The organism is Brachybacterium nesterenkovii (assembly GCF_900163655.1).
Classification (GTDB): Bacteria; Actinomycetota; Actinomycetes; order Actinomycetales; family Dermabacteraceae; genus Brachybacterium; species Brachybacterium nesterenkovii.
The window spans coordinates 1-57,671 of the sequence record NZ_FWFG01000081.1 but is presented as its reverse complement, the minus strand read 5'-3'; the positions used below and the strand labels follow the sequence as shown (position 1 = coordinate 57,671).

General features: G+C 72.1%; 50 protein-coding genes and 1 pseudogene (1 of these 51 running past the window's edge). 30 read left to right on the top strand and 21 right to left on the bottom strand.

What is annotated here, in order from left to right:
- Positions 1-80 carry the start of a hypothetical protein gene (locus FM110_RS09310; RefSeq protein ID WP_087104489.1) on the bottom strand. It extends 130 nt beyond the left edge of the window, so only the first 80 of its 210 coding nucleotides appear in the window; its start codon is at positions 78-80; the stop codon falls past the left edge of the window.
- Between the two features lie 269 nt (positions 81-349).
- Positions 350-2,146 carry a methionine--tRNA ligase gene (gene metG / locus FM110_RS09305; RefSeq protein WP_087104488.1) on the bottom strand — a complete coding sequence of 599 codons (1,797 nt, stop codon included), beginning with the start codon at positions 2,144-2,146 and terminating at the stop codon, positions 350-352.
- Between the two features lie 153 nt (positions 2,147-2,299).
- Between metG and FM110_RS09300 the strand changes: the two genes are divergently transcribed.
- Positions 2,300-3,679 carry a UTP--glucose-1-phosphate uridylyltransferase gene (locus tag FM110_RS09300; RefSeq protein ID WP_087104487.1) on the top strand — a complete coding sequence of 460 codons (1,380 nt, stop codon included), beginning with the start codon at positions 2,300-2,302 and terminating at the stop codon, positions 3,677-3,679.
- Positions 3,680-3,793: 114 nt separating this feature from the next.
- Here FM110_RS09300 and FM110_RS09295 read toward each other — a convergent pair whose 3' ends face one another.
- A complete protein-coding gene (locus tag FM110_RS09295; protein WP_234992142.1) occupies positions 3,794-7,228 on the bottom strand; it encodes a bifunctional proline dehydrogenase/L-glutamate gamma-semialdehyde dehydrogenase in 3,435 nt (1,144 codons plus the stop codon).
- Positions 7,229-7,561: 333 nt separating this feature from the next.
- Between FM110_RS09295 and FM110_RS09290 the strand changes: the two genes are divergently transcribed.
- Positions 7,562-7,951: a hypothetical protein gene (locus FM110_RS09290; RefSeq protein WP_087104486.1), complete on the top strand. Its 390-nt coding sequence runs from the start codon at positions 7,562-7,564 to the stop codon at positions 7,949-7,951.
- A gap of 207 nt (positions 7,952-8,158) precedes the next feature.
- Here the strand turns inward: FM110_RS09290 and FM110_RS09285 are convergent, their stop codons facing one another.
- On the bottom strand, positions 8,159-8,770 hold the full coding sequence (locus tag FM110_RS09285) for a thymidine kinase (RefSeq protein WP_087104485.1): 612 nt from the start codon (positions 8,768-8,770) through the stop codon (positions 8,159-8,161).
- Between the two features lie 126 nt (positions 8,771-8,896).
- Here FM110_RS09285 and FM110_RS09280 point away from each other — a divergent pair, with 126 nt between their 5' ends.
- The 8 genes from FM110_RS09280 (at position 8,897) to holA (ending at position 20,183) form a co-directional block, all read left to right on the top strand.
- Positions 8,897-9,883: a sugar phosphate isomerase/epimerase family protein gene (locus tag FM110_RS09280; protein WP_407641041.1), complete on the top strand. Its 987-nt coding sequence runs from the start codon at positions 8,897-8,899 to the stop codon at positions 9,881-9,883.
- 122 nt (positions 9,884-10,005) lie between these two features.
- Entirely contained in the window at positions 10,006-11,034 is a 1,029-nt protein-coding gene (locus tag FM110_RS09275; protein ID WP_234992140.1) for a 3-oxoacyl-ACP synthase III, read from the top strand.
- On the top strand, positions 11,031-13,724 hold the full coding sequence (locus tag FM110_RS09270) for an alpha/beta fold hydrolase (RefSeq protein ID WP_234992138.1): 2,694 nt from the start codon (positions 11,031-11,033) through the stop codon (positions 13,722-13,724). Before FM110_RS09275 ends, FM110_RS09270 begins: the two co-directional genes overlap by 4 nt.
- Positions 13,721-14,704 carry an NAD-dependent epimerase/dehydratase family protein gene (locus FM110_RS09265; RefSeq protein ID WP_087104481.1) on the top strand — a complete coding sequence of 328 codons (984 nt, stop codon included), beginning with the start codon at positions 13,721-13,723 and terminating at the stop codon, positions 14,702-14,704. Before FM110_RS09270 ends, FM110_RS09265 begins: the two co-directional genes overlap by 4 nt.
- A gap of 53 nt (positions 14,705-14,757) precedes the next feature.
- Entirely contained in the window at positions 14,758-15,477 is a 720-nt protein-coding gene (locus tag FM110_RS09260) for a vitamin K epoxide reductase family protein (RefSeq protein ID WP_087104480.1), read from the top strand.
- 91 nt (positions 15,478-15,568) lie between these two features.
- Positions 15,569-16,660: a ComEA family DNA-binding protein gene (locus tag FM110_RS09255; RefSeq protein WP_234992136.1), complete on the top strand. Its 1,092-nt coding sequence runs from the start codon at positions 15,569-15,571 to the stop codon at positions 16,658-16,660.
- Positions 16,657-19,131: a ComEC/Rec2 family competence protein gene (locus FM110_RS09250; protein WP_234992133.1), complete on the top strand. Its 2,475-nt coding sequence runs from the start codon at positions 16,657-16,659 to the stop codon at positions 19,129-19,131. Before FM110_RS09255 ends, FM110_RS09250 begins: the two co-directional genes overlap by 4 nt.
- Before the next feature lie 65 nt (positions 19,132-19,196).
- Entirely contained in the window at positions 19,197-20,183 is a 987-nt protein-coding gene (gene holA, locus FM110_RS09245; protein ID WP_087104478.1) for a DNA polymerase III subunit delta, read from the top strand.
- Between the two features lie 115 nt (positions 20,184-20,298).
- On the opposite strand, the gene rpsT is transcribed toward holA, so the two are convergent.
- A complete protein-coding gene (gene rpsT / locus FM110_RS09240) occupies positions 20,299-20,565 on the bottom strand; it encodes a 30S ribosomal protein S20 (RefSeq protein ID WP_087104477.1) in 267 nt (88 codons plus the stop codon).
- Between the two features lie 327 nt (positions 20,566-20,892).
- The gene (locus FM110_RS09235) at positions 20,893-21,546 is read right to left on the bottom strand and encodes a type II toxin-antitoxin system PemK/MazF family toxin (RefSeq protein ID WP_087104476.1); all 654 of its coding nucleotides are present in this window, start codon (positions 21,544-21,546) and stop codon (positions 20,893-20,895) included.
- 175 nt (positions 21,547-21,721) lie between these two features.
- Here FM110_RS09235 and lepA point away from each other — a divergent pair, with 175 nt between their 5' ends.
- Genes lepA through hemW form a run of 3 tightly spaced genes read left to right on the top strand, consistent with a single transcriptional unit; the run spans position 21,722 to position 25,538 of the window.
- Positions 21,722-23,608, top strand: coding sequence for a translation elongation factor 4 (gene lepA, locus FM110_RS09230; protein ID WP_087104475.1), 1,887 nt, complete (start codon positions 21,722-21,724; stop codon positions 23,606-23,608).
- Positions 23,605-24,366, top strand: coding sequence for an MOSC domain-containing protein (locus tag FM110_RS09225; protein ID WP_234992131.1), 762 nt, complete (start codon positions 23,605-23,607; stop codon positions 24,364-24,366). The genes lepA and FM110_RS09225 overlap by 4 nt, the downstream gene beginning before the upstream one ends.
- Positions 24,363-25,538 carry a radical SAM family heme chaperone HemW gene (gene hemW, locus FM110_RS09220; protein WP_087104474.1) on the top strand — a complete coding sequence of 392 codons (1,176 nt, stop codon included), beginning with the start codon at positions 24,363-24,365 and terminating at the stop codon, positions 25,536-25,538. Before FM110_RS09225 ends, hemW begins: the two co-directional genes overlap by 4 nt.
- Positions 25,539-25,571: 33 nt before the next feature.
- Here hemW and FM110_RS09215 read toward each other — a convergent pair whose 3' ends face one another.
- A complete protein-coding gene (locus FM110_RS09215) occupies positions 25,572-26,138 on the bottom strand; it encodes a DUF4870 domain-containing protein (RefSeq protein WP_087104473.1) in 567 nt (188 codons plus the stop codon).
- Positions 26,139-26,234: 96 nt separating this feature from the next.
- A complete protein-coding gene (locus FM110_RS09210; RefSeq protein WP_087104534.1) occupies positions 26,235-27,143 on the bottom strand; it encodes a DUF3097 domain-containing protein in 909 nt (302 codons plus the stop codon).
- Positions 27,144-27,271: 128 nt separating this feature from the next.
- On the opposite strand from FM110_RS09210, the gene hrcA reads away from it, so the two are divergent.
- From hrcA to FM110_RS09195, 3 genes are all read left to right on the top strand, one after another.
- Complete coding sequence (gene hrcA / locus FM110_RS09205; RefSeq protein ID WP_087104472.1) at positions 27,272-28,282, top strand: heat-inducible transcriptional repressor HrcA; 1,011 nt, start codon at positions 27,272-27,274, stop codon at positions 28,280-28,282.
- A 93-nt stretch (positions 28,283-28,375) separates the two neighbouring features.
- Positions 28,376-29,509: a molecular chaperone DnaJ gene (gene dnaJ / locus FM110_RS09200; RefSeq protein WP_087104471.1), complete on the top strand. Its 1,134-nt coding sequence runs from the start codon at positions 28,376-28,378 to the stop codon at positions 29,507-29,509.
- Between the two features lie 19 nt (positions 29,510-29,528).
- Positions 29,529-30,317, top strand: a complete 789-nt coding sequence (locus FM110_RS09195; RefSeq protein ID WP_087104470.1) for a 16S rRNA (uracil(1498)-N(3))-methyltransferase — start codon at positions 29,529-29,531, stop codon at positions 30,315-30,317.
- A 54-nt stretch (positions 30,318-30,371) separates the two neighbouring features.
- Here the strand turns inward: FM110_RS09195 and FM110_RS09190 are convergent, their stop codons facing one another.
- Positions 30,372-30,917, bottom strand: coding sequence for an NADPH-dependent FMN reductase (locus tag FM110_RS09190; protein WP_087104469.1), 546 nt, complete (start codon positions 30,915-30,917; stop codon positions 30,372-30,374).
- 163 nt (positions 30,918-31,080) lie between these two features.
- On the opposite strand from FM110_RS09190, the gene FM110_RS09185 reads away from it, so the two are divergent.
- The 7 genes from FM110_RS09185 (at position 31,081) to leuA (ending at position 39,608) form a co-directional block, all read left to right on the top strand.
- A complete protein-coding gene (locus FM110_RS09185) occupies positions 31,081-31,458 on the top strand; it encodes a histidine triad nucleotide-binding protein (RefSeq protein ID WP_234992129.1) in 378 nt (125 codons plus the stop codon).
- Entirely contained in the window at positions 31,455-32,585 is a 1,131-nt protein-coding gene (locus tag FM110_RS09180; protein WP_087104467.1) for a PhoH family protein, read from the top strand. The genes FM110_RS09185 and FM110_RS09180 overlap by 4 nt, the downstream gene beginning before the upstream one ends.
- The gene (ybeY, locus tag FM110_RS09175) at positions 32,582-33,046 is read left to right on the top strand and encodes an rRNA maturation RNase YbeY (protein ID WP_087104466.1); all 465 of its coding nucleotides are present in this window, start codon (positions 32,582-32,584) and stop codon (positions 33,044-33,046) included. The genes FM110_RS09180 and ybeY overlap by 4 nt, the downstream gene beginning before the upstream one ends.
- Positions 33,047-33,056: 10 nt before the next feature.
- Entirely contained in the window at positions 33,057-34,376 is a 1,320-nt protein-coding gene (locus FM110_RS09170) for a hemolysin family protein (protein ID WP_087104465.1), read from the top strand.
- Positions 34,369-35,367, top strand: a complete 999-nt coding sequence (gene era / locus FM110_RS09165) for a GTPase Era (RefSeq protein WP_087104464.1) — start codon at positions 34,369-34,371, stop codon at positions 35,365-35,367. Before FM110_RS09170 ends, era begins: the two co-directional genes overlap by 8 nt.
- A gap of 374 nt (positions 35,368-35,741) precedes the next feature.
- Complete coding sequence (locus FM110_RS14130; RefSeq protein WP_159458029.1) at positions 35,742-37,529, top strand: HNH endonuclease signature motif containing protein; 1,788 nt, start codon at positions 35,742-35,744, stop codon at positions 37,527-37,529.
- A gap of 369 nt (positions 37,530-37,898) precedes the next feature.
- Positions 37,899-39,608, top strand: a complete 1,710-nt coding sequence (gene leuA / locus FM110_RS09155; RefSeq protein ID WP_159458031.1) for a 2-isopropylmalate synthase — start codon at positions 37,899-37,901, stop codon at positions 39,606-39,608.
- Positions 39,609-39,780: 172 nt separating this feature from the next.
- Here leuA and FM110_RS09150 read toward each other — a convergent pair whose 3' ends face one another.
- Entirely contained in the window at positions 39,781-40,743 is a 963-nt protein-coding gene (locus FM110_RS09150) for a ketopantoate reductase family protein (RefSeq protein WP_087104462.1), read from the bottom strand.
- Between the two features lie 36 nt (positions 40,744-40,779).
- Positions 40,780-41,790 carry an EamA family transporter gene (locus FM110_RS09145; RefSeq protein WP_327230668.1) on the bottom strand — a complete coding sequence of 337 codons (1,011 nt, stop codon included), beginning with the start codon at positions 41,788-41,790 and terminating at the stop codon, positions 40,780-40,782.
- Between the two features lie 146 nt (positions 41,791-41,936).
- On the opposite strand from FM110_RS09145, the gene FM110_RS09140 reads away from it, so the two are divergent.
- Genes FM110_RS09140 through FM110_RS09130 form a run of 3 tightly spaced genes read left to right on the top strand, consistent with a single transcriptional unit; the run spans position 41,937 to position 44,478 of the window.
- Positions 41,937-42,875: a LysR family transcriptional regulator gene (locus FM110_RS09140; RefSeq protein ID WP_087104461.1), complete on the top strand. Its 939-nt coding sequence runs from the start codon at positions 41,937-41,939 to the stop codon at positions 42,873-42,875.
- Positions 42,876-42,887: 12 nt separating this feature from the next.
- A complete protein-coding gene (gene recO, locus FM110_RS09135) occupies positions 42,888-43,619 on the top strand; it encodes a DNA repair protein RecO (RefSeq protein WP_087104460.1) in 732 nt (243 codons plus the stop codon).
- 31 nt (positions 43,620-43,650) lie between these two features.
- Positions 43,651-44,478 carry an isoprenyl transferase gene (locus FM110_RS09130; RefSeq protein WP_087104459.1) on the top strand — a complete coding sequence of 276 codons (828 nt, stop codon included), beginning with the start codon at positions 43,651-43,653 and terminating at the stop codon, positions 44,476-44,478.
- On the opposite strand, the gene FM110_RS09125 is transcribed toward FM110_RS09130, so the two are convergent.
- From FM110_RS09125 to FM110_RS09105, 5 genes are read right to left on the bottom strand one after another with little or no spacing between them, the layout of a single operon-like run.
- Positions 44,381-44,959, bottom strand: coding sequence for a DedA family protein (locus FM110_RS09125; protein ID WP_234992127.1), 579 nt, complete (start codon positions 44,957-44,959; stop codon positions 44,381-44,383). The two genes, FM110_RS09130 and FM110_RS09125, sit on opposite strands and share 98 nt — an antisense overlap.
- Positions 44,929-45,336 (bottom strand): Fur family transcriptional regulator, encoded by a 408-nt coding sequence (locus FM110_RS09120; protein WP_087104458.1) that lies wholly within the window; start codon positions 45,334-45,336, stop codon positions 44,929-44,931. Before FM110_RS09120 ends, FM110_RS09125 begins: the two co-directional genes overlap by 31 nt.
- A 26-nt stretch (positions 45,337-45,362) precedes the next feature.
- The gene (locus tag FM110_RS09115) at positions 45,363-46,238 is read right to left on the bottom strand and encodes a metal ABC transporter permease (protein ID WP_407641040.1); all 876 of its coding nucleotides are present in this window, start codon (positions 46,236-46,238) and stop codon (positions 45,363-45,365) included.
- The gene (locus FM110_RS09110; RefSeq protein WP_087104457.1) at positions 46,235-46,993 is read right to left on the bottom strand and encodes a metal ABC transporter ATP-binding protein; all 759 of its coding nucleotides are present in this window, start codon (positions 46,991-46,993) and stop codon (positions 46,235-46,237) included. The genes FM110_RS09115 and FM110_RS09110 overlap by 4 nt, the downstream gene beginning before the upstream one ends.
- On the bottom strand, positions 46,990-47,979 hold the full coding sequence (locus tag FM110_RS09105; RefSeq protein WP_087104456.1) for a metal ABC transporter substrate-binding protein: 990 nt from the start codon (positions 47,977-47,979) through the stop codon (positions 46,990-46,992). The genes FM110_RS09110 and FM110_RS09105 overlap by 4 nt, the downstream gene beginning before the upstream one ends.
- Before the next feature lie 117 nt (positions 47,980-48,096).
- On the opposite strand from FM110_RS09105, the gene FM110_RS09100 reads away from it, so the two are divergent.
- Positions 48,097-49,488, top strand: coding sequence for a glycine--tRNA ligase (locus tag FM110_RS09100; protein WP_087104455.1), 1,392 nt, complete (start codon positions 48,097-48,099; stop codon positions 49,486-49,488).
- Positions 49,489-49,491: 3 nt separating this feature from the next.
- Here the strand turns inward: FM110_RS09100 and FM110_RS09095 are convergent, their stop codons facing one another.
- Positions 49,492-50,547: an LLM class flavin-dependent oxidoreductase gene (locus FM110_RS09095; protein ID WP_087104454.1), complete on the bottom strand. Its 1,056-nt coding sequence runs from the start codon at positions 50,545-50,547 to the stop codon at positions 49,492-49,494.
- Here FM110_RS09095 and FM110_RS09090 point away from each other — a divergent pair.
- A complete protein-coding gene (locus FM110_RS09090) occupies positions 50,546-51,463 on the top strand; it encodes an alcohol dehydrogenase catalytic domain-containing protein (RefSeq protein WP_327230663.1) in 918 nt (305 codons plus the stop codon). The genes FM110_RS09095 and FM110_RS09090 overlap by 2 nt on opposite strands.
- A gap of 215 nt (positions 51,464-51,678) precedes the next feature.
- On the opposite strand, the gene FM110_RS09085 is transcribed toward FM110_RS09090, so the two are convergent.
- Positions 51,679-53,124 (bottom strand): IS1380 family transposase, encoded by a 1,446-nt coding sequence (locus FM110_RS09085; RefSeq protein WP_087104452.1) that lies wholly within the window; start codon positions 53,122-53,124, stop codon positions 51,679-51,681.
- 299 nt (positions 53,125-53,423) lie between these two features.
- Between FM110_RS09085 and fabG the strand changes: the two genes are divergently transcribed.
- Together fabG and FM110_RS09075 are read left to right on the top strand one after the other, a co-directional pair.
- Positions 53,424-54,185 carry a 3-oxoacyl-ACP reductase FabG gene (gene fabG / locus FM110_RS09080; protein ID WP_087104451.1) on the top strand — a complete coding sequence of 254 codons (762 nt, stop codon included), beginning with the start codon at positions 53,424-53,426 and terminating at the stop codon, positions 54,183-54,185.
- A 227-nt stretch (positions 54,186-54,412) separates the two neighbouring features.
- Positions 54,413-55,507, top strand: coding sequence for a S1C family serine protease (locus FM110_RS09075; protein ID WP_407641039.1), 1,095 nt, complete (start codon positions 54,413-54,415; stop codon positions 55,505-55,507).
- Between the two features lie 308 nt (positions 55,508-55,815).
- Here the strand turns inward: FM110_RS09075 and FM110_RS09070 are convergent, their stop codons facing one another.
- The 3 genes and pseudogenes from FM110_RS09070 to FM110_RS13835 form a co-directional block, all read right to left on the bottom strand.
- A complete protein-coding gene (locus FM110_RS09070; protein WP_143276350.1) occupies positions 55,816-57,072 on the bottom strand; it encodes a relaxase/mobilization nuclease domain-containing protein in 1,257 nt (418 codons plus the stop codon).
- A complete protein-coding gene (locus FM110_RS14575) occupies positions 57,069-57,266 on the bottom strand; it encodes a plasmid mobilization relaxosome protein MobC (RefSeq protein WP_143276349.1) in 198 nt (65 codons plus the stop codon). Before FM110_RS14575 ends, FM110_RS09070 begins: the two co-directional genes overlap by 4 nt.
- 287 nt (positions 57,267-57,553) lie before the next feature.
- Positions 57,554-57,671, bottom strand: a pseudogene (locus FM110_RS13835) (IS110 family transposase); the annotation flags it as partial.

The window sequence follows — 57,671 nt, the reverse complement described above, 5'->3', positions numbered from 1 at the left end:
AGCGTGCGCGTATAGGTCTGGTGGCCGCTGCCCCGGAGCTTCTTGCCGCACTGATCGCATCGCGTCGCCGTGTCCGGCACGCTACCGCACGCCGACCGGGGCGGACGTTACTCACACTTCCGCTAAAAGTGTGAGTAACGATCACTGCCTGCTCACCGTTCGGAGCGCGTGGGGGAGCGCGCCGCCTCGATGTCGCGCTCCCCGCACGAGATCGGCGCCCTCACGTTCCACGGATGGAACGTGAGGGCGCCGAACAGGACCATCTCGAGGAACCGCCGCGTCGAGATCGCGGCGTCAGGGCCGTCGCGTCGAGGTCTCGTCGCCGCGATCGTGGCGACGAGACGCCGCCTCAGGCCTGCTCGATGCCGAGCCGCGCGAGCTCCTCCTCGACGATCTTCGGGTCGAGCTTGACGAAGATCGGCGACGGCTTGGACACCGGAGCACCCGCGGAGATCTCCCGGTGCTCCCACGCGGGGACGTCCGTGTAGTCGCCGGTGATGATCGGGTAGGCGGGCCCGCCGTCGAGGTCCTCGACCTCGCGGATCTCGGGCATCGGCGCGATCACGCGATCACCGCCCAGGGCCTTCTCGACCTCATTGGCGGCATGCGGCAGGAACGGCGCCATCATCGTGTTGAGATCCGTGACGGCCTGCGCCAGCACGTGCAGCACGGTGCCCAGGCGCTCGCGCTGGTCCTCGCCCTTCATGCGGAACGGCTCGGTGCGCGAGACGTACGCGTTGGCCTCGCCCACCAGGCGCATGACCTCCGTGAGGGCCGCGCGCTGGCGGTGGGTCTCGATGAGGTGGCCGACGGTCGCGAAGCCCGCCTCGATCTGGCCGAGCAGCTCGCGGTCGACGTCCTCGAGCTCGCCGAGCGGGGGGATCTCGCCGAAGCTCTTGGCGATCATCGCGGCCGTGCGGTTGACCAGGTTGCCCCAGCCCGCCACGAGCTCGTTGTTGGTGCGCGCCACGAACTCGGCCCACGTGAAGTCGGCGTCCTGGTTCTCGGGGCCCGCGGCGGAGATGAAGTAGCGCAGGGCATCGGGCTGGTAGCGCTCGAGCACGTCGCGCACGTAGATGACGACGCCCTTGGACGAGGAGAACTTCTTGCCCTCCATCGTGAGGAACTCGCTCGAGACCACCTCGGTGGGCAGGTTCAGCTCGCCGTAGACGCCGGGCTCGCCGCCCTTGTCGCCGCGGCCGTTGTGGCCGATCAGCTCCGCCGGCCAGATCTGGGAGTGGAAGACGATGTTGTCCTTGCCCATGAAGTAGTACGACAGCGTCTCCGGGTCGTTCCACCAGCGCCGCCACGCCTCGGGATCGCCGCTGCGGCGTGCCCACTCGATCGACGCGGACAGGTAGCCGATCACGGCGTCGAACCACACGTACAGGCGCTTGGTCGGCTGGTCCTCCCAGCCCGGGACCGGGATCCCCCAGTCGATGTCGCGCGTCATCGCGCGCGGCCGGATCTCGCCCAGGATGTTCTGGGAGAAGCGGATGACGTTGGGGCGCCACAGCCCCGTCGCCTCGCGCTCGTCGAGCCAGCGGCCCAGCTCCGCGGCGAGCGCGGGCAGGTCGAGGAAGTAGTGGGTGGTCTCGACGAACTCCGGGGTCTCGCCGTTGATGCGGGAGACCGGGTCGATGAGGTCGGTCGGGTCCAGCTGGTTGCCGCAGGTGTCGCACTGGTCGCCGCGTGCACCGCCTGCGCCGCAGATCGGGCACGTGCCCTCGATGTAGCGGTCGGGCAGGGTGCGGCCGGTCGACGGGGAGATCGCACCGTGCGTCGTCTGCTCGAGCATGTAGCCGTTGTCGCGGACGGTCCGGAACATCTCCTGGACCACGCTGTAGTGATTGACCGTGGTGGTGCGCGTGAACAGGTCGTAGGACAGGCCCAGCGCGACGAGGTCCTCGACGATCACGCGGTTGTTGCGATCGGCGAGCTCCCGAGCGGAGATGCCCTCAGCGTCGGCGGCCACGAGGATCGGCGTGCCGTGCTCGTCGGTGCCCGAGACCATGAGCACGTCGTGGCCCGCCATGCGCATGTAGCGCGAGAAGACGTCGGAGGGGACGCCGAAGCCGGCGACGTGGCCGATGTGGCGGGGACCGTTGGCGTACGGCCAGGCGACCGCGGACAGGACTGTGCTCATGGGAGCCGATTCTACGGGGCGTGCTCGCGTCTCTGTGCGGTGCGGAGGGGTGGGACGCTCAGGCGACGGAGCATGGGAGGCGCAGGGAGGGAGCACGGGACGCGCAGGCGAGGCGCACGGGGCGTCCGGCCCCGGGCCGATAGCCTGTCGGCCATGAGCACAGAAGGACTCTCCCAGGCCCAGCGCAAGATGCGGGAGGAGGGCGTCCCGCAGACCGCGATCGACGTCTTCACCCGCTACTACGATCAGCTCGAGCAGGGGGTGACCGGCTCCATCCCCGAGGACACCATCGAGCCCTACCTCGACCCGCAGCGCCTCGAGGACGTCCGCATGGACCCCTTCCAGGCCAAGGAGGTCTTCGACAAGCTGGTCGTCATCAACCTCAACGGCGGCCTGGGCACGTCCATGGGAATGGACCGCGCCAAGTCCCTGCTGCCCGTGCGCGACGGCAAGAGCTTCCTCGAGCTCATCGTCGAGCAGGTGCTCGCGGCGCGCCGTGCGACCGGGGCCCGCCTCCCGCTGCTGTTCATGAACTCCTTCCGCACGCAGGCCGACACCCTCGAGGTCCTCGCGAAGTACCCGGACCTGCCCGTGGGTGACCTCCCGCTCGACTTCCTGCAGAACAAGGAGCCCAAGCTCCGCACCGACGACCTCACCCCCGTCGACTGGAAGGCCGATCCCTCGCTCGAGTGGTGCCCGCCCGGCCACGGCGACCTCTACACCGCCCTGCAGACCTCCGGCGTGCTCCAGCAGCTCCTCGACGCGGGCTTCCGGTACGCCTCGGTCTCCAACTCCGACAACCTCGGCACCATCCCCAACCCCGTCATCGCCTCCTGGTTCGCCTCCTCCGGCGCTCCGTACGCCGCCGAGCTGTGCCGCCGCACCCCCGCGGACCGCAAGGGCGGCCACCTCGCCGTCCGCAAGGCCGACGGCCGCCTCATCCTGCGCGACACCGCGCAGACGCCGCCCGAGGAGATGGACTTCTTCACCGACGAGCACCGCCACCCGTTCTTCCACACCAACAACCTGTGGTTCGACCTGGTCAAGCTCGACGAGGTGCTGAAGGCCAACGACGGAGTCATGCCGCTGCCGCTGATCCGCAACGAGAAGACCGTCGACCCCGCCGACAAGACGTCGACCCCCGTGTACCAGATCGAGTCCGCGATGGGCGCCGCGATCGAGGTCTTCGAGGGGGCGACCGCGATCGTCGTCGGCCGCGACCGCTTCCTGCCCGTCAAGGCCACGAGCGACCTGCTGCTGGTGCGCTCGGACGCCTACGACCTCGACGACCGCCGGGCCCTCGTCCAGCGCGTCGAGACGGTGCCGACGGTGTCCCTGGATGCCGAGCACTACAAGCTGATCGGCGACTTCGACGAGCGCTTCCCGGCCGGTGTCCCCTCGATCCGCGAGGCGCGCTCGCTGAGCGTCGAGGGCGACCACGTCTTCGGCGCGGGCGTCATCGCCCGCGGCGAGGCCCGCGTCACCGCGGAGGACCCGCGCGAGATCCCCGACGGGACCGTCATCGAGGGCTGAGCAGCCTGCGCCTGCAGAGCTGAGGAGCCTGCGCCTGCAGAGATGGGCGTGGGAGAGCCGGTCACCCGCATATGTGCAGGTGACCGGCTCTCCCACGCCCACTTCTGTCGGGTATCAGTCCCGCCCGCGCCGGTACCCGCCCGGCCCGACGAGGTCGAGCGCATGGGGGAGGGGGTTGCCGAAGCGGTGGTCGGTCGCGCTGATCGCCTGCTCGTGCAGGAACGCGAGCAGCTCGACGCGCCCGCTCATCACCGGGGCGCCGGTGAACAGGGCCACCTCGACCCGCGACGCCACCGCCTCGAGCAGGGCGTCATCGGCCTCGCCGATCAGACGCACCCGCGTGCGGGACAGCGCGCCGATGCGCCCGGCGAACTGCTCGGCCGTCTCGACGGCCAGCGGGGCGCCGTCGACCAGCGGCTCGGCGACCTCGCGCAGACCAGGATCGGCCACCGACAGCTCCACGTCGGCGCCCGCGGTCGCCGCGGCGTGCAGGACGCGGCGCAGCTGCGCCGGTGTCGTGCCCGCGGCCGCGCGGATCACGGTCGAGACGGGCAGGTGGCGCAGGACGTTGATCTCGCCGTGGAGGTCCTGGGGGTCCCTCGCGGCGAACGTCGTGGCCATGTGCTCGCGGTCGGAGTGGCGGGCGGCGTCGAGCCAGGCCTCCTCGTCCGTCTCGCGGGCGTCGGCCACGTCCACCAGGTGCACGAGGTAGTTCGGGCCGCCCGCCTTCGCGGTCTGCCCGATCGCCGAGCGCTTCCAGCCGCCGAAGGCCTGGCGCTCCACGATCGCGCCCGTGATGCCGCGGTTGATGTAGAGGTTCCCTGCCTCGACGCGGGAGGTCCACAGGGAGATCTCGGCCGGGTCGAGGGAGTGCAGACCCGCCGTGAGCCCGTAGTCGGTGCCGTTCTGCATGCGGATCGCGTCCTCGAGCGTGTCCGCGTGCATGAGACCGAGGATCGGGCCGAAGTACTCGGTGCGGTGGTACTCCGAGCCCTCGGCGACGCCGTCGCGCACCCCGGAGGACCACAGGCGACCGGTCTCGTCGAGCTGCTCGGGACGGGCGAGCCACTCCTCACCGGGACCGAGCGTCGTCAGCCCGGACGCCAGCTTGCCCTCGGCCTTCTCGATCACCGGGCCCACCTGGGCGGTGGGGTCGGTCGGGTACCCGACGCGCAGGCTCAGGACGGCGTCGGCCAGCTGCGAGCGGAAGCGGCGGGAGCGCGTCACCGAGCCCACGGTGATCACGAGCGAGGCCGCCGAGCACTTCTGGCCCGCGTGCCCGAAGGCGCTCAGGGCCACGTCCTTGGCGGCGAGGTCGAGATCCGCCTGGGGCGTCACGATGATCGCGTTCTTGCCGCTCGTCTCCGCCTTGATCCGCAGCTGCGGGCGCCACTGCGCGAAGAGGGTCGCGGTGTCGTAGGCGCCGGTGAGGATGAGCTGGTCGATGCGGGGGTCGGAGACCAGGGCGCGCCCCACCTCGTTCTCCGGCGCGTCCAGCAGGATCAGCGCGTCCTCGGGCACGCCCGCGTCGTGCAGCAGGGCGACCAGGACGGCGCCGCAGCGCCGCGCCTGCGGAGCCGGCTTGACGATCACGGACGAGCCGGTGACGAGGGCCGCCGCCATGCCGCCGGTCGGGATCGCGAGGGGGAAGTTCCACGGGGGCGTCACGAGCGTGAGGCGGCGCGGGGCGATGCGCAGGTCCGCATCGGCGGCGAGGGCCTCCATCCGGTCCGCGTAGTAGAGGAGGAAGTCGATCGCCTCGCTCACCTCGGGGTCGCCCTGCTCGAGCATCTTGCCCGTCTCGGACGCGGCCACCTCCAGCAGCTCCGCGCGGCGGACCGAGAACAGGCGGGCGGCCTCGCGCAGCACCCCGGCGCGCTCGGCGACGGGACGAGCGCTCCACGCGCTCTGGCCCCTCAGGGCCCGCTCGATCGCGGCGTCGACCTCGTCGACGCTCGAGATGCGGGCCGCGTCCGCCTCGGCGATGCCCGCGGTCGAGGAGGGGATCCGGCGCGTGATCGCGGCGGCCCACTCCTGGTTCGCGCGGGTCGACAGATCCGAGTCGGGGGTGTTCGCGAAGCGTCCGGGCTTGGCCGGCAGCACCCGGGACCCGAGCTCGGGGAGGCCCGCGCGGGCCTCGGCGGTGCGGTCCTGGTCGCGGTGGGTCGGGCGCGCCTCCTCACGCAGCGCCCGGGCCAGCGCCAGGCGGAAGCGCTCCTCCTCGCGGGCGAAGAGCTCCGCGCTCGAGTCGAGCTCGAACACGGCGGACATGAAGTTCTCCGAGGAGCCGTTCTCCTCGAGGCGCCGCACGAGGTAGGAGACGGCGACGTCGAACTCGCGCGGGGAGACCACCGGCACGTACAGGCGCATCGAGCCGACGGCGTCGCGCACCACCTGCTGCTGGCCCGGCGCCATGCCCGCGAGCATCTCGAACTCGACCGACGGATCGCCCGGCGCGATGCCCCGCTCGGTCAGCAGCAGGTGCGCGAAGGCGACGTCGAACAGGTTGTGCCCGGCGACGCCGACGTGCAGGGAGCGCAGGGACTCCGGCGTCAGGGCGGCGAGCAGCACCCGCTTGTACTGGGCGTCCGCCTCCTCCTTGGAGTGCAGCGGCGCCTGCTCGAGCCCGTGCAGGGAGGCCTCCACCTGCTCCATGGCGAGGTTCGCGCCCTTGACCACGCGCACCTTGATCGGGGCGCCGCCGCGGGCGACCCGGTCGGCGGCGAAGGCCTGCAAACGCGCCAGGGCGCGCGCGGCGTCGGGAAGGTAGGCCTGCAGCACGATGCCGGTGCGCAGCCCCATGAGCTCGGGCCGGTCCAGGAGGGTCTCGAAGACGTCGAGGGTGAGCTCGAGGTCGCGGTACTCCTCCATGTCCATGTTGATGAACTTCGGGCTCTCGGCGCGCGCGGCGTCGAGGTAGAGCGGCAGCAGGGTGGAGACGACGTGCTCCTTCGTCTCCTCGGCGCCCCACATCGCGAGGTGGTCGACGATCGAGGAGACCTTGATCGAGGCGTAGTCGACGTCGGGGCGTGCGAGCAGGCGCTGGACCCCGGCCAGGCGCCGTCGCGCCTCCTTCGCCCCGAGCACGGCCTCGCCCAGCAGGTTGATGTTCAGCTGCGTGCCGTCGGCCCTGAGGCGTGCGATGGCCCTGCCGAGCTGCGCGTCGCGCGCGTCGAGGATCAGGTGGGAGACCATGCGGCGCATGACCGCCCGGGCGGCGGGGACGACCACCTGGGGAGCCAGCGGCGAGGCGGCGGCGCCGAAGGAGAAGATCCGGCGCAGCGCGGGGGGCAGGAACGCCGGCGAGTCCTGGGCCAGGCGGCGCAACTCGACCGCCGCGGCACGCGGATCCTCGGGGCGGATCACGCGGTCGACGAAGGCGACCGTGAAGTCCAGTCCCTTCGGGTCCTTGAGCAGATCGGCGAGCATCCGCGCCTGGGCGGGCGCGGGCCGCTTCGCGGCGGCCGCCACCCACGAGCGCACCTGCTCGCTGACGGCCTCAGGGGTCACGGACGGGGCCGCCGTGGCGGCGTTCTGGGTGAAGGACAACTGCGTCTCCTGGTCACGACGGGGCACGGCCGCGACCGCGCGGCTGTGCGGAAGAGATGAGGGGGTCGTGGGGCGTCCGCCGGGTGCGACAGCGCCGCATCCGATGCTACGGCGTGGCGACGATCCCCGGGACCGATACGGGATGCCCCGGAAGCATTCGGATAAGAGCCGGGATCGCAGCCGGAACCGCGGCGGGGATCGGGCAGGGATCTCGACGGGGCCTCGATCGGGACGTCGACCGGACGGTCGGGCGGATCCCCCGTGCAGTGACCTGCGGCACTTTGCTGTGGCACCATGGCCCGGTCCGATGCATTCCACCAGGAGGTATCTCCCATGAAGAAGCTCATCTTCCTCGCCGGTCTCGGCATCGGGTTCGTCGTCGGCGCCCGCTCGGGGCGCGAGACCTACGACAAGCTCGAGGCCCAGGCCCGCCAGTTCGTCCAGGACCCGCGCGTGCAGGAGCAGGCCGACAAGGCCCGCGCCGCCGCGCAGGACGCCGCCGCCACGGTCAAGGAGCGCGCCCCCGAGGTCGCCGCCGCGGCCAAGGAGAAGGCGTCCAGCGCCGCCGCCACGGCGAAGGAGAAGGCCTCGAGCGCGACCCATCGCGCTGACGCCGACACCGCTCCCGACGCCGACACCGCTCCCGATGCCGACACCGACAGCCGCGACTCCGCCGCGATCGGCGGCGACGCCGAGGTCGGGGACCGCCCGCTCGAGAGCTGACGGCTCGCACAGCAGGCGTCGTGCATGACCGGCGCCAAGCGGCAGACGGGGCGGCCCGGGGATCACTCCCCGGGCCGCCCCGTCTCGTCGTCCGCGCATGGTGCCGCCGGTGTACCGCACAGCCCGCTCATCGCACCCGCGGTGCGGCCATCGCGCTCGGGTCCCGTCTGGCCCTGCTCCCGTCGGGCCCTGCCCGCTGCGGCGGCGTCAGCCGATGACGCGCGCGCCCGCCGCGTCCTGCTCGCGCATGAAGCACGCCCCGCACAGGGACTCGTAGGTGACCACGGCGCCGTCGTCGATGGCAACCTGATCGCCCTCGAACACGTGGCGCCCGTCGACCACGCGGCAGTTGAACTCCGCCTGCGAGCCGCAGCGGCACATCGTGGGCAGCTTCTCGAAGTTGTCGGCGAGCTCGAACAGGCGCCGCGAGCCCGGGAACTCGTGGGCCAGGAAGTCCGTGCGCAGGCCATAGCAGATGACCGAGACGTCGTCGCGCTTGGCGACGAGGAACAGCTGGTCGATCTGCGCGGGGGAGAGGAACTGGGACTCGTCGACGAGCACGCAGTGCAGCGGCTGATCGCCCTGCGCCGCGGCCGCCGCGCGGATCCGCGCCCGGAGGTCCTCGCCCTCCGCCACGAGCACGTCCACCCGGCGCCGGGCGCCTCCGCGCGCCACGACCCAGTCCTCGCCCTTGGTGTCCAGGGCCGGCTTAACGGTGAGAGTGGCCAGGCCTCGCTCGGCGTAGTTGTACGCCGTCTTGATCAGCGTGTCGGACTTGCCGGAGTTCATCGCCCCGTACTTGAAATGCAGCTTGGCCATCGCAGCAGTCTAGGTCGCCCGGGTGCGGGGGACCGGAGGCCCTCGCCGGGGAAGGCGGCTGCGCCATACTGGATCCCGCGCTCGTCCGAGCCGACAGCTCTCGCATCCGCCGACAAGGAGCACCTGGTGAGTCCCATGCGACCCCGACCGCTGCGCGCGGGAGGGCCTCGGCCTCCGCGCAAGCCGCTCACGCGCAGCAACCGCGCCCACCGGGCCAGCCGCGACAACCTCCGCCGTCGTCTCAGCGCTGGCGACCCGCTGAGCGACTGCGAGCCCGCCCGTCGCATCCCCGTCGGCCTGTCGAGCTCGTCGGTGTTCCCCCTCAAGGTCGAGGACTGCTTCCGCTTCTCCCGGCACATCGGCTACGACGGGGTCGAGGTCATGATCTCCGTCGAGGCCGCGACGCGGGACGTGGCGACCCTGCGGGCGCTGTCGGCCGAGTACCGCCAGCCGATCCTGTCGCTGCACGCCCCCACCCTGTTCCTCCTGCAGCACGTGTGGGGGTGGGACCCGTGGGCGAAGCTCGAGAAGAGCGTCCGGATGGCCCGTGAGCTCGACTGCCCGACCGTGGTCGCCCACCCGCCGTTCCGCTGGCAGGGCTCCTATGCGACGGAGTTCGTCGAGGGCGTGGGCAAGCTCGAGGCCGAGTACGGCGTCGCGATCGCGGTGGAGAACATGTACCCCTGGCGCCTCGGGGTGCGCGAGGCCATGATCTACCTGCCCGACCACGACCCGACCGACGAGGACTATGCGCACGTGACCGTGGACCTCTCGCACGCGGCGACCGCCGGCGATGACGCGCTGGCGATGATCGACCGCCTGGGCGACCGCCTGGCCCACGTGCACATGGCCGACGGCTCCGGCGACACCACCAAGGACGAGCACCTGCCACCCGGGGCGGGCAATCAGCCGTGCGCCGAGGTGCTGCGGCGCCTGGCCAACCGCGGCTGGGAGGGATCCGTTCTGCTCGAGGTCTCCACGAGCGGTCGCCGCGGACCGACCGCTCGGGAGGACGTCCTGCGCCAGTGCCTGCGGTTCACCCGGGCCCACCTGGGCCAGGCGGCCGACGGGACTCCCGCCGACGGGACCAGCGCCGACGGGACCGCTGCCTGACGGCACAGCGGCCTGACCGTGCCGCGTGCGTGCGCCGCGTCCGTGCGCCCGCCCCTCAGGCGACGGGCAGACGGAAGATGGACAATGGGACGACCACGAACGCAGGGACGAAGGCAGAGGACTTGAACGGCAACACGACCATCGTGCATCGGAACACGGCACTGCTCGCGGTCGAGGCGACCGAGGCGCAGGTGCCCGTCAGCTCCGATCAGATCGACGAGTGGCTCGCCCCCGCCCGCCGCCGCCTGCGACTGCCCAAGGGCGTGCTGCAGCGCGTCGCCGGGGTCTATGAGCGCCGCTGGTGGCGCGACACCGAGACCGGCTGGCGCCAGGGGATCGTGCTGGCCGCCGAGCGGGCGATGGCCCGGGCCGGGATCACGCGCGACCAGGTGGGGCTCATGATCAACGCCTCCGTCTCCCGCCAGCACCTCGAGCCGGCGGTCGTCACGAGCGTCCACAACGCCCTCGGCATGCCCACCACCTGCATGGACTTCGACATCACCAACGCCTGCCTGGGCTTCGTCAACGCGATGACGATGGCCGCGAGCATGATCGACTCCGGGCAGATCCAGTACGCGCTCGTGGTGGGCGCCGAGGATGTCGAGGAGGTCCAGCGGGGCACCATCGGCCGCCTGAACTCCAAGGGCGCCACCCGCGCCGACTTCAACAACCAGTTCGCCTCGCTGACCCTCGGCTCCGGTGCGGCCGCCGCCGTGCTGGGCCCGGCAGACCGGCATCCGGAGGGCCACCGCCTGGTGGGGACCCAGGCGCGCGCCGGCACCGAGCACCACGACCTGTGCATCGGCGACATGGACGACATGCGCACCGATTCCGCGGGGCTGCTCGAGAACGGGATCCAGCTGATCCTGGACACGTGGCGCGACGCTAACGAGGCCGGGTTCGATCTGGGCGGCGTCCAGCACGTCATCCCGCACCAGGTCTCGACGGTCTACACGCGCAACTTCGCCAAGGCCACGGGCGTGGGCCTCGACCGGATCCCGGTCACGGTCTCCGACTGGGGCAACGTCGCGGCCGAGGCCGTGCCGATGACCCTCGCCAAGCATCAGCCGAATATCGCCAAGGACGACCGGGTGCTCCTGCTCGGCGTCGGATCCGGCCTCAACACCGCCTTCATGGAGATCACCTGGTGAACACGAGCCCTCTCACGTCCCGTCTCGGCGCCGCCCGTCCGGAGGATCAGGCCGAGGTCCCGCCGCGCCCCGGCGTCGACCCGCGCGCCGACCGCATCGTCACGGTGCGCGACCACGCCGGCATCGAGCGCCGCTGGCACCTGCTGGACTCCGCGCCGCTGCTGGCCGAGCGCGGCGTCGAGCCCGTGGGCACGCTCCTGTGCGTCCACGGCAACCCGACGCACTCCTTCCTGTACCGCTCGCTGATCCGCGAGGACATCCCGTGGCGCGTCATCGCGGTCGACCAGCTCGAGATGGGCTGGTCCGAGCGCACCGGCACCGCCCGGCGCCTGCAGGACCGCATCACCGATCTGTCGCTGCTGACCGACGCCCTCGGCGTGCGCGGGCCCGTCGTCACCGTCGGCCACGACTGGGGCGGCATCGTCTCGGTCGGCTGGGCGCTCGACAACCGCCACGATCTCGTCGGGATGATCCTGTCGAACACCGGCATCCATCAGGACCTCGGGCAGATGCTCCCGGCTTCCCTCGAGCTCGCGAGCGCCCCGGGCTTCCGCCGCGCCTCGACGTCGGTGACCGACGCCTTCCTGCGCACCACGCTGTCGCTGTCGGAGCCGCCGCTGCCCGCCGAGGTCCGCGACGCCTATCTCGCGCCGTACCGGACGCGCGCCCGTCGGGCCGGCATCGAGCAGTTCGTCGCCGACATCCCCGCCGACGCGGACCACCCGAGCCGCCCGACCCTCGAGCGCCTCGCCGCGGGACTGGCCGAGCTGCGCGTGCCCACCTTCATCGCCTGGGGCCCGCGCGACATCTCCTTCACCGAGCGCTTCCTGCGCGGCCTCGTCGAGCGCGTCCCGCACGCGGACGTCCACCGCTTCGAGGGCGCGAGCCACCTGGTGTGGGAGGACGCCGACGTCGCCGGGGTCGTCTCCCGCTGGCTCGAGGCCACCTTCGGGGACGACGCCCGCGCGAACCGCGACCGCGTCGTGCGGGACGGTGCCGACGGCGAGGCCGCCGCGCCGCGCATCGGCGAGCCGATCCGGCGCCTGGCCGCCGACCCGCTGCACGCCCATGAGGCCGCTGTCGTCGAGATGCGCCCCGGTGCCGACGGACCGCGGGAGATCAGCTGGTCGATGCTCGCCGAGCGCACCGACGACCTCGCGGCGGGCATGCTCGCCCACGGGATCCGCCCGGGGGAGCGCGCCGCGATCCTGGTCCCGCCGGGGGCGGACCTCACGGCGGTGCTGTACGCGTGCCTGCGCATCGGCGTCGTCGCCGTCGTCGCGGACGCCGGCCTCGGCGTGCAGGGTCTCACCCGCGCGGTCGTCGGCTCCCACATGGACCACGTCATCGGCATCCCGAAGGCGCTCATGGCGGCCCGGGCGCTCGGCTGGCCGGGGTCGCGGATCTCGGTGGCGGACCTGCCGACGGTCGACCGCCGCGTGCTCGGTGTCGACACGTCGATCACGAGCCTCGCCCGCGAGGGCCGCCGCATGCGCGAGCTGGGCGCTCCGCTCGCGGCATCCTGGCCCGGAGCCGAGGACGACGCCGTCATCCTGTTCACCTCCGGCTCGACCGGTCCCGCCAAGGGCGCCGTCTACACGCACCGGCAGATGGCCGCGATGTTCGAGGCCGTCGGCGCCACGCTCGGGCTCGACCCCGAGCGCGGGCTCGTCGCCGGCTTCGCCCCGTTCGCGCTGCTGGGCCCGGCCCTCGGCGCCCCGTCCGTCGTCCCCGACATGGACGTCACGCGCCCGGGCGAGCTGACCGCCCCCGCCCTCGCGGCCGCGGTGCGCGCCCTCGGCTCCCCGGCCGTGTTCACGGCCCCTGCCGCGCTGCGCAACCTCTTCGACACCGAGGACGCCCTGACCGAGGAGGACCGCACGGCGCTCGCCCGCGTCCCCTCCTACTTCTCAGCCGGCGCCCCGATCCCGGCCCCGCTGCTGCGGCGCCTGACGGAGCTGCTGCCGAACGCCAAGGCCCTCACGCCCTACGGGATGACCGAGTGCCTGGCCGTCACCGCGATCGACCTCGAGGGCATCGAGGCCGCGGGCGAGGGCTCCGGCGTCTGCGTCGGCACCCCGGTGCCGCGGGTCGAGGTCGCGATCGCCGCGATGGACGAGACGGGCCGGGCGACCGCCGACATCTCGACCGCCCCCGGCCGCACCGGCGAGATCCTCGTCAAGGCCCCGCACGTCCGGGACCGGTACCTCATGCTGTGGGACACCACCCGCACCTCCGCCCGCTTCGAGGGCTGGTACGCGACCGGCGACGTCGGCCACCTGGACGATCAGGGCCGCCTGTGGGTCGAGGGCCGCGCCGCCCATGTGCTCGCCACCACACAGGGCCTCGTGACGCCCGTGCTCGTGGAATCCGCCGCGGAGTCCGTGCCGACGGTCCGCCGGGCGGGCGCCGCAGCCGTCGGCCCCGTCGGGACCCAGCAGGTCGTCGTCGTGCTCGAGGTCGAGGGGAAGGCCCGGCCCGGCCGCGCGTCCGCTCCGAAGCCCGCCCAGCCCGCGCTGCAGGAGGCCGTGCGCCGCGCCGTCCGCGAGGCCACCGGCGCCGATCCGGTGGCCGTGTTCACGACCCGCACGCTGCCCACGGACATCCGCCACAACTCCAAGATCGACCGGGCCGCGCTGTCGGCCTGGGCGGAGAAGGCCCTGCAGGGCACGAAGGCGGGCCGGCCGTGAAGATTCTCGTGACAGGTGCCTCCGGCATGCTCGGGGGCACGGTCGCCACCGTGCTCCGCGACCGCGGCGAGGACGTGCGCGCCTTCCAGCGCCGCCCCGCCGCCATCCCGGGCGTCACGGACGTCCAGGGCTCCCTGACCGAGCCGGACGATGTCCGCCGTGCTGTCGAGGGCGTCGACGCCGTGGTGCATCTGGCCGCGAAGGTCGGCATCTCCGGCTCCGAGGACGAGTTCCGGGCCATCAACGTCGGCGGCACCCGCACCCTGCTGGACGCGATGCGCGCGGCGGGCGGCGGACGCCTGGTCAACGTGTCCTCCCCGTCCGTGGCCCACCTCGGCTCCTCGATCGTCGGGCTCGACGCCACGCCCGCGGACCCCGAGCGGGCCCGCGGGCCCTACGCGCGCACCAAGGCCGCCGCCGAGCTCGCCGCGATGGACGCCGATGGGCGCGACGGCATGCTGGTCACCTCGATCCGGCCGCACGTCGTGTGGGGCCCGGGCGACACGCAGCTCGTGGAGCGGATCGTCGACCGCGCCGCGGCGGGACGCATGCCGCTGCTCGACCAGGGGCTCGCCCTCATCGACACCACCTACATGGACAACGCGGCCGAGGCGATCGTCGCGGCGCTCGACCGCATCGAGGTCGTCCACGGCGAGAGCTTCGTCGTCTCCAACGGCGAGCCCCGCACGGTGCGCGACTTCATCGGCGGTCTGTGCGACGCCGCGGGCGTGGCCCGGCCGCGGCTTTGCGTCCCGGGCTCCGTGGTGCGACGGGCCGGACGGCTCATCGAGCGGGTGTGGGAGATCCGTCCCGGCCATGACGAGCCGCCGATGACGGAGTTCCTGGCCGAGCAGCTGTCGACCGCCCACTGGTTCGACCAGCGCCGCACCCGCGAGCGCCTGCAGTGGACGCCCCGCATCAGCCTCGACGAGGGCTTCGCCGAGCTCGCCCGGTACTTCGCCGCCCACCCCATCCGCTGACGCCGCTGCGCATCCGCGCGCTTGCCCTCCCCGATCCCGAGAGAAGCCATGCCATGACCGAGGACCCCGCCCTCACCCCGGATCCGCGTCCGACCGAGCCCGGCGCCGCTGCGTCGCGTCGCGCGGACGACGACGCGGCCCTGCGGGCCGAGGTCGACGCCGAGCTCGCGGCCGAGCGGCGCCAGCGCCGCCTGGCACCGCGCGTCCGCACCGGACTGGTGCTGCTGCTCGGCGCCGCCGTGGCCTGGGCCGCGGCACTCGTGCTGCTCGTGGACAAGATGCAGCTCATCGCCGATCCCGGGTCGAAGCTCGGCTGCGACGTGAACCCCTTCATCTCCTGCGGGTCCGTGATGATGACCTGGCAGGCCTCGGCGTTCGGGATCCCCAACATGGCGATCGGCCTGGGCGGCTTCGCGATCATGGGGACCGTCGGCGCCCTGCTCCTGTCGCGGGTCCAGCCGCCGCGCTGGTTCCGCTGGGCGGTGCTCGGCGGACTCGTCTTCGCCTTCGGCTTCATCCACTTCCTCGCGCTGTCCGCGATCTTCGTGATCCGCGCCCTGTGCCCGTGGTGCATGGTCGTCTGGGTCGCCACCGCGCCGATGTTCTTCGCCTACCTCGCGCACATGGTCGAGGAGCGGGACCTCCCGGTCCCGGGCCCGATCGCCATGGTGCTGCGCCACTGGGCGGTCCTGACGGTGCTGTGGTACGTGCTCGTGGCCGTCACGATCCTGCTCGCATTCCTCCCGCAGTGGATGGCCATGGCCGGGCTCTGAGCCCGCCCGCCTTTCCTCCCCATGTCACCGCCGTCCCCATCGAGGGGGCGGCGGTCTGCGTTCCGGGGGTCTCCCGCCTAGCGTCCGGGGCATGGACGACGCGGATGAGGAGCAGGCGGCGATGGCCCGGGGACGGACGCCGGCCGGGGGCGGCACGGCGCGGGGTGGGCCGGTGGGAGGCGGCACGGTGCGGGGGCGGCACCGCCGCCGGGCGCCGGGCGACGACGCAGATGCCGTCGCGGATGCGGGTCTGCGTGGGGCGCCGCGCGGTCCCGTGGTCCGCCCCCTCCCGATCGTCGAGGAGATCGACCGACGACCCCCGCGTCCGCACCGCACGTGGCGGGACGTGCCGCGGCCTCCGCGCGCCGCGATCCTCGGGACCGCCGCGCTCGCGCTCATCGCCGGAGGCACGTTCCACCTCGCGTCCAGCGGCGGGGCGCTCGATACGGGAGCGCTGCCGGCCGGAACACCGGTCGCCCAGTCGAGCGGCGGTCCGGACGGGGCAGGCGGGAACGGCGCCGACGAGCCCTCCGCGAGCGGTGCCGACGGTGCAGACACTCCCTCCTCGGCAGGAGGCGGAACGGGAGCGGCCGACGGAGGGGCGAGCAGTACGGCCGACTCGGCCGCGACTGGAGAGGCGGGGAACAGAGAGGCGGGGGCCGCGGGCGGCGCCACCGCGAGCGCGGTCGTCCTCGTCCACGTGTCCGGCGCGGTCGTCTCCCCGGGCGTCGTGGAGCTGCGGCCCGGCGATCGCGTCGGCGATGCGATCGAGGCGGCCGGGGGAGCCGAGCCCGAGGCGGACCTCGACGCCGTGAACCTGGCGCGCCCGGTGCAGGACGGCGAGCAGATCCGCATCCCCCTCCCCGGCGAAGAGGTGGAGCAGCCGACGCCGGGGCCCGCATCGGGGCCCGCATCGGGGCCGACGGCGCAGGCCGCCGGCGGGTCCGAGTCCGCGGGCGGCACGGGCGGCGGCGGTGCAGGCGACGCGGACGCCCGCATCGACATCAACACGGCATCGGCCGCCCAGCTCGAGGAGCTCCCGGGCGTGGGCCCTGCGATCGCGCAGCGGATCATCGAGCACCGCGAGGCCGAGGGGCCGTTCGCGAGCGTGGACGACCTCGAGGACGTGCCGGGGATCGGCCCGGCGACGCTCGAGAAGATGCGCGATCGAGCCGTCGTGTGAGCACTCCCGTCCCTGCGCGATCCGCGCTGACCCGCGCCGATCTCCGCCTGGTCCCGACCGCCTGCGCCCTGTGGACGCTCGCCGCCGTCGGCGCCGCTCAGGGGGTGCGCCCCGTGCTCGTGGCCCTCGCACTGCTTGTGGTCGCCGCGCTCGTGCCGATCCTGCTCGCCGGACGCACCGATGCGGTCCGCGCGGTGTGCGCGCACCTGGCGCTGCTGCTGGTCGGAACCCTCCTCCTGCTGCCCGCGGTGCAGCGGGCGCAGGCGGCCCGCGACGTCCTGGAGCAGGCTCAGGCCGATAGCCGCACCGTGACGCTGGAGGCGCGTGTCCTGGAGGAGCCCGAGGCGCGCGAGGGCGGACCCGAGTGGGCCTCTCCGAGCGTCATGGCCCCGGTCGTCCTCCCGGCCGGAACGGTGCGCGTCGGGCGCGAGGAGCATCGGCTGCCCGTCCGCCTGCGCGCGCTCCTGGTCGGCGATGCTGGGACGGCAGCCGCAGGGGAGGGGCCCGCGGAGCTCTCCCTCGCCGGTGCGTCGATGGGGGACGTGGTCCGCATCCGCGGGCGCCCGAGCGTCGAGGGCACCCTCGTGATGATCCGGGTGACCGAGGTGCAGCGGATCGACACCGCCCGCGGCATCCGCGCCCAGCTGCGAGCGGCGGCCCGGGACACGACGGGGACGCTGCCCGCCGATGAGGCCGCCCTCGTGCGCGGCATGACGACGGGGGACACCGCCGGACTGTCCCGCGCGGCCGAGGACGCGATGCAGGGGGCGGGGCTCTCGCACCTCGTCGCCGTCTCGGGCTCGAACCTCGGGCTCGTCCTCGGCGCGGTGCTCGTGCCCCTCCTGCTCCTCGGCGCGCCGCGGCGACCGCGGATCCTGCTCGCCGTGCTCGTCGGCGCCGGGTACGTCGCGCTCGTCGGCGACCACCCGAGCGTGCTGCGGGCCGCCACCATGGCCGCCCCGATGCTCGCCGCCCGCTTCGCCGGGGTGAGGCCCTCGCCCGTCGCGGCCCTCGCGACCGCCCTCGTCCTCTGGTCCGTCGCCGCGCCCCTCGAGGCGGCCTCGATCGGCTTCGTCCTCTCCGCCCTGGCCACCGGCGCCATCCTCGTCCTCGCCCCGCCGACCGCGCGGGCCATTGGCTCGCTCTCCCGCGAGCGCCTGAGCGGGCCGGCGGCCCTCGTCGTCGCCGTCCCGCTCGTCGCCCAGGCGGCGTGCACCCCCGTGCTCATCCTGCTCGTCCCCGAGGTGTCGCTCTGGACCGTGGCGGCGAACCTGCTCGCCGCGCCCCTCGTCGGGCCCGCCACGGTGCTGGGGCTGATCGCCGTGGTCATCGGCCCGCTCGCACCGGGTCTCGCCGGTGTGCTCTGGCTGCTGCCCGCGGGCTCGGCGCACCTCGTCCTCCTGATCGCCCACGGCGCCGCATCCCTGCCCGGAGCGCACATCGCCGTGCCCGACGGGGCGGCAGGGGCGCTCGGAGCGGTCGCGGTCCTCGCAGCGGTCGCGGCGATGACCGCGCTGCGCCATCGTCGCGCGGTCCGCTGGCTCGCGGCGGTCGCGGCCGCCGTGCTCATCGCCCAGGGGGCGGCGCGCTGCTCCCCGTGGCTGCCGGGCGCAGCACAGGGCTGGACGGTCGCCGCCTGCGCGGTCGGCCAGGGGGACGCGACGCTCCTGCGGACCCTCCCGCCCGGCGCAGACCCGTTCGTGGTCCTCATCGACACCGGCCCCGATCCTGCGGCCCTCACGGCCTGCCTGGACGACCTGCGCGTCGAGCGCATCGACCTGCTGGTCCTCACCCATCCGCATGCCGACCACGTCGGCGGGAACGCCGCGCTCACGGGGCCGCGGATGCCGCGGGAGCAATGGGTGTGCCCGTCCCGAGATGCCCAGGGCGCCGCGGTCCCGGGGCCGGCTGCGCGGCCTGTCGTCCGCGGGGACGGGGCGGACCTGCCGGGGCTGCGCCTGGATGTGCTGTGGCCGCTCAGCGCCGAGGACGTCGTCCGTGTGGCCGCGCGCGAGACCTCGAGCTCCGAGCAGGGCGATGCGAACGACTGCTCCGTCGTCCTCGCCGCGACCTGGTCGGACGGCTCCCGCTTCGTGGGCCTGGGCGATCTCGAGCCCGAGGCGCAGGCGTCCCTCGCCGAGCTCGGGCCCGGCCCGACCGACCTCGTCAAGGTCGCCCACCACGGCTCTCGGCGCCAGGACGGCGCGCTCTACGCGGCGCTCTCCCCGTCGCTCGCCCTGGTCGAGGTGGGCCAGGACAACACCTTCGGCCACCCCGCCCCGGCGACCCTGACGATGCTCGACGTCCTGGGGACGCCCGCGGTGCGCACCGACCGCGACGGCACGGTCGTGCTGACGCCGCGCGCGGCGGCGGACAGCATGCAGGGCTCGGGAGACGGCTCCGAGGGGGCGTCTCCCGGCGCCCCCGGCTGGGACCTCGCAGATGCCCGGTCCGTCGGTCCGCCTCGATAGGATCGAGCGCGCATCGACCGACCGAACGCACCGACCGACCGCACTGACGAAGCAGAGGGGGCCCTGTGGCCGACGTCGCCTGGCACAGCGTGGACCTGGCCCCCATCGTCCTGCTCCACGGCACCGAGCCCCTCCTCGCCCAGCGCGCCCTCGAGCGCCTGCGCGACCAGGCGCGCGCGAGAGACCCCGAGACGGCGTGGCACACGCTCGGCGGCGAAGGCGGCGCCACCTCGCTCGCCCAGGTCGCGAGCCCCTCCCTGTTCGGCGAGAGCCGCTTCGTGACAGTGCCCGATCTGCAGAGCGCGCCCGAGGCCCTCATCGCCGAGATCGACGCCTACCGCGCCGCCCCGGAGGCCGACGTCGCGCTCGTGCTGGTCCACCGCGGCGGCAATCGCGCCAAGAAGCTGCTGGACGCCCTGCGCAGGAGCGGCGTGCCGCGCGTGGCCTGCGACCCCATCAAGAAGCCCGCGGACAAGCAGACCTTCGTGACGGCGGAGTTCACCCGGCACCGTCGCCGCATCCAGCCCGAGGCCGCGGCCGCCCTCGTCGACGCCTTCGGCGGCGACCTGTCCGAGCTCGCCGCGATCAGCCGGCAGCTCCTCGAGGACACGACGCCCGAGGACCCGGAGGCGACGGCGCCGCCGGTCACCCTCGCGGACGTCCGCACGGTGACGGCCGGTCGCGTCGAGTCGACCGCCTTCGCGGTGGCCGATGCCGCGATCGCCGGCCGCGAGGCCGAGGCCCTCGTGCTCCTCCAGCAGGCCAGCCTGGCCGGTGTGGACCCCGTCCCGCTCGTCGCCGCGGTCGCGATGAAGGTGCGCGGCCTGGCCAAGGTGACCGCGCCCGGGGCGAGCGCCCGCACCCTGGGCATGCCCGACTGGATGCTGCGCAACCTCTCGCGCGAGGCCCGCGCCTGGAACGACCGCTCCCTGGCCCGCGCCATCGACGCGGTGGCCCGCGCCGATCACGAGGTCAAGGGCGCCGGACGCGATCCCCGCTGGTCGGTCCAGCGCATGGTGGTCGAGATCTGCCGCGCCCGCCGGGGTCGCTGAGCACTCTGGCGGAGCTCGCTCTGCGGGAACTCGCTGACCACCCCGCCGGGACAGCACGACGCCCCGCCCGGCGGTGCCGGACGGGGCGTCGAGATGCGGGCTCAGCCCGCGCAGGTCACTTGCCGAGACCGGCGACCAGGGCGGCCAGACCCGACTTGCGGTTGGCGGCCTGGTTCTTGTGGATGACGCCCTTGGAGACGGCCTTGTCGAGCTTGCGCGAAGCATCCTTGAGCGCGGTGCCGGCGACCTCGGCGTCACCGGCGGCGACGGCGGAGCGGACCTTGCGGACGTAGGTCTTCAGCTCGGACTTGTAGGCCTTGTTGCGCTGACGAGCCTTCTCGTTCGTCTTGTTGCGCTTGATCTGGGACTTGATGTTTGCCACGTGTACGACTCTTCTCTTCGTGCTGCGGAGTGGATCTCCCGTGGCGTTGAGGCGCACGGACGACGGGGACGGGCGGTGGGGATCGCCTGGAGACGTCGACCGCGGTTCACGACCACGGACTACTCGAGCGGTTCGCAGCGACGTCGCCACCCGGACACGGAGGGGCTGGACGCCGTGCGCACACCGATCGGTATGTCACACATACAAGGAGCGAGCCTAGCAGAGGGCGCCCCGCGGCCGGTGGCCGCGGGAGCGTGTCCTGGGTCCCATCCTGCCCCTCGCTCCCCGTCCGCGGATCCGCCGCAGGCGGTCCGGGGCCGAGTGCGGTCAGCGCCAGCCGTGGACCTCGGCGACGGCGTCGGCGACCGCGCTGAAGCGCTCGGCGTCCAGTCGTGCGCCCTCGCGGCGCACCGCGTCGATCGGGATCCGCAGCAGGCGGTCGGCACGCACCTCGGAGGGCCGCCCCTGGCGGTCCCAGGCCCCCGTACCCACATCCACCCACGTGTTCCCGTGCTCGTCGGTGTGGGTGCCGCGGCCGCGGTCGTGGGAGGTGAGAATGAGCGCCACGAGCACCTGGCCGTCGCCGTCGCGACCGCCGACCGAGGCATCCTCGCGGGCGATCACCAGCACGGGGCGGTCCTTGCCCTGGGTGATGTCCTCCTCGAACGCCACCCAGGCCCACACGACCTCGCCCGGATCGGCGCGCTCGTCGTCGACGGGGGCGTAGCGCAGCGCGAGGGCGGGGGAGGAATCGCGATCGGCGAGGGCCCCGTCGCGGCGGTCGTCGTCCTGCGCGGTGCCGGCGCGCGAGCTGGCGCGGGTGCCGGACCGCTGCGGGGAACGGTCGTCCGATCGCTCATCCGAACGGTCGCCGCCAGCCTTCTGGGCGGCGGCGCGCGCCAGGTCGCGGCCGGCCCGGCGGGCCTCGGGGGAGCGGAGGACGGAGCCGAGCAGGTCGGCCAGGTGCGAGGTGAAGGACATGGGGCGATGGTAGCGAGGGGTGCGAGAGCGGACACGTCTGCCTCGCGCCACGGGGCCGTGCACACGGACGCGTGAGACGATGACGTGTCGGGCGCGCGAGCGCCCGGCCGCCTCCGCGCGCCGCCCGCCGGGCCGCGCGGCCCCAGCACTCCCACCTCAGGAAGGACGGACGCCGGTGACCCCGAGGATCGCCGATGCCGACGCCGCGATCATCGCTCCCGCCGCCACCCCGGTCGAGCGGATCCGCAACTTCTGCATCATCGCCCACATCGACCACGGCAAGTCGACGCTGGCCGACCGCATGCTGCAGCTGACCGGCGTGGTCGACGAGCGGGCGATGCGCGCCCAGTACCTCGACCGCATGGACATCGAGCGCGAGCGCGGGATCACCGTGAAGTCCCAGGCCGTGCGCATGCCGTGGGGCGTGACCGACGAGTCCGGCCGCACCGAGGCGTACGCCCTGAACATGATCGACACCCCCGGCCACGTGGACTTCACCTACGAGGTCTCCCGCTCGCTGGCCGCCTGCGAGGGCGCGATCCTGCTGGTCGACGCCGCCCAGGGCATCGAGGCCCAGACCCTGGCGAACCTGTACCTGGCGATGGAGAACGACCTCACCATCATCCCGGTGCTCAACAAGATCGACCTGCCCGGCGCCGACCCCGACAAGTACGCGGCGGAGATCGGATCGCTCGTGGGCGTGGACCCCGACGACGTCCTGCGGGTGTCCGGCAAGACGGGCGTCGGCGTGCCCGAGCTGCTCGACCACGTGGTGCGGACCATCCCGGCGCCGACGGGCGACCCCGACGCCCCCTGCCGCGCGATGATCTTCGACTCCGTCTACGACACCTACCGCGGCGTCGTCACCTATGTCCGTGTGATCGACGGGCGCCTGTCCCCGCGCGAGCGCATCGCGATGATGTCGACGCTGGCCCAGCACGACCTCCTCGAGATCGGCGTCATCTCCCCGGAGCCCATCCCCACCCAGGGCCTGGGCATCGGCGAGGTCGGCTACCTCATCACGGGCGTGAAGGACGTGCGCCAGTCGAAGGTGGGCGACACCGTGACCACGGCGCGCACCGGGGCGACGGAGGCACTGTCGGGCTACTCCGACCCCAAGCCGATGGTGTTCTCGGGCCTGTTCCCGATCGACGGCTCGGACTACCCGGCGCTGCGCGACGCCCTCGACAAGCTCAAGCTCAACGACGCCGCCCTGAACTACGAGCCCGAGACGTCGACCGCGCTCGGCTTCGGCTTCCGCGTCGGCTTCCTGGGCCTGCTGCACCTGGAGATCATCCGCGAGCGCCTCGAGCGCGAGTTCGACCTCGACCTCATCTCCACGGCGCCCAGCGTGGTCTACGACCTCACGATGGAGGACGGCACCGAGATCGAGGTCCTCAATCCCTCGGACTTCCCCGAGGGCAAGGTCCGCGAGATCCGCGAGCCGGTCACGCGCGCGACCATCCTGGTGCCGAGCGAGTACATCGGCACCGTCATGGAGCTGTGCCAGTCCAAGCGCGGGAACCTGCGCGGCATGGACTACCTGTCCGAGGACCGCGTCGAGCTGCGCTACACCCTCCCGCTCGCGGAGATCGTCTTCGACTTCTTCGACCAGCTGAAGTCGCGCACCAAGGGCTACGCCTCGCTCGACTACGACGTCGAGGGCCAGCAGGCCGCGGACCTGGTGAAGGTCGACATGCTCCTGCAGGGCGAGGCGGTCGACGCGTTCAGCGCGATCGTCCACCGCGACAAGGCCTACAACTACGGCGTGGAGATGGCCGGCAAGCTCAAGAACCTCATCCCGCGCCAGCAGTTCGAGGTGCCGATCCAGGCGGCGATCGGCTCGCGGATCATCGCCCGCGAGAACATCCGCGCCATGCGCAAGGATGTGCTGTCCAAGTGCTACGGCGGCGACATCTCGCGCAAGCGCAAGCTGCTGGAGAAGCAGAAGGAGGGCAAGAAGCGCATGAAGAACATCGGCTCCGTCGAGGTCCCGCAGGAGGCCTTCATCGCCGCGCTCTCCTCGGACGACAGTGCCGCCAAGGACGGGAAGAAGAAGTGACGGCGCACGCCGGCGCGACGGACGCTCTCGACGTCCGCCTCGAGGCCGGTGCGTCGCCGCGCGTGGCGGCCGTCTGCACCGTGGCGCAGCTGTTCCCCGTTCCCGAGCGCGGGCTCATGAGCGGGATCGACAAGCGGCCCGTCGACGGCCCCGTCCGCGTCCTGACGCACGGCGTGCTCGGCGATGTCCAGGGGGACCGCGAGCACCACGGCGGGATCTTCAAGGCCGTGTACGCGGTCTCCCGCGAGATGCGCCGGGCCTGGGGCGCGGCGATCGATCGCGAGCTGCCCGACGGCTTCTTCGGCGAGAACCTCGCGACCGAGGGGATCGACGTCGACGAGGCGGTGATCGGGGAGTGCTGGCGCATCGGCTCCGCACTGCTCGAGGCGAGCTCGCCGCGGTCCCCGTGCGCCACGTTCTCCGCGCGCATGGGCGAGCGCACCTGGGCGCGGCGCTTCACCGCCGCGGGACGCTGCGGCGCCTACCTGCGGGTGATCGAGGAGGGCGAGATCCGGGCCGGGGACGGCATCGACGTCGTCGCCCGCCCCGAGCATGGCGTCAGCGTCGGCGACGTGTTCCGCGGCCTCGACGCCGCGCAGGCCAGCGCCCTGCGCGACTGGTCGGCGGAGACCTCCACGATCCTCTACGAGGGTGTCGCTCGCGCCGCCTCGACCGTGCTCGAGCGGGCGAGCGAGACCGGGATCGATGCGCGCCTGCGCTCCACGGGGCGGGGCTTGGGCCTCGGGATGGGGCTGTGACCGCCGCGTCCGCCGTCCCTGCCCGGCGCGATCTGTCGGTCTACATCCACGTGCCGTTCTGCGCGGTGCGCTGCGGCTACTGCGACTTCAACACGTACACGGCCACGGAGCTCGGCGGCGGCGGTTCGCAGCGCGAGTACCCGCAGGTCGCCATGGCCGAGATGGACCTGGTGCTGGCCGATGACCGCGCCGCCGGCTACGAGTACGACGCCGTCTCGACGGTGTTCTTCGGCGGTGGCACGCCCACGCTGCTGCCCGCCGACGATCTCGTGGCGATGCTCGCGCATCTGCGCTCGCTGATCCCCCTCGCGCCCGGGGCCGAGGTCACGACCGAGGCGAACCCGGACTCGGTCACCCGCGCGTCGCTCGCGCGCCTGGCCGACGGCGGCATCACCCGCGTCTCCTTCGGGATGCAGTCCGCAGTGCCGTCGGTGCTCGCGACGCTCGATCGCACGCACGACCCCGAGCGGGTCCCGCAGGCCGTCGCCTGGGCCCGTGAGGCCGGGCTCGACGTGAGCCTCGACCTCATCTACGGCACGCCGGGGGAGACCCTCGCCGATGTCGAGACCTCGGTGCGCGCGGCGCTCGCCTGCGAGCCCGATCATCTCTCGGCCTACTCGCTCATCATCGAGGGGAACACCGCGATGGCGCGCCACCTGCGCCGCGGGGAGATCGCCGAGCCCGACCCCGACGACATGGCCGACAAGTACGAGCTCGTCGACGACCTCCTGGCCGCTGAGGGGATGAGCTGGTACGAGGTGTCGAACTGGGCGCGCACGCCCGCGCATCGCTGCCGCCACAACCTCGCGTACTGGCGCGGCGGCGACTGGTGGGGCATCGGTCCCGGCGCCCACCGCCATCGCGACGGCCTGCGCGCCGGGAACGTCAAGCACCCCTCGCGCTACGCGACGATGGTCCGCGCCGGCGAGCTACCGCGCGCGCAGTCGGAGCACCTGACCGAGGTCGAGCGGGCCCTCGAACGGATCATGCTCGAGCTGCGCATCGTCGACGGCCTGCCCGCTGACGCGGTCGCCCCCGAGGCGCGGGCGATGATCGACGTCCACGTGCGGCGCGGCCACCTCGACCCCGATGCGGCCGCGGCGGGGCGCCTGGTGCTCACGCGGGAGGGCCGTCTGCTGGCCGACGCGGTGATCCGCGACCTCACGGTCTGAGCTCGCTGTCTGCCCAGGGGACAGTCCTCGCCGTCAGGACAGCAGGCGGATGTTGACCGGGTAGGGCCACCAGATGCCGTTGTTCGCCCGGACGCCGCCGATGATCGCGACGACGAAGGCGTAGATCCCGGGGGCGAACGCGAGCGGGAACAGGATGCCGCCGATCCCGAACGTGACCACCGTGATGATCCCCAGCACGAGCGAGAGCCCGAAGATGGCGATGACCGTCGTGATCGCGAGGTTGAGCGCCTCGGCGGCGTGGAAGCGCACAAAGCGGTTGCGGTCCTTGTACAGCATGTAGACGACGAGCGGGCCGATGAACCCGGTGACGAGGGTGCTGAGCTGGGCGATCATCGCCCACTGGCGGGCCTCGGCGTCGGAGACCGGCAGGCCGGTCATGCGCTCGCTCGACACCCCCGGCGTGCCGGGCGGCGGGACGTCGTAGTTCTGCGACGGGCCCGGGAAGCCCTGCGGGCCGGGGAAGGCTCCCTGCGGGTGCTGCGGGCCGGGCTGCGGGAAGCCCTGCTGCTGCGGGCCGGTGCCCGGATGCGGAGGCTGCCCGTACGGGTCGTACGGCGACGGCTGCTGCGGAACGGTCATCGGGTCCCCTCGAGTCGCGGGTCCCGACCCCCGGGACCTCATCGTGGTCTCAGCCTAGAGGGACGGAGCGGGAAAAGCAGGCAGCGGCACCGGACGTCAGCCGTCCTGCGTCACCCAGTCGATGAGCTCCTCGATGCGCCCCGACAGCGTCGGCTCCACATCGGCGTAGGAGCGGACGGTCGACAGGATCCGCTTCCAGCCCTCGGCGATGTCGATCTGGTCGGCATGCGGCCAGCCGAGCGCGGCGAGCGTCCCGACCTTGATATCGGTGCCACGGGGGATGCGCGGCCATTCCCGCAGCCCCACGCGGGCGGGTCGCACCGCCTGCCAGACGTCGACATAGGGATGGCCGAGGATCAGCACGTTGCCCGCCGATCCCTTCTGGCGCATCACCTGCTCGGCGATCCGCGTCTCCTTCGAGCCCGGCACGAGGTGGTCCACGAGCACGCTCAGGCGCCGGGTGGGGCCCGGCTGGAAGTCGGCCACCCGCTCGGCCAGGTTGTCGGCGCCGTCGAGCATCTCGACCACCACGCCCTCGATGCGCAGGTCGTGGCCCCAGACCTTCTGGACGAGCTCGGCGTCGTGCTTGCCCTCGACCCAGATCCGCGAGGCTCGGGCCGTGCGGGCGCGGGCGCCCTCGACGTATACCGAGCCGCTCGCGCTACGCACCGGCTTGGCGTCGGCGGGGCGGCGCTGCGGGGGTGTGAGCACGACCGGCTTGCCATCGATCATGAAGCCCGGCCCCAGCGGGAAGGAGCGCTTGCGGCCGCGCGCGTCCTCGAGCTCGACGAGCATCCCGCCCGCGGTCTTCTCGACGCGGGTGATCGCGCCGGTCCAGCCGGTGGTCGCGTCCTCGACGACGAGGTCGCGGCGGACGGGCACCTCGGTGGCGACGGGGCGGCGGCGGTGGAGGTCCGGGGCGCCGGCGGCGAGGACGTCGCGTCCGTAGCGGTCGGCTCCCGAGCCGGTCGGACGCGGGCGTGAGGGGCGGGAGGAGCTGGGCACGGCCAGCACCGTACACCGGGAGCGAACACGCCCGGCCTGCGGACGCGCCGCTTGTAGACTTGGCACTCCAGGCCCGAGGGTGCCAGACGAGGGCGGCGGATCCGGAAGACGACGCGGAGGAGGCGGTGATGGCCACGACGGACCAGCGCAAGCTGCAGATCCTGGGCGCGATCGTCGAGGACTACGTCGCGACCCGCGAGCCCGTGGGCTCGAAGTCCCTGCTCGAGCGCCACGACCTCGGCGTCAGCGCCGCGACCGTGCGCAACGACATGGCCGCGCTCGAGGAGGAGAGGCTGATCGCCCAGCCCCACACCTCGGCCGGGCGCGTCCCCACCGACAGCGGCTACCGCGCGTTCGTGGACCACATCGCGCGCGTCAAGCCGCTGTCGTCCCCCGAGCGCCGCGCGATCGAATCGTTCCTGGCCGACGCCGGGGACCTCGATGACCTCCTGGACCGCACCGTGCGCCTGCTCGCGCAGCTCACGCACCAGGTCGCGCTCCTGACGTACCCGGTGCGGCGTCAGGCCACCGTCCGCCACATCGAGCTGGTCAAGGTCGGCGAGTCCATGCTGCTGATCGTGCTGATCACCGAGTCCGGTCGGGTGGACCAGCGCACGGTCGTGCTCGAGGCGGCCCAGCCCGCGGAGTTCTACGACGCTCTGCGCCAGCGCCTCAGCGCCGCCGCCGTGGGACGCCAGGTCACGGACCTGGGCGAGGCGCTCGCCGCGATCGTCGAGCAGACGCCCGCCGAGGACACGGCCTCGGTCCGCGAGGTGGTCGACGTGCTGGGCACCATGCTGGCCGACCGCCGCGAGGAGCGCCTCGTGATGGCCGGCGCTTCGAACATCGCGCGCGCCGCGCTCGAGCGCTCCCGCGACGTCGAGCCGCTGCTCGACGTCATCGAGGAGCAGCTCGTGCTGCTGCGCCTGTTCGCGGACTTCGATCCCGAGCCGGGCGGCGTCGAGGTGCGCATCGGCGGCGAGATCCGCGGGGCCCCGCTCGAGCGGACGGCGATCGTCGGCGCGGGGTACGGTGCGGGGTCGCATCTGGCGATCCTCGGCCCCAGCCGCATGGACTACGTCCACGGCATCTCGAGCGTCCACGCGATCGCCCGCTACATCTCCCGCTACATCTCGTGACCACCGCCCGCTGATCCCCGTGACCGCGCCGCGGCCGGCCCTCTCCGCGCGCGCCGCCCGGCGCACCGACCCGACGACAGGACTTCTGCCCCCGTGAACGACGACTACTACGAGCTCCTCGGCGTCTCCCGCGACGCATCGACCGACGAGATCAAGAAGGCGTACCGCAAGCTCGCCCGCACCCTCCACCCGGACGTGAACCCGGATCCGGAGGCGCAGGAGAAGTACAAGCGCGTCTCGCAGGCCTACGAGACGCTCTCGAACGCGGAGAAGCGCCGCCTGTACGACCTCGGCGGCGGCCCGGGCAGCCCGATGGGCGGCGGCTTCGGCGGCGCGGGCTTCGACTTCGCCGACATCTTCGACATGTTCGCCGGCGCCTCGGGCATGCGCGGCCGCGCGCAGGGGCCCGTGCCCCGCCAGCGCCGCGGCGGCGACATCCTCCGCCGCACCGAGATCTCCCTGAAGGACGTGGTCTTCGGCACCGAGCGGGAGCTCTCCTTCCGCACGGCCGCGCTGTGCTCGGTCTGCAACGGCAGCTGCTGCGCTCCGGGGACCTCGCCCACCACCTGCACCGTCTGCCACGGGACCGGGCACGTCCAGCGCGTCGCCCAGTCCCTGCTGGGCCAGATGGTCACGATGGCCGCCTGCTCCGCCTGCCAGGGCCACGGGGACATCATTTCCTCGCCGTGCACCGAGTGCTCGGGCCACGGCCGCGTGCAGAAGGAGCAAACCGTCACCGTCCGCATCCCCTCGGGCGTGGAGGACGGCACCCGCATCCAGCTGCGCGGCCAGGGTGAGGTCGGCGAGGCCGGCGGCCCCTCCGGCGACCTGTACGTCGAGCTGTCCGTCGCCCACGACGACCTCTACGAGCGCGCGGGCGACGACCTGCTGACGCGCGTGCGGATCCCGATGACCTCCGCCGCGCTCGGCACGTCCGTCCCGCTGACGACGTTCGACGGCGAGCAGGACCTCGAGATCAAGGCCGGCAGCCAGCCCGGCGACGTCCTGACGCTCAAGGGCCTCGGCGTGACCGCCCTGCGCTCCGAGCGCCGCGGCGACATCAAGGTCGAGCTCGACGTCGTGGTGCCCAAGAACCTCTCCGGCGAGGAGAAGGAGCTGCTGCGGGCCTTCGCCGCCAAGCGCGGCGAGGAGGCCCCGCGCCACCAGGGCCGCAAGGGCGACGGCGGCGTCTTCGGGCGCCTGCGCGACGCCTTCCGCGAGCGCTGAGCCGAAGGACCGGCACCGCATGCCCGCGACCCGCGCCGCCTTCCTGGCCCTCGACCCGGACCTGTCCGGCCTGCGTGCCGGCTCCGCCTATGAGCTGCGCGGGGACGAGGGCCGCCATGCGGCCAAGGTCGCACGAATCGGGACGGGAGAGGAGATCCTCCTGACCGATGAGGCCGGGCGCCAGGCCCCGGCCGTCGTGGTCGCGGCCGCCAAGGAGTCGCTCGCCCTCGAGCTGCTGGAGGACCCGGCCGAGGGGGTCGTGCGGCTCCCGCGCCTCGCGCTGGTCCAGGCGCTCGCGACGGGCGGTCGCGACGAGCAGGCGGTGGAGTCCGGGACCGAGCTCGGTGTCGACCGCATCACGCCGTGGATCGCCCGCCGCTCCGTCTCCGTGTGGAAGGGCGACAAGCTCGCCAAGGGGCGCGCGAAGTGGACCCAGACCGTCCGCACCGCGGTCAAGCAGTGCCGTCGCGCGTCGATCCCCGTGGTCGATGCGCCCGCGGCGACCGCCGGGCTCATCGAGGACGTGCGCGAACGGGTCGCGGGAGGGGCGATCGTGCTCGTCCTGCACGAGCAGGAGTCCTCGCCGCTGCTGGCCCTGGCGGAGGATCTGCGCGGCGCCGCGGCATCGGGCTGTCCCGAGATCGCCGTGATCGTGGGCCCCGAGGGCGGCATCGCCGCGGATGAGCTCGCGGCGCTGCGCGAGGCCGGCGCCCGCGCGGTCCTGCTCGGGCCCGAGGTGCTGCGCTCCTCGACGGCGGGCCCCGCCGCCCTCGCCGTCCTCAGCGCGCTGGTGGGCCGCTGGGGCTGAGGCGGGGCGACGGGGCTGAGACGGGGCGACGGGGCCCGGTGCATCGCCGGGGGATCAGGCCGCCGGGGTCTCCTGGACGGCGGTGGCCAGCTCGGTGAGCGCGGTGCCGAGAGCCTCGGTGACGGGCTCGGTCACGTGCAGGGTGCCGTCGGTCTCGAGGTCGGTGCCGAAGCCGAGGCCGACGGAGCCGACGATCCTCGCGCCGAGGCGGACGAGCAGGCGCTCAGTGGCCTCGAGGGAGCCCGCCCCGGCGGCCCAGCCGTAGCCGACCAGCACGACGGGGAGGTCCGTGACCTCGGCGGACAGGTAGTCGATCGCGTTCTTGAGGATCGCCGGATAGGAGCCGTTGTACTCGGGCGTGGTGATCACCAGGGCGTCGAGGCCGTCGATGCGGGCGGCCCAGTCGATCGCGTGCTGCTCGGTGCGGGGGAGGCCCTGCTTGGGGGAGCTCGCGCCGTCGAAGAACGGCAGCGGGTTTTCGGCGAGGTCGATCGCGTCGACGTCCCAGGTGCCGGGGAGCTGCTCGCCGACCCAGCGGGCGACGTGCTCGCCGACGCGGTTCGGGCGGGCGCTGGCGGTGATGAGGCCGAGGGTGGGCATGTTCGCGACTCCAGATGATTGATTCTTTGACTAACTGCCGTGATGAGTATGTCGGTTCTGCGGCGCGCATGCCATGTCAGTCCCGCCACATCCGCGGGAGATGCCGACCAGCGGGATCGCGAGGGCAGGTCGTCCGTCACCCGCCCCGCGTAGGATCGGACCCGTGAACGCCGACTCCGCACCCGCGCCCGCCGACTGCATCTTCTGCCGGATCATCGCCGGGGAGATCCCCTCCGATCAGGTCCACGCCGACGACCGCGTCGTCGCCTTCCGCGACCTGCAGCCGCAGGCCCCCGTGCACGTCCTCGTCGTCCCGCGCGAGCACACCGCCGACGTCCGCGAGCTCGCGACCGCGGACCCGACGCTGCTGCCGCACCTCGTCGCCGTCGCCTCGCAGATCGCCGCCGAGCTCGCCGACGGCGACTTCCGCCTGGTCTTCAACACCGGCGCCGCGGCGGGCCAGACCGTCATGCACACCCACGCCCACGTCCTCGCGGGCACCGACCAGCACGAGTCCACCACCGCCGCAGGAGAGCTGTGACCTCATCGTCCACCGGCACCACGCCCACCCCCGGCAGTGCCCCCCAGGTGATCGACCGCCGCCTCGCGATCCCCGACCACCTGAGCCCCTTCCAGGTCCTCGGCGAGAACGACCAGGCCCTCGACGCCCTCGAGCGCGCCGTGCCGGACGCCGACGTGAGCGTGCGCGGCCACCGGGTCACGATCCGCGGAACCGAGGACGCGGTGCGCCGCGCCGAGCACATCATGCGCTCGGTCATCGAGGTGGCCGCGGGCGGCGGCGCCGTCACGGCCGAGGCCGTCGAGCGCGCGGCCGACCTCTACGGGGACGAGCGCCGCACGGACGAGCGCATCGAGCAGGTGCTGTCCCAGGCGGTGCTGTCGGCGCGCGGACGCACGATCCGCCCCAAGACGCTCGGGCAGAAGCAGTACATCGACGCGATCGACACCCACACGATCACCTTCGGCATCGGCCCCGCCGGCACCGGCAAGACCTATCTCGCCGTCGCGATGGCCGTGCAGATGCTGCTGACCAAGCGCATCACCCGGATCATCCTCACGCGGCCCGCGGTCGAGGCGGGGGAGCGCCTGGGCTTCCTCCCCGGCACGCTCAACGACAAGATCGACCCGTACCTGCGGCCCCTCTACGACGCGCTGCACGACATGCTCGACCCCGAGTCGATCCCGCGCCTCATGGGAGCCGGCACGATCGAGGTGGCGCCGCTGGCGTACATGCGCGGGCGCACGCTCAACGACGCGTTCATCATCCTGGACGAGGCGCAGAACACGACGCCCGAGCAGATGAAGATGTTCCTGACCCGCCTGGGATTCAACTCCACGATGGTCGTCACCGGCGACGTCACGCAGGTGGACCTCCCCGGCGAGCAGCGCAGCGGACTGCGCGTCGTCGAGCAGGTCCTCGGCGGCGTCGACGACATCGCCTTCTGCCGCCTCACGCCCCGCGACGTGGTGCGCCACCGCCTCGTCTCCGACATCGTCGAGGCCTACGGCCGCTGGGAGATCGGCGGCGGGAGCCGCGAGCAGCGCCGCAGCCGCGCCGAGCGCCGCAGCGGCGCAGAGCACCGCGGCGGCCGCCGCACGCAGGGCGCCGCCGGCGCCGCCGAGACCACGCAGGGAGAGGCCCGATGACGATCGAGGTCAACAACGAGACCACCGTCCGCATCGACGAGCGGGAGTTCGTCGAGCTCGCCCGCTACATCTTCGGGGCCATGCACCTGCACCCGGCCACGGAGCTGTCGATCCTCTTCGTCGACGAGGAGGCGATGACGCAGCTGCACATCCAGTGGATGGACGAGCCCGGGCCGACGGACGTCCTGAGCTTCCCCATGGACGAGCTGCGTCCCGGCTCCGAGGACGAGGACGCCCCGGAGGGCCTGCTCGGCGACGTCGTGCTGTGCCCGACGGTGGCCGCCGCGCAGGCCGCTGAGGCGGGCCACAGCGCCGTCGAGGAGATGCTGCTGCTGACCACGCACGGGATCCTTCACCTGCTGGGCTACGACCATGCCGAGGAGGACGAGCGCCGCGTCATGTTCGACCTCCAGCGCAAGCTCCTGCTCACCTTCCTGGCCGCGCGCGAGTCGCGCGCCTGAGAGGAGCACGATGACAGCCCTGCTCGCCACCCTCATCCCCCTGGCCGTCCTCGGCCTCATCTCGGCGGCCCTGTTCACGGCGGCCGACGCCGCGATGCTCTCGGTCTCGCGCACGGGCCTCGAGCGCGCCCTCGAGGACGCGACCGACCGGGTCCGCCGCCGCGTGCTCGCCCAGCACGAGGACGCCCCGCGCGTGTTCGCGACCGTGACCCTCGCCCGGATTCTCTCCGAGGCCGCGTTCACCGTCGCGATCGCGGGCATCGCCTTCACGCTCATCGATTCCTGGCCGATCGCCCTGCTCGTCGCGATCCTCGGCGTCTGGACCGTCTCGTTCATCGCCCTGTCGGTGTCGCCGCGCACCATCGGCCGGCGTCGGCCCGAGCAGGTGACGATCGTGCTGTCCGGGCTCATCGGCGTGGCCCGCGTGCTGCTGTGGCCGCTCGCGATGGCCTTCATCCACATCGGCTCCGCGTTCACCCCCGGCGGGAAGGTCCGCGGCGGCCCCTACGCGACGGAGGCCGAGCTGCGCCACTTCGTCGACCGGGCCACCGAGTCCGAGGAGCTCGAGCACGATGAGCGCGACATGATCCAGGGCGTGTTCGACCTGGGCGACACCCGCATCCGCGAGCTCATGGTCCCGCGCCCCGACATGGTCACGATCTCCGACGACGCCTCGGCCGAGAAGGCGATGCGGCTGTTCGTCCGCTCGGGCTTCTCGCGCATCCCCGTGATCGGCGAGAACGTCGACGACCTCCTGGGCGTGCTGTACGCCAAGGACGTGATGCGCGCGATTCACTCGCCGTGGAACCCGGGGTCGGATCGCCCCGTCACCGAGATCATGCGCCCGGCGATGTTCGTCCCGGAGATCGCCGGGGCCGACGACGTCATGCGCCAGATGCAGCAGCGCCGCATCCACGTCGGCATCGTCGTCGACGAGTACGGAGGCGTCTGCGGGATCGTCACGATCGAGGACATCCTCGAGGAGATCGTCGGCGAGATCGCCGATGAGCACGACCGCCGCGAGCCGGAGATCGAGGACCTCGGCGACGGGGTCTACCGCGTCCCCGCCCGCGAGACCGTGACCGCGGCCGGCGAGCTGTTCGGCCTCGACATCGAGGACGAGGACGTCGACACCATCGGCGGCCTGCTCGCCAAGACGCTGGGCAGGGTCCCGGTCATCGGTGCCGAGGGCGACGCCCACGGCCTGCACCTGGAGGCCGAGCGCACCGCGGGCCGCCGCAAGCGCCTGTCCTCGGTGCTCGTCTCGCGCACGCCGCGCGGCGACGAGGACGACGAGGCCCCGGAGAACCACGGAGACGACGATGACTGACACGCACGAGCCCACCGCATCGGCGGACGACGGAACGGCGGCGCAGGGCGAGCACCGCTCGGGCTTCGTCGCGATCGTCGGCCGCCCGAACGTCGGGAAGTCGACGCTGACCAACGCGCTGGTGGGGGAGAAGGTCGCGATCACCTCCTCCAAGCCGCAGACGACGCGCCGCGCGATCCGCGGCATCGTCACGCTGCCGCAGGCGCAGATCGGCCTGGTCGACACCCCCGGCGTGCACCGGCCCCGCACGCTGCTGGGGGAGCGGCTCAACGATCTGGTCCGCGAGACGCTCACCGAGGTCGACGTCGTCGGCTTCTGCCTCCCGGCCGATCAGAAGATCGGGCCCGGCGACCGCTACATCGCCCAGGACCTCGCCGAGATGACGCAGGGGACGAGCGGGCGGCGCAAGGGCCCGCGGATCGTCGCGATCGTCACCAAGTGCGACCTCGTCTCCCGCGACCGCGTCGGCGAGCACCTGCTGGAGGTCTCGCGTCTGCTGGACTTCGACGACATCGTCCCGATCAGCGCCGTCACGGGACGTCAGGTCGATGTGCTCACCGACGTCATCGCGAAGAACCTCCCCGTGGGGCCGCAGCTGTACCCGGACGACCAGATCACCGAGGAGACCGATGAGGGGATCGTCGCCGAGCTGATCCGCGAGGCCGCCCTGGAGGGCGTGCGCGACGAGCTGCCGCACTCGCTCGCGGTGGTCGTCGAGGAAATGGCCGAGACGGACCCCGACGGCGACCCGTTCGCGGAGGTCGCGCCCGGTGAGGGGCGCCTCGTGGTGCGGGCGTCGATCTTCGTCGAGCGCGACAGCCAGAAGGGCATCATCATCGGCAAGGGCGGCTCGCACCTCAAGGAGGTCGGGTCCCGGGCGCGCCAGGAGATCCAGCGCCACCTGGGGCGGCGCTGCCACCTGGACCTGCGGGTGAAGGTCGCCAAGGACTGGCAGCGCGACCCCAAGCAGATGGGTCGCCTCGGGTTCTGAGCGGGAGGTGCGGGTTCTCCGCATCTGCCGTCGATGCCTTTCATTCGTCACACCCCTCTTCTCCTCTGATTCGAACAGGAGTTCGAAGGAGGTGTTCGGCGGTTCCGCCCAGGAGCGGAGCCGCTGGACCCTCGCACCGCAGAGGGAGGTGGACCGTGGGCGATCTGTTGCCGGATGCTGCCTCTGCCTCTGAGACATCCGAGGCACTTGCGAGCGCTGATTCCCCGGTTCGTCCCGACGCCGCGGTCCATGCGCCAGCCATCGGTACAGCGCTTGGGCCAGCCCCCGATGCACCGCCCGTGCTTCTCGGGGACACCGAGGACAAGGGCGGAACGTTCGAGCCTTCTCGCCTGCCCCGTCGCCGTACGACGGTGATGACCCGTGATGTCCTGGGTGAGCGCGCGGATGCCGCCGACGACCCCCGCCTGGTGGCCGGCCTGCAGGAGCTCTGGGACGACGCGGTGCTCGAGTCGCGGATCGCCGCGGCGCGGATGCAACGGCTCGACGCCTTCTGGGTCGACGGCTCCGCCTCGGACGACGCCATGCAGGACGGGGACGAGGCCGACATGCGTGTCGCGATCGCGCTGCGCATCTCACCGACGACGGCCTCGCACCTCGTCCACGAGGCGCACCTCCCGCGCACGGACCTTCCCGGGACGTTCGCCCTCCTCGAGGCCGGGACGATGGCCTGGCCCTGGATGCGCCGCGTGATCCGCGCCGTGCGCGACCTCGAGACCGAGCAGCGTCACCGTCTCGACGCCATGGTCGTGGGGTGGGACCTGGACGTGACCTTCGAGCGCTTCCGCAAGGACCTCGCCCTCGCCGCCTCCCGAGTGCGCAGCAGCGCCCCGCTGGTGCCCGAGGCATCTCCTGGCGCCCGTCGGCGTGTGGAGGTCCATCCGGACAACGACGAGGGCATGGCCTGCCTCCGCGTGGTCGGCCCCGTGCCCGACGTGATGGCGCTCGCCCGCCGACTCGATGCCTCGGCGCGAGCGGTGCAGGCGGCGCAACGTCGGGCGCTCGAGGTCCGAACCGAGGACGACCAGGCGTTCCCGATCCCCTATGACGACGGCACCGTCGAGGCGACGGGTCGAGCCCTCCCCCTTGCTCGCCTGCGCTTCGACCTCCTGACGCGTTCGCCGCTCGATGCCGGTGGGGCAGAGGTCCCCGCGGAGCGCTTCCGCATCAATGTCGTGGTCCCCGCCATGACCCTGCTCGGGGTGAGTGATGCCCCGGGCACGCTGGATGGCACCGTTCCGGTGCCTGCCGAGCTGGCCCGTTCCCTGGCCGGCGGGTCCGACACCTGGTGCCGGGTCCTGACGGATCCGGTCTCCGGGGCGTTCCTCCCGCTCCCGGCCGATCGTTACGTTCCGACTCCCGCCATGCGCGAGCACCTCCGCCTCCGCTCGGCCACCTGCGCCGCGCCCGGGTGCACCCGGCCATCCTCCTGGGCCTCGGAGTGCGACCACATCGAGGAGTTCGACCATCGGAACCCCTCCGAGGGCGGTCGGACGGAGATCGAGAACCTGCATCTGCTGTGCTGGCAGCACCATCTGCTCAAGACCCGTCGACGGATCGACCCGGTGCGCCTTCCGCAGGGCTGTGCGGATTCCGGCTCTCCACCGGCGGAACCACGGGCGCCGCACCGGACGACCCCCGTGACGACGCGGGAGGGGCCCGAGGACGGGGACGATCCCCCGGACACGACAAGCGAGTGCCCGGCCGTCGTGCTGCCCGGAGCTGCGGTGCTGCCTGGGGCCACGCGGTGGAGCCTGGGGGATGGATCATCCGTCGTCATCCAGGACGACGTCGACCTCCTGACGCCTGATATCGTCGCCGATCTCGAGATGCACTGGCAGGCTCACACGGTTCTGGAGCGACGACACGCCCGGGGCGACGGTGAGCTGGGCCGAGATGCGGCTGCCGCAGGGCAGGCGGCATGCGGCGAGTCCGGAGAGGTCACACCTGGTGATCGGGAGCGCCGTTCCGTAAGCCGGACGAAAGCCAGCCGGACGAAAGCCAGCCGGGCGATGCCGAGCTGGGGGAAGCCGAACCGGGCGACGTCGAACCGAGCGCCATCGAGCCGGGAGAGGTCGAGCCGAGAGAGGTCGAGTGGCGGGGGCGGGTCCTTCCGCCCGTCGATCGGGCCGCCGCCGTTCTGACGCCGCCGCCCGTTCGAGCTCTCTGCGAGACGTGCCCCTCCTGCCAGGGATCACCCCGAGCCCGTCTCGGATCACGGTCATGTGTCCTGCGTCTCGGACGCAGTGCTACCGTGCACGACATGCGCGGATCGCTGCTCCTCCTTAGCAGCCGCGTCGGGGCCTGATCTTCGCCGGACCCCGCCGCGGCGACCTCCCCATGCCCCCGGCGACCCCGCGAGACCCCTGAGGAAGACCCCCGTGAACACCGCATCCACCACTCCTGTGCCCAGCACTGCCCCCGCCGTCGCCCCCGGCTCGGTCGCCGCCACCGCTGACCCCGCCCTGCCCGTCGTCGGCCCCGACGGCGAGGACCCGCAGCAGCCCTCGGGCATGCCGATCCACAAGTACCTGCCCTACTCCGAGCAGATCCGCGTCGACCTGCCCGACCGCACCTGGCCCGCCCGGGAGATCACCCGCGCCCCCCGCTGGTGCGCCGTCGACCTCCGCGACGGCAACCAGGCGCTCATCGACCCCATGAACTCCGAGCGCAAGCTGCGCATGTTCGAGCTGCTCGTCCGCATGGGCTACAAGGAGATAGAGGTCGGCTTCCCCGCCGCCAGCCAGACCGACTACGACTTCGTGCGCACGCTCATCGAGGACGGCCACATCCCCGACGACGTCACCATCCAGGTCCTCACCCAGGCCCGCGAGCACCTCATCGAGCGCACGTATCAGAGCCTCGAGGGCGCCAAGAAGGCCGTCGTCCACCTGTACAACTCCACGTCGATCGTCCAGCGCGACGTCGTGTTCTGCTCCGACCAGGACCGCATCCTCGACATCGCCGTGCAGGGCGCCCTGCTGTGCCGCAAGTACGAGGAGATCATCCCGGACACGCGGATCACCTACGAGTACTCGCCCGAGTCCTACACCGGCACCGAGCTCGAGTACGCGGTGCGGGTGTGCAACGCGATCATCGAGGTCTTCCAGCCCACCCCCGAGCGCAAGATGATCGTGAACCTCCCCGCGACCGTCGAGATGGCCACGCCCAACGTCTACGCCGACTCGATCGAGTGGATGAGCCGCCATCTGGACCGCCGCGACTCCGTCGTCCTGTCGCTGCACCCGCACAACGACCGCGGGACCGGTGTCGCCGCCGCAGAGCTCGGCTACCTGGCCGGCGCCGACCGCATCGAGGGCTGTCTCTTCGGCAACGGCGAGCGGACCGGCAACGTCGACCTCGTGACGCTGGGCCTGAACCTCTTCGCTCAGGGCATCGATCCGCAGATCGACTTCTCCCAGCTCGACGAGGTGCGCCGCACGGTCGAGCACTGCAACCAGATGAAGGTGCCCGAGCGCTCGCCCTACGGCGGCGACCTCGTCTTCACCGCGTTCTCGGGCTCGCACCAGGACGCGATCAAGAAGGGCCTGGAGCGGATGGACGCCGATGCCGCGGCCGCGGGCACGACCCGCGACGACATGGTCTGGCGGGTCCCCTACCTGGCGATCGACCCCAAGGACATCGGCCGCTCCTACGAGGCCGTGATCCGCGTGAACTCGCAGTCCGGCAAGGGCGGCATGGCCTACCTGCTGCGCACCGAGCACGGGCTCGACCTGCCGCGTCGCCTGCAGATCGAGTTCTCCTCGATCGTCCAGCACCTCACCGACACCGAGGGCGGCGAGATGTCGCCCGCCGCCCTGTGGGACGCGTTCGTCGACGAGTACCTGCCGGCCCCCGACGCGAAGGACGCCTGGGGTCGCTACGGCTTCAGGAGCGTCCAGCACCAGAGCGAGGGCGAGGGCGCCGATCGCGTCACCGTGCAGCTGCTGGTCGACGGCGCCGAGCGGACCATTACCGGGCTCGGCAACGGCCCCCTGGACGCCTTCGTCAAGGCGCTCGGGGAGCAGGGGGTGCCCGTGCGGATCCTCGACTACGCCGAGCACGCGCTGACCGAGGGCGAGCACTCCCTCGCCGCCGCGTACGTCGAGTGCGAGATCGGAGACCGGATCCTCTGGGGCGTCGGCATCGACTCCTCGATCACCCGCGCCTCGATGCAGGGCATCGTCTCGGCGCTCAACCGGGCGGCGCGCGCGGAGGGCTGAGAGCCCGATCAGGCGGACAGTACGACCGGGCCGGGCGGAACGACCGTCCTGGCCCGGTCGTCCAGATGGGCGGTTACGCCCGGCGATCTCGGCCTGATCCGTCTCGGTCGGATCGGTTCGCCGTTGCTCGTCCCCTCGGGTCGAACCGGTCCACGAAGGCTGCGGCGGCCCGTCAGCGGCCGGGTGCGCCGGGATCCCGCGCGCATCGATCGAGGACGCGGGCCTGGCGGTCGAGCATCGGCGTGCTCAGCCCCGCGGCCATCGCTGAGGCGTGGATGTCTCGGAAGCCCGAGATCCATTCCGGCATCCCGTGCGCGCTGCGGCGGATGACCATCGTGCGAACATCGGCATCGGCGAACATGCCCTGCATGAGGCGCGTGACGACCGGTGCCGGGAGGCGGAACAGCGGAGAGGGCCACAGCAGGCCGGGCGGTGAGCCGGCGGCGCGGCAGGTGCGCAGCCCCTCGCGAAACGCCAGCACCAGGTCCCGCGCACGCGCCCGATCACCGATGAGCTCGTCGTAGCCGCCGGCGTCCAGCAGAGGCGCGGCGGTGAGCGACTGCTGGAGGCAGTGGATGCGCAGCCAGTCGCTCATGCGGCGCTGGCGCGCCACGGAGAGCCCCGCTGCGCGGAACGCCTCCTCGATGGCATCCATGACGCGGCGTCCCGCGGCATGACCGGTCTCGAGCACCGTCCCGGTGCGGAAGACGGTGGCATGGACGTGCCGTCCCTGCCTCCCGCCGCCGACCTGGGACGGGAGACCGAGGTGGAACCTCGAACGCGGCAGATGCAGGCGCGCCTCGCGCTCGAGGCCCCACCGGTTGAGCATCAGCACGAGGGGAATATGCGGCGGAGCCGACGACGCCAGGTGGGGGAGCAGCTCCGGGAGCCGATCCCCGGGGGCCATGACGAGGATCGCATCCGCCTCGGACGCGCTGACGTCGGACAGCAGGCGAGGGGTGAACTCGCGGACGCTGTCCGTCCCGTCTCGGAGATCATGGAGATGCAGGTGGAAGGAGCCCTCATAGGCCGAGCGACGTCCATCGGGGACCACGTAGTCCACGTCGTGCACGCGGCTCAGCAGATGCGCGTCCGTCAGGCCGATGGTTCCCGCGCCGATGATCGTGAAGCGCACACGCCTATTGCACCACCGGCCAGAGAAGGGCTCGGCTCATCCGATCGGCGTGGCGAGGACCGAGCCCTCACCGGAGCGCTCCGCCTCCCCGCCCGTGCGTCCGTCCGGGACCGAGTCGTCATTCGGGGCCGTGCCTGTTTCCGATGCCGTGGTGCCCGTCCGTCGGGCCGTGAGCGTGATGCCGATGCTCGCGGCGACGACCAGGACGATCGCGAGGGCGGTCAGTGCCGTGAGCGGCTGTCCCAGCAGGATCAGCCCGGCGAGACCGGCGACGGCGGGCTCGAGGGAGAGCAGGACGCCGAACACGCGGCTGGGGAGGCTGCGCAGCGCCGACAGCTCGAGGGAGTAGGGGATCACGGAGGCCAGCAGCGCACAGCCGAGGGCCAGCAGGGCCAGGTGCGGATCGGCCAGTCCCGTGGCGCCGCCGTCGGCCCCGAGGGGGAGGATCGCGAGAGCGCCGATGCCGACGGCCGCGGCCAGACCGCCGTGCCCCGGGACGAGGCGCCCCACGTGGGCGCTCGCCAGGATGTATCCCGCCCAGAAGACGCCGGCGATCAGGGCGAAGACCACGCCCAGCGGATCGAGTGCGGCACCTCCCGTGAGGCTCTCCACGCCGAACATCGAGACGCCGAGGAGCGCCACGAGCACGCACAGCAGGTCCGCGCCGCGCCGCGACAGGATCGCCGACAGGACGAGGGGCCCGAGGAACTCGATCGCGACGGCCGCCCCGAGGGGGATGCGGGCGATCGAGGCGTAGAAGCTTCCGTTCATCGCTCCGAGGGCGAGGCCGAACAGGATCACGCCGCGCCACTGCGCCCGGTCCCAGCGGTGGAGGGCAGGGCGGACCGCGAGCAGCAGGACCGTGGCCGCCATGCCCAGGCGCAGGCAGGTGACGCCCCAGGAGCCGAGAGGGCCGAACAGTTGCGCGGCGAAGGCCGCCCCGATCTGCAGCGACACGCACGAGCCGAGCACCATCGCCACGGGTCCGGCCATCGTGGGGCCGGCCGTCGTGGATGCAGGGACGGGGGAGGTGGAGGAGCGGGTCACGGGTCCAGGATCCCCGGTCCACCATGATTCAGTCCATCGCTATCATCTGACGGGACGTGTGAAGCAGAGCTTCATAGTCTCGGGGGCAGGTTCGCGTTCTCGGCGATGCCGGCCCGGGCGAGGCCCGGGGAGAGGGGAGGTGCACGATGCTCGACGTCCAGCGCCTGCGCCTGCTCGCGGAGCTGCACCGACTCGGCACGGTCTCGGCCGTGGCCCGGGCCCAGTTCTGCAGCCCCTCGGCGGTCTCCCAGCAGCTGGCCCGCCTCGAGCGCGAGGCGGGCGTCCCGCTGCTCGAGCGCGCGGGGCGCCGGGTGCGCCTCACCGATGCGGCGCTCGGGCTCGTCGCCCACGCCGATGCCGTCGCCGAGCGCCTCGAGCGCGCCGAGTCCGAGCTGCGCGAGGCCGCGGGCGAGGTGGGCGGTCTCCTGCGGATCGCCTCGTTCCAGACGCCGCTGCTGACGATCGCGCCCCGCGCCCTGACCGCGCTCGAGGCCGAGCACCCGGCCCTGCGCCTCGTCTTCGCCCAGCGCGAGCTCCCGGAGGCGATCGCGGGCCTGCGCTCGCACGAGTTCGATCTGGTCCTCGGCGAGGAGTTCCCCGGCGCCCGCGACGCGCTCGTCCCCGGCATCGACCGGGCGGAGCTGATCGCCGATGACCTCCTGCTCGTGGTCCCGGAGCGCGGGCCGTGGTCTCGCCCGGCAGCCCTCTCCGACCTGCACCACGCCCGCTGGGTGCTCGAGCCCGATGACACCGCCGCGGGCCTCTGGCAGCGTGCCGAGCTGCGCCGCCACGGGATCGAGCCCGCGATCCTCGTCGAGACCCCGGACCCGCTGCTGCAGGTCCACTTCGTGCGGACCGGGCATGCCGTCGCGCTCATCCCCGCCCTGGTCGCGAGCACGCATCTCGACGGGACACGGGCGCTGCGGCTGCCGGGGATGCCGCGCCGATCGGTCTACACGGCGGTCCGGTCCGGGCGTGCCGGGCACCCGGGGATCCGTGCGGTGCGACGCGCTCTGCACGATGCTGCTCTCCTCGACGCGGGGCTGGTCGAGGCGGAGCAGGTCGCGGCCGAGAGCGCGCGGTAGATTCGACCCGTCATGCAGAAGCTCTACCGGGACCACGCGATCGTGCTGCGCACGCACCCCCTCGGGGAGGCCGACCGCATCATCACCCTGCTCACGCGCCGCCACGGCAAGGTCCGCGCGGTCGCCAAGGGCGTGCGGCGCACGGGCAGCCGCTTTGGCGCGCGCCTGGAGCCGTTCGGGCTGATCGACGTCCAGCTGCACACCGGCCGCACCCTGCACACGGTGACGCAGGTGGTCACGATCGAGACCTTCGCCGAGGGCATCAGCTCCGACTACGCCCGCTACACGGCGGCCTCCGCGATGCTGGAGACCACGGACCGCCTCACCGACGAGGTCGTGGACCCCAATGCCCAGCAGTTCCTCCTGCTCGTCGGCGCGCTGCGCACCGCCGCCGCAAGCCGCATCCCGCCCTCGCTCGTGCTCGACGCCTTCTTACTGCGCACCCTCGCGCACGCCGGCTGGGCGCCGGATCTGCGCACCTGCGCGTTGTGCGGCGCCGAGGGGCCGCACCACGCCTATGACGTCGCCGCGGGCGGCCTCGTCTGCTCCGCATGCCGCCGACCGGGCGCCGTCGCCGTGCGCCAGGGAGCGATCGAGCACATGATCTACCTGCTCGCGGGGGACTGGGAGAGCACGCTGCGCGCCGACGCGACGATCCAGCTCGAGGCCAGCCGCCTCATCGCCGACTCCATCACCTGGCATCTCGAGCGCGGCGTGCGCGCCCTGCACTACGTCGAGCGCTGAACGGCACTGCGCCGTCAGTATCCTGGGCCCCATGCCGTCTCCCCGCCCCGCCCCCGTCGAGCCGTTCGAGCACCCGAGCGGGGCACGGCCCCCGCAGCTGCCGTCGGCCGTGATCCCGCACCACGTCGCCGTCGTCATGGACGGCAACGGCCGCTGGGCCAACCAGCGCGGCCTCCCGCGCACCGCGGGCCATGAGGCGGGGGAGGCGGCGTTGCTGGACGTCGTCGCCGGGGCGCTGCAGATCGGCGTCACCCACCTGTCCGCCTACGCCTTCTCGACGGAGAACTGGAAGCGCTCGCCGGAGGAGGTGCGCTTCCTCATGGGCTTCTCGCGCTCCGTTCTCCGCCGCCAGCGCGACACCCTGAACAGCTGGGGCGTGCGGATCATCTGGGTCGGCCGCGAGCAGCGCCTGTGGGGGTCGGTCATCGCCGAGCTGCGGGAGGCCGAGGAGCTCACGCGGAACAACACGCGGATGACGCTGTACATGTGCGTCAACCACGGCGGCCGCGCCGAGATCGTCGATGCCGTCCGCGAGATCGCCCAGGAGGCCCGCGCGGGCAGGCTCTCGGCGCGGGCGATCACCGAGAAGAACCTCGGGCGACGCCTGAACGACCCGGAGATGCCGGAGGTCGACCTGTTCCTGCGCACGAGCGGGGAGCAGCGGACCTCCAACTTCCTGCTGTGGCATGCCGCCTACGCGGAGCTCGTGTTCGTCCCCGAGCTGTGGCCCGACGTCGACCGGCGCGTCCTGTGGCGCGCGATCACCGAGTACGCGCGGCGCGATCGTCGCTACGGCGGGGCGATCGATGCTCCCCAGCCGACGGATCCGCGGGAGCAGGAGCCTGCGCGCGGGAGCTGAGCCGTCGGCGCACCAGCAGCGCGATCACGACGACGAGGAGCACGGCCCCGGCGACGGCCGCCCACGGGCTCAGCAGGGACAGCTCGAGCCACATGACGAAGGCCGCCAGCCCGATCGTCGCGTACAGCACCGCCCAGGCGAAGCCCCCGACCACGAGGGCGGGGACGTAGCGCGTCAGCGGCATCCGCGTGAGCCCCGCCGCGGCATTCATCGCGGTCTGGAAGCCGACCGTCAGGAAGCTCACCGCGACCACCGGAGCGCCCCAGCGGCGCACGGACTCCTGCGCCCTGGACACGCGAGGGCCCTCGAGGAACGCGCCGATCCGGCCGCGCTGGGCCCAGGTCCCGGCCAGGCGCCCGAGGGCATAGGTCGCCCCGGCGCGGCACAGCACGATCACCCACAGGACGCCGACGGCCGCGACGAGGGGCAGGTCGAGGATCCGCTCCATCATCAGGAGGCGGCGGGGGAGTGCTCCGGGCACAGGCCGAAGATCTCCATCGTGTGCTCGAGCTCGGTGTACCCGTGCTCGGAGGCGACCTTCTGCGCCCAGTCCTCCAGCCCCGGCGACAGGAACTCGACCGTGCGCCCGCACCGGCGGCACACGAGGTGATGATGGTGATCCTCCTGCGCGCACTGGCGGTAGATGGACTCGCCGTCGTCGGTCACCAGCACATCCACCTGCCCGCTCTCGGCCAGGGCCTGCAGGTTGCGGTAGACGGTGGCTAGGCCCACGGTCTCGCCGTCGGCCTTCATCTGCTCGTGGATCTGCTGGGCGCTGCGGAAGTCGTCCTGGCGCTCGAGCGTCGCGAGCAGGGCGGTGCGCTGCTTCGTGGTCCGGGGCCTCGGTGACGATTCCATGCTCCGATTGTCTCCCATGCGCGTGCTCAGCGGGCGTGCGCGCCGGCCCCGGACGACGACGCTCCCCGCGCGACGCGCAGGCCCAGCCCGGTGGCGTACACCGCGATCGTCAGCAGGACGATCACGCCGCCCGGCGGCAGGTCGACGTAGGCGGTCAGCACGAGGCCCCCGAGGCTGCAGGCCACCCCGATCGCCATCGCGGTGCGCATGGTGCGTGCGAAGCCGATCACCATCGTCTGCGCGGCGGCGACGGGGACGATCATGAGCGCGGAGACCATGAGCGCGCCGACGATCCGCATCGCCAGCGTCACCGTGAGGGCGGCGAGGACGGCGATGAGGATGTTGACCGCCCGGACGGGCAGGCCCGCGGCCCGCGCGTACTCCTCGTCGCTCGTGACCGCGTGCAGCAGCTGGGACAGGCCCACGCCGATTGCCAGCACGATCACGGCGAGGATCAGGGCGATCACCAGGTCCGTGCCCGTGACCGTCGCCAGCGAGCCGAACAGGTAGCCCATGAGCGACTGCGAGGTGCCGCCGGCGAGCTGGATGATGACGACGCCCCCGGCGATGCCGCCGTAGAACAGGATCGCGAGGGCGACGTCGCGGCTGGTGTGCCCGACCTCCCGCACGAGCTCGATCACGAGCGCGCCGATCACGGAGGCCAGCAGCGCCCCGGGGATCGCGAGCAGGTCGTGGGGCGTGGTCTGGACCCAGGCGCCGACGAGCCAGCCGACGGCCACGCCGGTCAGGGCCACGTGGCCCAGGCCGTCCCCGAGCAGCGAGAGGCGCTTCTGGACGAGGTAGGTCCCGACCACCGGGGCGGTCACGCCCATCAGCACGGCGATGATCAGGGGGTAGCGCATGATGTCGGACGTCAGCAGGTCCCACGGGGTGACGGTCACGGGTGCAGCTCCTGTCCGAGACACTCCTCGGGTCTGACGATGTGCTCATGGCCGGGGTCGAGGTGCGGCCGGTCGGCGGGGTCGCCGTCGTGGATGACGCGCCCGGCGTCGAGGACGACGGTGCGGGTGATCTCCTCGGCCAGGAGCCCGAGCTCGTGGAGCACGATGACGACGGTGGTGCCTCGTGCGGCGAGGCGGGTGATGAGCCGGGCCAGGCTCGCCTGGGTCTCGAGGTCGACGCCGGCGAAGGGCTCGTCGAGGACCAGCAGCTCGGGCCGGCGCACGAGCGCGCGGGCGATCATGACCCGCTGGCGCTGGCCGCCGGACATCTGGGTGATGGGTCGTTCGGCGAGCTCGGTGAGTCCGACATCGGCCAGGAGCGCCTCGACGCGCGGATCGCGTCCCCGGGTCCGCCAGCGGCGTGCTCCGAGCAGGCCGATCGCGACGGTCTCGCGGGCGGTCGCCGGGATCGACCCGGTCTCCGCGCTGTGCTGGGGGACGTAGCCGATGCGGTCGTGGACGGGGCGCTCCTGGACCGGGCGCCCCCACAGCTCGACCGTGCCGCGGCGCGCGGGGAGGATCCCGACGATCGTGCGCAGCAGCGTGGACTTGCCCGAGCCGTTGGACCCCAGCAGGGCGACGAGCTCTCCCGGGCGGACGTCGAGCGAGACGCCGTGCAGGATCTGCGCCGATCCGAGGTGGACGTCGAGGTCGCGCACCGAGATGACCGGCGTCTCGGCGACGGGGTGGCTCATGCCCAGCTCTCCACGAGCTTCGCGGCGTTCTCTCGCATCACTGCACGGTAGTCCTTCGACGCGTCGAGATGGGTCTCGAGGTTGTCGAGCGACGCCGAGCTCACACCGACGTTCCGCGCGAGGGTCCCGGCCACCTTGGGGGAGGCGCTCTCCTCGAAGAACACCGTGGTCACGCCGCGCTCGGAGATGACCTGCTGCAGCTCGAGGAGGCGCTGCGGGGAGGGCTCGACCTCGGGGTCGATGCCCGAGATCCCGATCTGCTCGAGGCCGTAGCGCTGGGCGAGGTAGCCGAAGGCGGTGTGGCTGGTCACGAACACCTTCTCGCCCTCGACGGCGCCGAAGGTCTGCTGCAGCTCGGCATCGAGCTCCTCGAGGAGTCGGACGGCCTCGGCGGCGGAGGCCGTGAACGTCTCCTTCTCCTCGGGGGCCACGGCGCCCAGGTGCTCGCCGAGGGCGGTCGCGAGGGCGGCCAGGAGCGTGGGGTCGGTCCACATGTGGGGGTCGAGCCCGCCATGGTCGTGGCCCTCGTGCCCGTCGGCGCCGGTCTCCTCGCCGCCGTGGTCCTCCGCATGCTCCTCGAGGGGGAGGAGCGTGACGACCGTCGAGACGTCGAGCACCCGGTCCTCGAGGCCGCGGGCGGTGATCGCCTCGTCGAGCGCGGTCTGGAAGCCGGGGATGCGGATGATCACGTCGACCTTCTCGAGCCCGGCGATCTCGGAGACGGAGAGCTCGAGATCGTGCGGCTCCTGCCCCGGCTTGGCGAGGCTCGCAACCTCGGCGGCGTCGCCCGCGACGAGTCGGGCCGCGTACTCGATCCCGTAGCAGCTCACGACGACGAGGGGGCGGTCGGAGCCTGCCTGCGCTCCGCAGGCCGACAGGGCGAGCGCGAGGGGCGCGACGAGGCCTGCGGCCAGGACGCTGCGGCGTCCGGGAGCGGCGGGCCGGGGCGCGTTGCGGGCGGAGGAGAGGTGAAGCGACGTTCGCATGACAATCATTATCAACAAGTGGGGGAGGTCGGGCAAGTCGAGGGACAGGCGCCCTGGATATGCTGGGCGGGCACGCGGCATGCGCGTGCGCCCCCCGAAGACCGCAGGAGACCCGTCGTGGCAAAGCCCGCCCCCTCAGCCCTGGACAACGTCATCGCGCTCGCGAAGAAGCGCGGATTCGTCTTCCCGGCCGGTGAGATCTACGGCGGTACGCGCTCCGCCTGGGACTACGGGCCCCTCGGCACGGAGCTCAAGGAGAACATCCGGCGGCAGTGGTGGCGCACCTTCGTCCAGGGGCGCGAGGACATGGTCGGGCTCGACTCCTCGATCATCCTGCCCAAGAAGGTGTGGGAGGCCTCCGGTCACGTCGCGACGTTCACCGACCCCCTCGTCGAGTGCAAGAGCTGCCACAGCCGCCACCGCGAGGACCACCTCATCGAGGAGTTCGAGGAGAAGAAGGGGCGCGCCCCCGAGGGCGGCCTCGCCGAGGTCCCGTGCCCCAAGTGCGGCACCCGCGGCGAGTACACCGAGCCCCAGCAGTTCTCCGGCCTCATGAAGACCTACCTGGGCCCGGTCGACTCCGAGGCCGGACTGCACTACCTACGGCCCGAGACCGCGCAGGGCATCTTCGTGAACTTCCTCAACGTCGTCAACGCCGCCCGTCGCAAGCCGCCCTTCGGCATCGGGCAGGTCGGCAAGGCGTTCCGCAACGAGATCACGCCCGGCAACTTCATCTTCCGCACCCGCGAGTTCGAGCAGATGGAGATCGAGTTCTTCACTCCGCCGGAGGAGGCCGGCGAGTGGTTCGACCGCTGGGTCGAGGACTGCTGGAACTGGTTCGTCGACCTCGGCATCGACCCGGCCAACATGCGCCGCTTCGACGTCCCGGAGGACAAGCGCGCCCACTACTCCGACGGCACCATCGACATCGAGTACCGCTTCGGCTTCCAGGGCTCGGAGTGGGGCGAGCTCATGGGCATCGCCAACCGCACCGACTTCGACCTGGGCAGCCACACCGAGGCCTCCGGCACGAAGATGCAGTACTTCGACCAGGCCAGCGGCGAGCGCTACACCCCGTACGTGATCGAGCCGTCCTTCGGCCTCACCCGCTCGATGATGGCGTTCCTCGTGGACGCTTACACCGAGGACGAGGCTCCCAACACCAAGGGCGGGGTCGACCGTCGCACCGTCCTGCGCCTGGACCCGCGCCTCGCGCCCGTTAAGGTCGCGGTGCTGCCGCTGTCCAAGAGCGAGGACCTCGTCCCGCGCGCCCAGCAGCTCGCCTCCGAGCTGCGCGGGATGTGGAACGTCGAGGTCGACAGCTCCCAGGCGATCGGGCGCCGCTACCGCCGCCAGGACGAGATCGGCACCCCGTTCTGCGTCACCGTCGATTTCGAGACCGCCGAGGACCAGGCCGTCACCGTGCGCGAGCGCGACACGATGGCCCAGGAGCGCGTCGCGCTCGACCAGGTCGCCGGATACCTCGCCGAGCGCCTGCGCGGCGCCTGACGGTCAGCCCCGCAGCTGCGGGGCGACCTCGTGGGCGAAGGTCGTCAGCGCCCGCGCCGACTCGTCCGGCCGCCCCTGGAAGGGGAGGGCGAGGATCAGCTCGTCGGCCGCGGCGACGGCCCGGTCGCTCGTGAGCGCCTCGGCCACGACGTCGGGCGTGTCGAGCACGACCCGGGAGAACACGGCGCGGCCGCCGCCGATCTCGCGTCCGCGATGCTCCCCGTCCGCCGGATCGACGGAGCGCTCGCGCGGCAGCAGCGTGAGGAAGCGCTCGAGCTCGTCCTCATCGGCGACGGGGACCACCTGGCGGCTGACCGCCACGCGGCCCTCGCCGTGCCCGGCCTCCCGGCTCGCCTCCCGGTACGCGGCGATGGCCTCGAGCTGGAGATCCTCGAAGGTGCGCTGCGTGCCGTCGTCGGGCTGGAGCGTCGCGAGCTGGAGGCCGAGGCCCTGGGCGCCCGCCCGCGCGGCGCGCGCGGGCCCGCCGGCCCCGTAGGCCAGTCGCGAGCGGAGCCCGCGGACCTGCGGCTGGATGCGGAGGGAGGAGCCGGGCTCGATGTCCTCGACGTGGGCGTCCGCGGTCGCCACGATCGTCCCGTCGAGCAGGTCCAGGGTCTTGGCGAGCACGCGGTCCACGCGCTCCTGGGGATCCGTCTCGGTGATCCCGAACGCGTCGACGTACGGGGCCAGCTGCGCGGAGTAGCCCGAGGAGAGCCCGGCGCGCAGGCGCCCGCCGAGCAGCAGGTCCGTCGTCGCGAGGTCCTCGGCCAGGCGCGCCGGATTCTCGAACCACAGCGGGATCACGGCCGTGCCCAGGTCCATCCGCCGGGCGCGCTGGCCCGCCGCCGCCAGGAACAGCAGGGGCGAGGCGAGAGGCGACTGCAGATGCCGGGCGCGCACGTACCCCGCGTCGTAGCCGAGCTCGTCGGCGAGGGCGAACAGGTCCAGCGAGGCCTCGAGGGCCGCGGTGCGGGCGGCGGGCGAGGTCTCCTCGACCCCGCCGTGGTCGACGGCGCACAGGAACGAGATCGAGAGACCACCGGGACGGGACTCGGACATGGGGCCTCCTCGGCCGGGACGGGACTGCCGGGGCGGGGCCCGGCAGGGGAGAGGGGTACCTCTGATCCCTCCATCGTGGGCCCTGTCCCGGGACGACGTCCAGGACTTCATGCCTCCGCTGGCAGGGCGGAGATGCGTGCGCTGGCCGACAGGCGATAGGACCCGGGCGTGCTGTGAGGGGAACCACACAGCACGATGGTGTGCACGGACGTGGAGGGCCCATGAGGCATGGCAGTTCTGCGGCACCGGGACCCCCTCGGGCTGGGCGACGTCCCGGAGCCGACACCTGGCCCCCGGGGAGGTCGTCGTCGACGTCAAGACCGCGGGCGTCTGCCACTCGGACGTCTCGGCCCTCGATGATCCGGGATGGATGGCGCTGTTCTCCGAGTTGCCCCACACGATGGGGCACGAGACCGCCGGGGTGATCTCCGCGATCGGCGAGGGGATGGAGCACTGGAGCGTCGGCGACCGCGTCGGCATGGCGCCGATGATGCCCGACGGCACGGCGATCGGGTACGGGCCGTGGGAAGGCGGGTTCGGGCCGAAGCTGCGGGCGACCGACGCCAACCTCGTCAGGCTCCCCGATGAGGTCCCGTTCGATGCGGGCGCCATGGCGACCGATGCCGGGCTCACCGCCTACGGGGCGGTCGTGAGCACCGGGGCGCTCGAGAAGGGCATGAAGGTCGGGATCATCGGCCTGGGCGGCCTCGGGTACATCGGTGCCAAGGTCGCCGCGATCCTCGGAGCCGAGGTGTACGGCGCGGAGATCAACCCGCAGACCCGTGACCCGGCGCCGGAGATGGGGGTTGCTGAGGTCACGGAGTCGATCCTCGCCTTTCGGGACGTCGGCCTCGACCTCGTCGTGGACATCGGGCTCTTCAGAGTTGAGTGTGGGCGCGCCGGTGATGCGGGGTAGCTGGGGATAGACGTCGAGGTCCCCGATGATGAGCGGACTCTAGCCTCGATGTTTCATGGGGCTGGTGAGCGGGGTGGGTCGGCGTCGTTGCCGGTGTTGAGCTGCTGATTCTGGCATTCGGGTATGACAGATCGTCGCAGTGTCCGTTGCGGGCGGTCGGGTTCCACTTCCGAGAAGAGGAGCTGCTGGTCGTAGGGGCGGGTGGTCTCGCCGGGTTAGGTCTGTGCGACGGTGGTGCGGAGCCGGTTGACGCCGGTCAGGACCCTCACGGCTTCGGGTGCATGTTCGGCGAGGTGGAGGACCTTGTGCCGGGCGCGGCGCACGAGGGTCGCGGGGATCTCGAACAACCGCGCGCGGAGCCGTTTGGGTTCCCATTTCCTCGCGTCGTGCCTGGTGAAGGCGATGGTTTGCATCCAGGCGACGAGCTCGGAGGCGAGTTGGATGATCTGGCACCAGATCTGGTTCTGCGCGAAGGACTGCAGCGGGAACTTCATCAAGCCCAGGTCCTTGGCGTTGCGGATCCGGTCTTCGCATCGTGCACGGCGGCGGTGACGTAGTTCCAGGACGGGAAGCTGGCCGCGCGGGGTGGGGGTACCTCCCCCGAGCGCAGCGAGGAGGGGGAGTGGTGGCGAACGCGGTGATGCGCATTCCTTCGTGATCGGTGATCCGTAGTTGCGCTCCGGGGTGGGGCGTTCCTTCCGCACGATCACCCGCATCCCGGCAGGCCACCCGGACAGGTCCAGCAGTCCGGTCAGCTCCGCCACCCACGCCCCCTCGCGGATCCCGTCGGTATCGGTGTCATAGGCCGGAGTCCACGCCTGCGCCTCATCGATATGTTCCAGCAGGTCAGGAGTGTGCGCGGGGAGAGTGAACCCGACGGAGTAGGCCAGCCGCCGCCTGGTCATCCACTGGAGAAATTCCTTGGTGCCGCCGGCTCCGTCGGTGCGGATCAGAATCTTCTTCGACCCCCGCCTGCTCCGGGCCAGCAGGGCTGGTGGGAGCTGCGCGAGCGCGGCCTTGGTGACGGTGATGTGATCAGCCGCGGTGTTCGAGCCGGCGTTGCCGGGGCGCAGCTGGATCGCCAGCGGTTCCCCAGTCCCGTCGCTGCCGTGGTCAAGGAACGCACACAACGGGTGGTATCCGAAGCCGCGTTTGAACGTCGGTGCGGCCTGCTCCTTCTCACTGTGGGCGGTGATCAGGGTGGCGTCGAGGTCGATGACCAGCGGGCTCTTCACGCTCGCCCCCACAGTCGGGGAATGGTCTCCGGCCAAGGCCCAGGCCCGTTCCCGCGCGGCGCGACGGGCATTCGAGATCGCCTCGATCACGGCGGGCGCGTCCTCAGCCAGCGTGGTGAGCATGCGGGAGATCGTCGGGGCCGAGGCGACATCACCGAACAGGCCCGGCTCGCAACGCAGCAGATCAGCATCCGAAGCGTGCTCGCCGCCGATCGCGAGAGTGAGTGCGAGATCCAGCAGGACCTTCGAGCCGTGATGCTCTGCCAGCGGTTTCGTCCACGAATCCAGCGCCTCACGCAGCGAAGCAGCGAGGCCAGTGGCGTCAATCGTGTCGGTCAGCAGCACAGCGCCCGCATGCGCGAGGGCCGGAACCTCGGCGACGTCCACCCGCGGACGGGGGTAGAAGAACAAGGTAGGGTGGGACACCTGAAAGGTGCTCCTTCCAGCGGATGGCTACGGGTCTCAACACCTCGTATCATCCCAGGCCAGGAGCACCTTTCGCCATTCATTCCGCCGGTCGAGACCACACCCCCGTGAAATCTCGAGGCTAGCTGATCCTGCGCGGCGGTGCCTCAATGCGCCAGTCAGCCGTCCTGCAGCGCTGACCTTCTCCGGGACCCATCGCAGGTCCCGGCCCGGGCCCGCTTGCCGAACTACAGTGGAAGCGGCCGTCGATCCACGGTCGGCGAGCCAGGACTCTGATCTCGACCGAGGAGTGGATTCCCGTGACCGCACTGCTTGATTCCCGCACGGCCCTGGTGACCGGAGGGACCGTCGGCATCGGCGCCGGCATCGCACGCCAGCTCCGCGACCACGGCGCCCAGGTCATCGTCACCGGCCTCACCGAGGACGAACGCTCCCAGGCAAGGGAGGACGGCTTCACCGCCCACGTGCTCGACGTGCGTGATCGCGCGGCGTGCGACGAGGTGATCGCCCGAGCGGCCGACGAGCTCGGAGGACTCTCCGTGCTGGCCTCCAACGCAGGGGTGTACCCGCAGGCCCGCATCGAAGCGATGACCGACGAGGACATCGATCTGATCTTCGACATCAACGTCAAGGGCACCATCCACGCCGTCCAGGCGGCGATCCCCGCACTGGAAGCATCGGGGCGCGGTCGCATCGTGGTGACCAGTTCGATCACCGGCAACTACACGGGCTTCCCGGCGTGGTCCCACTACGGGGCCACCAAGGCCGCGCAGATGGGGTTCGTGCGCTCCGCCGCGATCGAACTGGCACGCAGGGGCATCACGATCAATGCTGTGCTGCCCGGCAACATCCTGACCCCGGGGCTTACGGAGCTGGGGCAGGAGTACCTGGACCAGATGGCACGGTCCGTGCCTGCCGGCTACCTCGGTGAGCCGGAGGACATCGGTGCGACCGTCGCCTTCCTCGCCTCGGACGGCGCCCGGTACATCACCGGGCAAGGCATCGTGGTGGATGGCGGACAGATCCTGCCGGAGACCCCGGAGGCACTCGAGGAGATCTGAGCGGTTCGCCGTCCGTCTCCCAGGAGGCTTTCGCATCCCTTACAGTCGGCAGAGACTATGCGGTGGGATGCTCCCCGTAGGGGGAGATCGCCGGTGTCTTGCGAAGAGGCGCCGGCGGTCCACCTCTTTCGCCGTCGCGGCGCATCGTGCGCCGCTGCGCTGTCCATGAGAGGGGTAGATCAGGGATGAGGATCACGTGGCCGAGCACGATCAGGACGATCCGACGGGTGAGAGGCACCGCTGCACCAGTGGTCCTGGTATCCTGTGTGGCCCTGGCATTGGCGGGGTGCACAGGCGCGGACACCGGTCCCGCTGCCCCGGACGCATCGCCTGCCTCCTCCGCTTCGGAACCGGCCTCTGAGCCGGCTGCCGTCGCGGCATCGGCGGGCGGGGACTGGTCTGCCACGGCAGCGCAGGTCGCACCGAGCGTGGTCTCGATCTCGGTGCGCACCTCGCAGGGCGGTGGCGCCGGATCCGGCGTGATCATCGACGAGCAGGGCCACGTGGTCACCAACCACCACGTCATCGCCGGGGCCACCGAGGGCGGGCAGATCCTGGTGACGCTCGCTGACGAGCGGGTCTTCGAGGCGTCCGTGCTGGGCAGCGATCAGGCCAGCGACCTCGCGGTCCTGGAGATCGCCGATGCTCCCGCAGACCTGACCCCGATCGAGGTCGCCGATTCCGACGAATTGGTGGTCGGCGAACCCGTGATGGCCGTGGGCAACCCGCTGGGACTGTCCGGCACGGTCACCACCGGCATCGTCAGCGCGCTGGATCGTCCCGTGACGGCTGGCAGCGCTGAACCGTCGGCGTCGGGGGCGCAGGAGCCCGTGGTCACCAACGCCATCCAGACCAGCGCCGCGATCAACCCCGGCAACTCCGGGGGCGCCCTGGTCGACGCGAACGGCCAGCTGGTGGGCATCAACTCCTCGATCGCCGCACTCGGCCCCGAATCCGGCAACATCGGCATCGGCTTCGCGATCACCTCACGGCAGATGCGGTCCGTGGTTGACCAGATCCTGGAGACCGGCACCGTCCAGCACCCCTACCTGGGCGTTGGTGTGGGCGACGTGATCGTCGAGGTCGACGGGGCCCAGCGGTGGGCCGCAGGTGTCGCGAACGTGGCACCCGACGGCCCCGCAGCGCAGGCCGGCCTGCAGGAGGGCGATGGCATCCTCGCGATCGACGACGAGGCCGTGGACTCCGCCCTCTCGCTGATCGCGCAGATCCGTGAACGGCCGGTGGGCACCGAGGTCACCCTCGACATCATCCGCGACGGTGAGGCCCAGGAGGTCACGGTCACCCTCGACGCACGGCCCTGAGCAGTGGGCTTCGGGAGTGAGTCGGCGGCAGAGCCGACGAAGCACGGTCACCCGCCGCGTCGGTCTCACACGGTATTACGCTCCGGTAATCGCCGAGGGGAGGACGCCGATGATCCGCTGCCCTCTCTCCAGCCTCCCGAGCCTCCGCGCCCACAGCATCGATCCGACCACCCAGGACCTTCTCCAGCCGCGCTACAGGCCCTTCCACGGCACGCTGGAGGCGCCGGTCGAGCAGCCCAGCCACGTGCTTCTCCAGCCGTGCCATGTCGATGACGACCTGACCGCGCTTGCGCACCGCCTCGGAGAGGTCATTCGAGCTGGAAGTCATCACCTCGATCTGCTTCTCCAGCCTCGACACCAGGGAGTGCGCTGAGAGGTCGGCGGCGCTCACGCTTTCTCCGCTCGGCAGCTTCACGACGCGCTCGTCGGACACGGTCCGCCCGATCTCGCTCAGCGTCTTCTCGATCTCGCTCTGTGCGCTCGCGAGCGAGCGCAGCTCGGAGTGCAGCGTGCTGTCCGCTGTCGAAGCGCGCGTGGACATCTCCTTCTCCAGCTCCTCGATCGCCGCCTCCAGATACCCCAACCGTTCCGCCTGCTTCTCCATCGCGGTGACGAGTACCCGCACCGCCTCGGCGGGGTCCGTCTGCTGCGAGCCGTGCGACGGCTGCGCTGAGCTCATCACCTTCTCCATAGCCCTGCTCATCGTCGATCTCCTTCTCTGCTTCCCGGAGCTGCTGGATGCTCACCAGCACTTCCTCGTACGTGTAATCAGCGCCGAGCTTCGTGCCCGTGCTGGCGAACTTCGAGCGCCCGTTGCGCCTGACCACGCCGTTCTCATCCACCAGGGCATAGGTCAGCCCGGTCGCGCGCTTGCCTGTCTTCGCCCGGATCGAGACACCGTGCTCCTTGGCCACCTCGGCCAGGGAGTCGAGGTCAACCGAGCGCGAGTCCTGGAGGGCCTCGTCCACGCGGTCAGCGAGGAACTCCCGCCACGTGGACTTGTCGAGCTCGTCCACGCTGAGCTGGGAGAGGTCGGTCTTCTCCACAGCGCGGGAGCGGTTCACGTCGTGGGCCAGCTCGGTGCGCGCCACGACCTGCAGGCCCATCTCGCGCATCACGGCGTCGTTCGCCCCGGCCAGCTCGTGATGGCGAAGGCCCTGCCCGCCACGAGCCGCCATCCCTGTCTCCAGGTCATGGTTGGCGATGATGATGTGGTTGTGCGGGTGCCCGCCCTCGCTGTCATCGTGCGTCACGACCACGCACGGCGAGCCGGGCGCGACCCGCCGTGCGAGCCGGTAGCCCGCCTCCGTGACGAGCGCGAGCTGCTCGGGGTCGCTCGCGTCGATCTCTTCCTTCGAGAAGGACTGGATGATCGTGAGCGCCTGGTTCTTGCGCCCGGTGCCCCGCGTCATTGCCTCCATCTGCTCGACCGCGTCCATCGGCGAGGCGAAGTCGGAGAGCTCACCCGCCGCACGCGAGCGTGAAAAGTCCGCAGGCCGTCCGTAGTAGGCGTAGATGATCGACGCTGCAGCCCGCACGGACGGCGAGACCTTGGTGACGCTCATGACGACCACCTCCGCACCAGCTCGTGCAGCATGTCGACCATCTGCTGCAGCTCGACCGCCGCCACACGCTCGCCACCGTTCACACGCCGCGCGATCTGGTGGACGTTGACGCCCAGCGCGTTCACCTCACGCCGCACGGCCAGCAAGTCCACGTTCGGCGGCTGCGGCACGGGCGCACCAGCCAGCACGGCCACCCCGGCCCGTAGCACCCCGGAGCCCGGGATGCCGTACCGCTCGGCGAGGTCTGCGACCTGCCCCGCCTCCTCATCGTCAAGCCGTACAGTGAGGCGGTGCCCGCGCGCATGGCGGCGCGCACCCCGGCGGTCGCCTCCCTTATCTGGCTCTTCAGAGCTGAGTGTGGGGTGAGGCATCGAGGCCTCCGGTGATGAGGAGCATGCGGAGGCGGTAGTGCTCGAAGTTGCGGAACCCGCGGGCGATGCGGCGGCCGAGTTCGATGATCCCGTTGAATCTCCTATGTCTGTCAAGCGCCGGTGAGCTCATTCTGAGCGGCGGTGTTGAGGCGGCGGTAGATGTCGCGGGCGAGGTAGCGCTTGAGGCAGCGACGGATCTCCCGGAGGGTGCGCCCTTCGGCGGTACGG

Excerpts from the sequence above, each read along its gene's own strand:
- leuA (WP_159458031.1), top strand. The coding sequence starts at position 37,899 with ATGCCGATCCACAAGTACCTGCCCTACTCCGAGCAGATCCGCGTCGAC.
- hrcA (WP_087104472.1), top strand. The coding sequence starts at position 27,272 with ATGGCCACGACGGACCAGCGCAAGCTGCAGATCCTGGGCGCGATCGTC.
- ybeY (WP_087104466.1), top strand. The coding sequence starts at position 32,582 with ATGACGATCGAGGTCAACAACGAGACCACCGTCCGCATCGACGAGCGG.
- FM110_RS09290 (WP_087104486.1), top strand. The coding sequence starts at position 7,562 with ATGAAGAAGCTCATCTTCCTCGCCGGTCTCGGCATCGGGTTCGTCGTC.
- FM110_RS09110 (WP_087104457.1), bottom strand. The coding sequence starts at position 46,993 with ATGAGCCACCCCGTCGCCGAGACGCCGGTCATCTCGGTGCGCGACCTC.
- FM110_RS09095 (WP_087104454.1), bottom strand. The coding sequence starts at position 50,547 with ATGTCCGAGTCCCGTCCCGGTGGTCTCTCGATCTCGTTCCTGTGCGCC.
- FM110_RS09260 (WP_087104480.1), top strand. The coding sequence starts at position 14,758 with ATGACCGAGGACCCCGCCCTCACCCCGGATCCGCGTCCGACCGAGCCC.
- FM110_RS09130 (WP_087104459.1), top strand. The coding sequence starts at position 43,651 with ATGCCGTCTCCCCGCCCCGCCCCCGTCGAGCCGTTCGAGCACCCGAGC.
- FM110_RS09300 (WP_087104487.1), top strand. The coding sequence starts at position 2,300 with ATGAGCACAGAAGGACTCTCCCAGGCCCAGCGCAAGATGCGGGAGGAG.
- FM110_RS14130 (WP_159458029.1), top strand. The coding sequence starts at position 35,742 with ATGACCCGTGATGTCCTGGGTGAGCGCGCGGATGCCGCCGACGACCCC.
- metG (WP_087104488.1), bottom strand. The coding sequence starts at position 2,146 with ATGAGCACAGTCCTGTCCGCGGTCGCCTGGCCGTACGCCAACGGTCCC.
- FM110_RS09170 (WP_087104465.1), top strand. The coding sequence starts at position 33,057 with ATGACAGCCCTGCTCGCCACCCTCATCCCCCTGGCCGTCCTCGGCCTC.
- FM110_RS09190 (WP_087104469.1), bottom strand. The coding sequence starts at position 30,917 with ATGCCCACCCTCGGCCTCATCACCGCCAGCGCCCGCCCGAACCGCGTC.
- FM110_RS09235 (WP_087104476.1), bottom strand. The coding sequence starts at position 21,546 with ATGTCCTTCACCTCGCACCTGGCCGACCTGCTCGGCTCCGTCCTCCGC.
- FM110_RS09070 (WP_143276350.1), bottom strand. The coding sequence starts at position 57,072 with ATGAGCGTCACCAAGGTCTCGCCGTCCGTGCGGGCTGCAGCGTCGATC.
- recO (WP_087104460.1), top strand. The coding sequence starts at position 42,888 with ATGCAGAAGCTCTACCGGGACCACGCGATCGTGCTGCGCACGCACCCC.
- FM110_RS09195 (WP_087104470.1), top strand. The coding sequence starts at position 29,529 with ATGCCCGCGACCCGCGCCGCCTTCCTGGCCCTCGACCCGGACCTGTCC.
- era (WP_087104464.1), top strand. The coding sequence starts at position 34,369 with ATGACTGACACGCACGAGCCCACCGCATCGGCGGACGACGGAACGGCG.
- FM110_RS09285 (WP_087104485.1), bottom strand. The coding sequence starts at position 8,770 with ATGGCCAAGCTGCATTTCAAGTACGGGGCGATGAACTCCGGCAAGTCC.
- FM110_RS09105 (WP_087104456.1), bottom strand. The coding sequence starts at position 47,979 with ATGCGAACGTCGCTTCACCTCTCCTCCGCCCGCAACGCGCCCCGGCCC.
- FM110_RS09120 (WP_087104458.1), bottom strand. The coding sequence starts at position 45,336 with ATGGAATCGTCACCGAGGCCCCGGACCACGAAGCAGCGCACCGCCCTG.
- FM110_RS09215 (WP_087104473.1), bottom strand. The coding sequence starts at position 26,138 with ATGACCGTTCCGCAGCAGCCGTCGCCGTACGACCCGTACGGGCAGCCT.
- FM110_RS09140 (WP_087104461.1), top strand. The coding sequence starts at position 41,937 with ATGCTCGACGTCCAGCGCCTGCGCCTGCTCGCGGAGCTGCACCGACTC.
- FM110_RS09255 (WP_234992136.1), top strand. The coding sequence starts at position 15,569 with ATGGACGACGCGGATGAGGAGCAGGCGGCGATGGCCCGGGGACGGACG.
- FM110_RS09090 (WP_327230663.1), top strand. The coding sequence starts at position 50,546 with ATGGGGCCTCCTCGGCCGGGACGGGACTGCCGGGGCGGGGCCCGGCAG.